Here is a 55,693-nt window from a genome sequence, read left to right on the forward strand (position 1 = left end):
CCCAAAAGTGTCATAAACTCAGTCACTTTCTTGCTTTCTGAGGTTGGGGTGGGGGGGCTGAAGGCCCAAACCAGCCCCACACCAGCCCCACACCAGCCCCCAGACCCCTTACTCACCCAGCGCGAAGCGACGGTAGTGGTCGAAACGCTGCTCACGGCCAACGCGAGCCGGATTCTTCTCCAGCTCCCAGAGGGCGTGCTCGATAGCACTCAGAGCACGGCGGGGCAGTTCGGCCGGATTCTCAGGTTCGGCCACAATCTCGTCGATGACCCCGGTCTTCAGCATGGCCTCGGCGCCAACGCCCTGCTCCTCCATCATTTCCGGGGCATGCTCGGTGTCCCGGTAGATAATCGCCGAAGCACCCTCCGGCGGCAACGGAGACATCCAAGCATCGTGCATTGCCAGCACGCGGTCAGAGGGCAGCATGGCCAGCGCACCGCCACCGCAGCCCTGGCCGAGAATGAGTGACACGGTCGGAACCTTCAAGTTCACCAGCGTGGTCAAGGTGCGGGCAATCTCGCCGGCCATGGCATTTTCCTCGGCGTCCTTGGTCAACTCAGCGCCTGGGGTGTCAATGACCGTGACCAGCGGAATGTTCAGGCTTTCCGCGATGCGCATCGCACGGCGGGCAAAACGCAGAGAACCCGGACCCATTGGATGCGTGCCCAGGGGTGGCTGATTATGGCGATCCTGGGCGACCAGAATCACCGGCCGCTCACCAATCCGCGCCAGGCGAGCCCGAACCGACAGCGACTTGTGGCCATCGCCAGTGCCGGAAATCGGCACGGAGCAGTCGACAAGGGCATCGATAATGTCGCCGCCACCTGGACGAGAAGTATCGCGGGTGCGCAGGATAGCTTCCCAGGTATCGCGACCATCAATGGCTGCTACTGGCGGTGGGGTGGGTTCGCTGGGGTCTCCGTCGGCAAGCACGTCGATGGTGCGGCGGACAGCGCCGCGCAGACCTTCGAGCGGAATGATGCCGTCGATAATGCCCTGCTTGAACAGGTTCTCGGAGGTCTGAACGCCTTCGGGCATGGGTTCGCCGGTAGCGAGCTCGACGACGCGCGGGCCGAGGAAGCCGAGAAGTGCGCCGGGCTCTGCGAAGGTGAAGTGGCCTGCCGACCCCCACGACGCCATGACACCACCGGTGGTGGGATTGCGCAGGTACACCAGGAATGGCAAGTGAGAATCCTTGTGGCGCGCCACTGCGGTGGTAATAGAGATCATGAGCGCGAACGCCGCAGTGCCCTCCTGCATGCGAGTGCCGCCCGAGGTCGGGGAGAGCAACAGGGGCAGCTGCTCCGCAGTCGCGCGCTCGATGCTGCGAATAATACGACGAGCGGTTGCGGCGCCGATAGAACCGCCGAGGAAGCCGAACTCAGAACAGATGACGGCGACGCGCTTGCCGCCGACGGTGCCTTCGCCGGTGATAACGGCCTCATCGAGACCGGTTTTCTCAGCGGCGCGGGACAGTGTGCCGCGGTAGGCCTCGTCGATGTTGCCGTGCTCGGGCGCGCCGTCCCAGGATGTGAAACTTCCGTGGTCGAGGACGGTATCTATTACTTGTTGGGCGCTGATTCTAGCCATACCTCCACGGTAGTAAACAAGGGGTAAACCGGCTTAGTTGATGGTGGGCGGAAAGGGGTAGCGCTATTGTCGGAAAAAACGTGTCCGCACTACCGAGGAGTCGAACCAATGCCGATTACTGAGCGCCTCACCGAGCTGGCTGAACAGAGGCCAAACGTATGTGTCGTCGGTTCCATCAACGCAGACCTGACCGTCACCGTGAAGCGCCTGCCGCATGGTGGCGAGACTATCGAGGGCAGTCCTCTGCGCATTCTGCCGGGCGGTAAGTCGGCGAATCAGGCGGCGACGGCTGGAAGACTGGGCGCGGCCGTGGAACTGGTCGGCGCGGTCGGTTCGGATCCCAATGCGCAGTTGCTGCGCGACGCGCTTACCGACGCTCACGTGGACATCTCTGCAGTTGAGACCGTCGACTCTGCCACTGGTACAGCCATGATTGTCGTTGATGATGCGGCGGAGAATTTCATTGTCATCTCCGCTGGCGCCAATGGTGAAGTCGATGCTGAGATGGTGCGCAGTCATGCGGACAAGATTCAGCGGGCTGGGTGCCTCGGTCTGTGTCTGGAGATTTGTGATGAGGCTGTCCTGGCCGCCGCACAGATTGCCCACGATGCGGGTGTGCCGGTGGTGTTCAACCTGTCGCCGATTCGGGCGGTCAGTGAGGATCTGCTCGCGCTGGTCGATGTCCTCATTGTCAACGAGCACGAACTCGCAGCCATCATCGGCTCCGAGCGCGCGGTCGCCGGTTGCGAGCACGGTCAGTGGGATGCGGTTGGGCGCGCGCTTGCCGACGAACACGGGATTTCCACGGCCATTGTCACACTTGGCGGGGAGGGGTCTGCGGTCTTGAGGACGTCGGAAAGCGAGGTGGCAGTCACTCGCATTCCAGCGCTGCCCATCGAGGTCGTGGACACCACGGGCTGCGGTGATGCGTACATGGGTACGGTCCTCACCGCGTTGGCCGCGGGCGATGATGTGGTGACGGCAGCTCGTCTTGCGGCGGTGGTCTCGGCTCATGCGGCGACAGGCGTGGGGGCGCAGACCTCCTATGGCGAGACAGGAAAAATCGCGCAGTTTGCGGCGGACCATGTTCTATAAGGCGCGCTGCGCAAAGGCCTATAAGGTGCGCTGAGCAAACTACGCGATTGACGATGATTCGGTTTTAGGTGACCGTGACCGAAGGAGCCACGCTCTTTTGGGCAGGGCTGGGGCTAGCTCTTGGCTGTCAGAGCCTTCTTCCAGCTGACCGCGGCACCGGTGCGCAGGACATTGCGCGGGTAGATCCAGGCGGCGAGTGCGATGACTGCGGCTACTCCCACAACCATGATTAGCAGCGAAGCCGCCAACTGGAGTGCGGAGAAGTTGCCAACGGCGTACTGCATCGGGGCAGTGGTGATGGAAACCGGTGGAATCCACGCTGCAATCTGCATGACGGTAGAGTCCAGCTTGCTCCAGCCAAACAGCGGAACATACATCGTGATCAGCGAGAACACCAGTACCGGCATCTGTGCGCCCTGGAAATCTTCCATACGGCTGACCAAGGATGCGGAGGCTGCATACAGCGCGGCGAAGAAGAAGTAACCGAGGATGAAGCACGGGACCAGCAGCCAGACTGCGGACCACGGCACATCGAAGCTCTCCGCCAATCCGGTAATCATGAGGGCAACTGCGGCGCTGGCGGTCAGCACGCTCATCATGATGATGCCAGCCAGACCGGCGCCGAGGATCTTGCCAGCCAGCAGGTGCGCCGGGCGAACGGTCGAGAGAATGATCTCGATGACGCGGGAGGACTTCTCCTCGATGACGCTGGTGGCCACCGCGCCGCCGAAGACGAGGATGGCGGTCATCATGACCATCACACCAATCAGTGTGATGACCACTGCGGGCATCTTCTCGTCTTTGGCTTCATCCAGCGACTCCACCGACACGGCTGCGCTTTGAGTCTTGGAGAAAAACTCGCTGGGGTTGATTCCGTTTTCGCTGAGCAGCATGGCTTCATTTTGTTTCTGCAGCGATTCCTGCAGCATTGGGGCCAGCCAGGATGGGGCGTCGTCGGCAAGCAGCTTCCACGAGCTCTCCTTGCCTTCTGCGGTGTCGGGGACGAGAGCGGCGTCGGCGTCGCCGTCGGTGACGGCAGCGCGAGCGGCCTTGTCGTCTGCCGCGGACGTAATCTCCAACGGTGAGAGCGATGCTGTGGCAAATGCGCCGGCTGCGGCATCCGCGCCTTCAGCATCCTTTATTTCGGCGGTAGCGTCGGCGAGAGAGTCCGCGAACGGCGCTTCTCCGACGACCGCGATTTTTACGGTGTCATTATCGGACTTGGAGGTCATGTAGTCGGCAACGAAGATACCGCCGACGGCCGCCACTGCCATGATGATGAGCGTGATTAGCGAGCTTTTCTTCAGCAGATGCTCGCGGAGTTCGCGGACGAAAACAGTCTTGACGGCCGTTGAGGCGTTGTAAGTGTTGGTGCTCATTGCTGTACGGCCTCCTGGTAGAGCTCGGTAAGTGGAATTTGCAGAGGTCCAAACGAACGGACCGTTCCCGCTGCCATCGCGCTGTGTAGCAGCTTCTGGTCGGTGTCGGCGGGGGCGTTGGAATCGAGGTGAACGACGGTGGCACCATGGGTATCACGCTCCACGCTTGTCACGCCCTCGACGGAGGTCGCCCAATCCTGGGGCGCACCATCGAGCTTGACGACGAAAGCCCGTGGGCCCCGTGCTCGCAGCTCATCAACAGTGCCTTCCACGAGCATGCGGCCGTCGCGGATGATGCCGACGCGGTCACACATGCGCTCGACAAGGTCGAGCTGGTGGGAAGAGAACACAATCGGGGTGCCGCGGTCGGCGTACTCCTTGAGTACGGAGCTCATCACCTTGACCGCAACTGGGTCGAGACCAGAGAAGGGCTCGTCGAGGACTAGTATTTCTGGGTCGTGGACGAGGGAGGCTGCCAGCTGCACGCGCTGCTGATTGCCGAGCGAGAGCGTGTCGACCTTGTCGTTGGCACGCTCGGTGAGACCGAGGCGCTCCAACAAGTTGTCGGCATTGGATTCCGCGCGCTTGGTGGGCACACCGTGTAGGCGAGCAAAGTAAATCAGCTGCTTGCGGACTTCAGCCTTGGGGTAGAGGCCGCGTTCTTCTGGCATGTAGCCAATCGTGCGGCGCAGCGAGTCATTCATCGGGGTATCGCCGATGCGCACCTCGCCTTTATCGGTGGCCAGCACGCCCAGGGCAATGCGCATAGTGGTGGTCTTGCCGGCACCGTTAGAGCCGACGAAGCCGTAGATTTCTCCAGGGTGAACTTGGAAGCTCATGCCACGGAGAACCTGCAGGTCTCCGTAGGACTTCTCAAGCCCGTCAATAATGAGGCTGTTCATGGTGATCCTTAGATTGAGGAGTGAAGGGCAGAGGAGGGATATGAGTTTTTGAGCCCGTACTAGTCGTCGCGCAGATTCCAGGCGTAGACGACGGTGGGCAGCGTGGAAATGTAGAGGAAAGCGATAATTCCGAAGATTCCGAAGCTGTACGGAATGTAGCGTCCCCAGTCAGGTTGCGCGTTCAGGACATAGGTGCCCACCAGAACGAGAGCAAGGAAGGCCACCAAGCCGAAGTAGGTGAAGCAGCGATATGTCAGCCCCCGCAGGTTCAGAATCTGTTCCTGCTGGTATTCGTCCAGTAGCGAGGTCGGTGCGCTGTCAACCATGTCGACTGTGATGTTGAGGCTGGTCCAGACGACGACCATAATGAGGGAAATCACTGGCCAGAGCAGAGAAAGCCATCCCGGGAAAATATCGGTCAGGCTACCGAGAAGCGCGATGCCGCTCAGCAGCATCAGCACAAGGCACACCTCGAATGCGATGACCAGCTTCCGCCGCGCCGCCTGGTTGCGCCACTTGGGCAACCAGCTCGACATCTGCTCGACACGCTTTGTGTACTTCGCTTCGCGCCGGGCTTCTAGCTTTTCGAAAAAGTTCGGTGTTGCGTCTTCAGTCCGAATAGCTGGCATCGTTAGCTTTCCTTTCGGTATAGGGCAGAGGACATGGGCTTGAATTCCTCGCGAGAAAACACCGCCTCAACGGGGAGATCGAACACCGCGCAGATGCGAAATGCCAGATCCAAGCTGGGGTAGTGGTCACCTCGCTCCAACGCGCCAATCGTTTGAGGATTGACCTCTACTTGTTTGGCTAGTTCGGCTCGGCTGAGTCCGTGTTCTGCCCGCAGCACTGAAATTCTGTTGAATATCGGTTCTTTGGGTTTAATCTTTGGGGACACACTCCAAAGTGTTGTATAAACACAACGCTGCGTCAACTGTTTACAACAAAATGAAGCGCACTCACCTTTCTAAACCGCAGGTCAGCGGGGTAGAAAAAATCTAAAAAATTTTCAGTCCGTACACTCGGTTGGCATGACCACACTCAATCTGAAGTACGATGCAGCGACAACCGGAATTGCCAACGTGGAAATGGTCGATGGCAACGCCATCCCGATTCTGGGGTTCGGTACCTACAAGCTTGACGATGAGCAGGCGCGCGAATCCGTGCGCTACGCCCTGGAAATCGGCTACCGCCACATCGACACCGCATCGCTCTATCGCAATGAGCGAGGGGTTGGGCAGGGTATTGCTGATGCGGTCGCTGCGAACGTCGTAAAGCGTGAAGATATCTTCGTGACCACGAAGGTCTGGAACGATGCGCAGGGGTCGGCGGCGACGCGCGAGTCCGTGCGGGCATCTTTAGAACGGCTCAGCCTTGACTACGTTGACCTGGTGCTTGTGCACTGGCCGGTGGAGAAGCAGGGGACGTTTGGGCAGTGTTTCGATACGCTGCTGGAGCTCAAGCGTGAGGGGCTGATTCGCTCGGTTGGTGTGGCGAACTTTTACCCAGAGGTGCTCGACCAGCTCTCGGAGACTCCGGTGGTCAACCAGATTGAGCTGCATCCGCAGTTCCCGCAGAATGAGCAGGTTGAAGACGATCGCCGTCGCGGTATCGTCACGCAGGCTTGGTCGCCGCTGGGGCGCGCGAAGTACTTTGAGGGCTCGTCGATTGCTGAAATCGCAGATCGCCTGGGTAAAACTCCCGCCCAAGTTGCTATCCGCTGGCACCTTCAGCGTGGTATCGTGGCCATCCCGAAGTCGGGCACGCCGTCGCGCATCAAGGAGAACTTTCAGGTCACCGACTTTGAACTCACCGACGAGGACATGGAAACGATTGCGTCGATGGCGCGTGCCGACGGGCGCCTGAGCGGCGACCCGCGGGTATTCGGCAACGAATAAGCGAATTTAGATTTGCTTATAGCCCCATCACTATTGGTATTTCGCGGGTAGCCTAAATGCTATGACGAACCCAGCATCTGAAATCCGCGTCGAAGCCGACGGCGCAATTGTCACTATCACCATCGACCGAGATCATAAGCGCAACTCCTTGACTGCCGACGTGTGTCGTGACATCGCCGATGCGGTGGAAGCTGCCGCTGAGGTTCCAGAGCAGCGCGTTATCCTGCTGCGCGGCGAAGGTCGTGCTTTCTGCGCTGGTGCTGACCTGAGTGGCCAGCACCATGAAGATTCCTTCCACGAACAGCTCCGTCGAATGCTGCGCACAATCGAGGCCAGCCGTCTGGTGGTTATAGCGGATGTGCAGGGGCCGGCTGTCGGGGCTGGTATGCAGCTGGCGATGGCGGCCGATTTGCGCGTCGTGGGTGAGCGCGGCTGGTTTATGATTCCGCCGGTCAAGCTCGGTATCGCTGTCGATGCCTGGACAATTCGCCGTGTACGCGTACTCGTCGGCGGTGCCCGCGCCCGCACTATTTTGTTGGCGGCCGAGCGCATGGATCAGGAAGCCGCCCGCGGTTGTGGTCTGGCTTCCTACCTCGGTGGTCCGGACAAGGCGGAGGAGGTAGCGCTTCGTATCGCCACCTACGCGCCCCTGTCGCTGGCCTACCACAAGGCAGTGCTCAACGACGATGAGACACATAGCCCGTTGAAGGACTACCAGCAGGAGCTCTACGACACGGTGTGGGCTTCCGAGGATGCTGCGGAGGCATCGAAGGCGCGAGCCGAAAAGCGCGAACCAAATTTCATTGGCAAATAGGTCGAATAGGTTCAGCAATTAGGCGAATAGGGTAGGCAGGCATGGGCTCGTGGAAAACTCCCGACAGTGGTCTTACTCAACAGCAGGTCCAGCAACGCATCGAGTTGGGGCACGTCAACGAGCTGCCGCCAACATCCGGGCGCAGTGTGTGGGACATTATCCGTGCCAATGTGTTTACCCGGATTAACGGTATTCTCGCTGTTTTATTCGCAGTCGTGCTCTATACCGGCTCAATCGTCAACGGTGCCTTTGGTCTGCTGATTATCGCCAACTCTATCGTCGGCATCATCCAAGAACTGCGTGCCAAGCGCACACTGGACAAGCTTTCCATTGTCGGCCGTGCAAAACCCATGGTCATTCGCGACAGGGAGCCTGCTCGCGAGATCGACCGCGAGTCCGTCGTCCTCGACGATCTCATCGAGGTTGGTCCCGGTGACCAAATCGTCGTTGATGGTATTCTCCGCTACGCCTCTGACGTGGCTGTCGATGAGTCCTCTCTCACCGGTGAATCCGATGCCGTCGATAAGAGCGTTGGGGACATGGTCTACTCGGGTTCCTCGGTCGTGGTGGGGTCGGCGCGATATCAGGCCACCAAAGTGGGCAAGGAGGCTTACGCCGCCAAGCTCGCAGCTGAGGCCAACAAATTCACGCTGACTGATTCCCAGCTCTTCCGCGGCATCAACAAGATCCTGACCTACATTTCCTGGATTCTCATTCCCGTCGGCGCCCTGGCAATCTATACGCAGCTCTTTGTCGCCGGCGATGATTTCAACGATGCGCTGCTGGGGATGGTCGCCACGCTGGTGCCCATGGTCCCTGAGGGGCTTGTCCTCATGACCACCATCGCATTTGCCCTTGGGGTGGTGCGCTTGGGGCGACATCGAGTGCTGGTCAATGAGTTGCCCGCCATCGAAGGTCTCGCGCGTGTCGACACCGTGTGTGTCGACAAAACTGGCACGCTCACCGAAAATGCGATGCAGCTAGTGGAAGTCGACATCGTATCGGGTGACGGTACCTCCCGCGATGAGGTCGACTCCGCACTCATCGATCTGTGCAAGCTCGACGATCGTCCCAACGCAACGGCTCGTGCACTGCTCGATGGGCTTGCGGACGCAGGGGACGTCGTAAAGCATGAACAAGCCAGAACCCGCCCCTTTGCCTCGGCGAATAAGTGGTCGGCGCTGACGTATCACGGCGGTGCGACGTGGGTTTTCGGCGCGCCCGATGTGCTTGTCGACGACTCCGCGGTCGGCATGCAGAAAGCTCGGCAGCTTATGGAGGAAGGACTTCGTGTGCTCCTGCTCGCGCGGACATCAGTTGGGGCAGATGACCTGCCCGGCGGTGCGCTGCGGAAGAGTGGCGAGGTGGAGTTGGAGCCAGTCGCACTTGTCGTGCTGGGGCAGAAGGTGCGTTCAGATGCGGCGGACACGGTGGCCTACTTCTATGAAGAAGGCGTCGAGGTCAAGGTCATTTCTGGTGACAATGACCGCTCCGTGGGGGCTGTTGCACGTGAGCTGGAAATGGAGGGGGCTAACAATCCTGTCGATGCGTCTGAGCTTCCGGTCAGCCGCGATGAGAATAGCGAAGCCAAGCCCACCGAGATCCGCAACGAGTTCGCAGACATTGTGGAGTCGCGGCAGATCTTCGGCCGTGTCACGGCCGAGAATAAGCGCGATATGGTTCATGCGCTGCAGTCGCGGGGGCATCATGTGGCGATGACCGGTGATGGTGTCAATGATGTGCTGGCGCTAAAAGCGGCGAACCTGGGCGTGGCTATGGGCGATGGGGCGCCGGCGACACGTTCGGTTGCGCAGTTGGTGCTGTTGGATAATCGCTTCGCCGTGATGCCGATGATTGTGGCGGAGGGGCGTCGCGTCATTGGCAATATCGAGCGCGTGGCCAACCTCTTCTTGACGAAGACTATCTACTCGGTGGTGCTGGCGCTGGCTGTGGGGCTGTGGGGGATGGATTATCCATTCGAGCCGATTCATGTGACCATTACGGGATGGTTCACGATTGGAATCCCGGCCTTCGTGCTGTCGTTGGCTCCTAACTTGGAGCGTGCGCGCGATGGTTTCGTACGGCGCGTGTTGCGCTTAGCGATACCGGCGGGCATCACGGTGGGGTTGTTGACCTTCATGTTTTGGTTGTGGGCAAACCCGGGAGTCGACGCCAGCGATGCGGCACGAGGGGAGGCGTCTACTGCGACCCTCATTGTGCTGATTGTTTCGGCATTTTGGGTTTTGGTGGTCGTGGCTAGGCCATACACCTGGTGGAAGGTTCTGTTGCTGGCGGTATCGGCAGGAGCCTACCTGTTCATCTTCTCGGTTCGTTCAGTGGCCACAGTGCTTAATCTGTACTGGGTAGGGTGGGAGCTGTTGATTCCCGCGCTGATTGTGGGAGCCATCGGTGCGGGCATTATCGAAGCGCTGTGGTGGTGGCGTCAGAGTAAGCCATTGCCGGAAGAAGCGGAGAACACGAGTACAACGGCGTAAATGGGGGTAGTAAAAACGGCGCCTAAGTATGCAGGTAATGGCGTTTTTGGGGGTGCCTTAAGGCTCGCTGAGAAGTAGTTAGCCGCATTTAACTTCTTTGCTAACTGTGTTCCAGGTAACTTTGTTTCCACACATAATGAAAAATGTGGTGCATGGCACACCCTCGGGGTGGCTGTGCTGGACCTCATTACGAACACCTGCATAACTTCCTGGAAAGGATTAGCCCGTGTCCGCAACTCCCTTGCCGGCAGACCGGCATAAGCCACAGGCGGCCGAGTACCGCTACGTGCAAAACTCAGCGCAGTTCCAAGAGCTCCGCTCTACATTCCGTTCTTTCGCCATCCCGATGACCGTCGCAGGTCTGGTGTGGTACATCGCATTCGTTCTGTTTGCGACGTTCGCGCCAGACCTCATGGCGACTCCCGTACTAGGCAATATCAACCTGGGCATCGTCCTTGGTCTGCTTCAGTTCGTGACCACCTTCGCCATCACCTGGGTGTACATCAACTTCGCCAACAAGAAGCTCGAGCCGATGCAGGCAGAGCTGCGCGAGGCACTGGAAAGCGGAGAAATCGCTGAAATCGTCGCAAAGAAGGAGGCATAGGCATGCTGACTAGTTTCTTTGCTGCAGATGACACTGCAGCAGCAGGTAACCCGATTCTCAACATCGCGGTCTTCGTCGCCTTCATTGTTGCGACCATGTTCATCGTTACTCGAGTGGGCAAGGGCGGAAACAAGGGAGCATCAGACTTTTACACCGGTGGCGCACAGTTCTCCGGTACCCAAAACGGTCTTGCCATTGCGGGTGACTACCTCTCGGCGGCTTCCTTCCTCGGTATCGTCGGCGCCATCGCGCTGACTGGTTACGACGGATTCCTTTACTCCATCGGCTTCTTCGTAGCCTGGCTGGTCGCGCTGCTGTTGGTTGCAGAGCCGCTGCGAAACGTCGGTAAGTTCACCATGGCCGACGTGCTGTCCTTCCGTCTTAAGCAGCGCCCGGTACGTACTGCGGCTGCTATCTCGACCCTCGCGGTGACCCTGTTCTACCTCATCGCGCAGATGGCCGGTGCAGGTTCCCTGGTCGCCGTGCTGCTCAACATCCACGACTCCACTCAGCAGTCCATCGTTGTCGCAGTCGTCGGCATCATCATGGTTGCCTACGTCCTCATCGGTGGTATGAAGGGCACGACTTACGTGCAGATGATTAAGGCCGTCCTGCTGGTCGGTGCTGTCATCATCATGACCCTGATCATCCTGGTTGGCGTTAAGGGCAACTTCTCCCAGCTCCTGCAGGACGCAGTGGACATGCACGCAAGCTCGGATTACATCGCCGAGAAGGGCTACGAAGCCTCCGCCATTCTTGAGCCGGGTCTGAAGTACGGCGGCTCCTTCGTCCAGCAGCTGGACTTCATCTCTCTGGGCCTGGCACTGGTCCTCGGTGTTGCTGGTCTGCCACACGTGCTCATGCGCTTCTACACGGTGCCGACCGCAAAGGAAGCTCGTAAGTCCGTGACTTGGGCAATCATCCTCATCGGTGGTTTCTACCTGCTGACCCTGGTGCTCGGCTACGGTGCTGCTGCACTCGTCGGCCCGGACCGCATCATGGCCGCGCCGGGCGGGGCCAACGCTGCAGCTCCGCTGCTGGCCTTCGAAATCGGTGGCTCCATCTTCATGGCTGTGATTTCCGCAGTGGCGTTCGCTACCGTGCTGGCCGTGGTCGCTGGTCTGGCAATTACCGCTTCCGCGTCTGTCGGCCAGGACCTCTACCAGGCCGTGATTCGCAAGGGACAGGCCACGGAAGCCGAGCAGGTTCGTGTCTCCCGCATTACCGTTATCGTGCTGGGTGTTGTCGCCATTATCCTCGGCATCCTGGCCATGGGGCAGAACGTCGCCTTCCTGGTGTCGCTGGCCTTCGCAGTGGCAGCATCCGCAAACGTGCCGACCATCCTGATGTCCCTGTTCTGGAAGCGCTTCAACACCGCAGGCGCAGTTGCCTCCATGTACACCGGTGTCATCGCCTCGCTGGTTCTGATTATCTTCTCCCCGGCAGTCTCCGGCGCTGAGTCCTCGATGATTCCGTCCGTTGACTTCTCCTGGTTCCCGCTGACCTCGCCGGGTCTGCTCGCAATCCCGCTGGCGTTCCTGGCTGGCATCATCGCCACCTACATGGGTAAGCCGGATAACTTCGATGACCTGGCAGCTGAGATGGAAGTTCGCTCCCTGACCGGTGTTGGTACCGAGGCTGCGGTTGATCACTAATAACCACTGAGCCTTTGGCTGGCAACGCTGCCCGAACAGCTCGGCCAAACTCAATTAACTGAATAGACAAATGCAAAAGCCCCGTTATCGTCACTGGTAGCGGGGCCTTTGTGGTGGGCGCGGGGTCGTCGTCAAGCATGTGCGAATCAGTGCATGATAGTTAATGGACGGGCCTGTTGCCCTGGCTCCGCAGGGGCTCGCGGAAGCGAGCGCGGAGTCTTAGATATAAGGTGGGAAGGTAACAATCTGGTTTGCCCCACCGCAATAATTGGAGTGTGTATGACTGACAATTCTGGCGCTTCTGAGAACAACAATTCTTTCCGTAGCGCCCTGCATGATGAGCACGTAAGCCTTGGCGCAGAAATGCGCAATGTTGGTGGCTACGAAGTGCCGTTCCGCTACTCTTCGGAAATTGCAGAGCACAACGCAGTGCGTGAGGCCGTTGGTGTTTTCGACCTGTCGCTGATGGGTATCATCCGCGTCACTGGTGAGGATGCGGCGGCGTTCCTTGCACACTCCCTGATTTCGGCAATCAAGCCGCTGGCGTTGGGTCGTGCCAAGTACACCATGATTGTGCAGGAAGACGGCGGCATTATTGATGACCTCATCATTTACCGCCTCGGTAGTCACGAATTCATGCTGGTGCAGAATGCCGCAGCCGCTGAAGATGTGTACTCGACGCTGCGCGAGCGCGTTGGTGGCTACAACGTCGAGGTTGAGCGCATGAATGACAAGAATGTGCTCCTGGCCATTCAAGGGCCGAAGGCTGCGAAGCTTCTGCGCCGTCTGTTGCCACAGGATCTGCACGCGACTCTCGATGGCATGAACTACTACTCTTGCACTCTGCTCGAGGTCGCAGGTGTGGAAATGATTGTTGCCCGAACCGGCTACACCGGTGAGGACGGCTTCGAGATCTTCCCGCCGGCTGACCGCGCCGTCGAGGTCTGGCGTGCAATCATTGCAGCAGGTGGCAAGGTGGAAAACCCGGAGGATCCGGCTGACAACGGCGCTGACCTCGGCCTGCTGCCGTGTGGTCTGGCCTGCCGCGACACCCTGCGTCTTGAGGCCGGTATGCCGCTCTATGGCTACGAGCTGACTCGAGACCGCACTCCGCTGGAGGCCGGCTTGAAGTCCATCATGGGGCCGACCAAGGGGCAGTTTATTGGTCGCAATGCCCTGATTAACCGTCCGCAGTCGAAGGAGCTGCTGGTTGGTCTGCGTTTCTCCGGTGATGAAGCTCCCAAGCGTGGCACCAAGCTCATTGATGCGGAAGGTAACGAGGTTGGTGTGCTGACTTCCGCCAAGGTGTCGCCGACTTTGGGCCACCCAATCGGTTTTGCATACGTTCAGCGTTGGCAGTCCTCCACTGGCACTGAGCTGACCGTTGAAGGCGCCGACATTACCGCCACCGTCGTGCCGACGCCGTTCTACAACCGCCGTCACCGCAAGTAGGGGAGCGCGGGTGCTCCGCCGCATTGTGGCGGGCTCAGATCTGTTCAGGTTCGTCTCTTCGTATCTGTTGGGTAAATAAAAAATCCGCTGCAGTATTGTTGCAGCGGATTTTGGTTTTTAGGGCGAGCTAGCGCACCTTACCTAACGGAGCCCCGAGCCGACGAACCTCGCAGCCCGAGACGAACCTAGCGGAACAGGCCGGTGAGCCCATGATTATCTTCGCTTGGCTGCTCTTCCTGCTCCGATTCCGATTCTGTCGGCTCGCCGGAGGTTGTCGGAGTCGTTGAAGTATCGGGCGGCGTGGAAGTATCAGAGGTCGTCGAGCTCTCCGTCTCACTTGTCTCCGTTGTGCTCTCGCTCGGAGTCGTCGGCTCAGGTTCCTGAGGCAGTGGCTCAGTGGTCGTCGGAGTAGTGGAAATCCACATTTGCTGCGATGTCGGGTTCGCGGGGGTTTGCTGCAGCACCGTCCATACTTCCTGCTCGCCGACTTGTGCGCATTCAAGATTCTGGCCGTTGGCGCTCATTCGTATTTCCCCGGTCTGGTTCGGGCACAGCTGCCCGATGCGCGGCGTACCGCCTTCTCGAACCTTTGGTCCGGTCGTCGTCGGCGAACTCGTCGTCGACACCGTAGTAAGTTGGCTTGACGACGAGGTTTGCGTCGCGGCAACCTCCTCGCTTTCGCTGTTGGCGCAGCTGGTGGCCGTGGCTGCGAAGGTGAGGAAGCAGCAGGCCAGCGCCAGCTGCCGGCGGTTCTTGCGCCGGACGGCAGTGAGTTTAGGGTGCTGTACGGCTGACAGCTGAGTTCGCGTATTCACATCCATCTCACTTTCTGGGCTTCTCGGGCCTGCGTCGCGTGGTTTAATTCTCGGCTTTCTGGGGCGGCGTCTCCTGAAAAACCACTGGGGGTGCCAGCTATAGGGGAACTTGCCAAGTTATTGGCAAGGTAGTTGCTGACACCCAATAGATAGGTTGATTCAACCGGCAACTATACAGTCAACTTTTCGATTTGCATACTGGATGCTTCTAATCGTGGCAGAACGGGTGCGGTAGGGAAAGGCAATTCGTCTGTGAAGTCATAAGTGGTTTTGATAGCGTGTGTCCCATGTATCGGCGCACCCCGAATCGATTCCCCGTAAAGAGTAATGCGGATTTGTTCGCTCGGCGCAGTGGCGCGTGGATACTGGATTCGTTCCTTGTAGGAATCTTTGTTGCCATCATTATGGCACTTGGCAAACTTGCGTGGGAAGCAGCCATGGCGAACTGGGCGCTGCCGAGTCCGCCAGAGTTCAGGATTTTGTATGGTGTCATATTCCCAGCTGTCTTTTTCTTTGTGCGCGTGGTTGCAGAGGCTCGCGGTGAACAGACGTTTGGTAAAAGCGCATTTTTGCTACACGTTGTTCCAGCGCGGAAAGCAGACTCTGGGGCAACTCCGTTCGAAGTCGCTCAGCCAGAGGGAACATCGGAGCTCGAATCAGGAGACGATTCTTGGCACAGAGGTTGGCGGGCAGCGGTACGTAATTGTTACCTATTGTCGCTGATTTTCTTGCCTACGGGTTTTGAGCCAAACGTTGAACTGTTTTTTGGTGTCCTGATGATTTGGGTTGCTGTTTGCCGCTGGCACCCATTCGACTGGTTGGCAGGAAAACGCGTCGTTGTTGAAAGGCGTAGCGAGCGCTAACGTTCGAGCAAGCGTCAGGCCCTGGCTCTTTCCTCCTCGGCCTCAACCTCAGCGTTGAATTCTCGTTTAGAAGACTGCCACTGGTCTTCGGTCATACCGATACGCCAGTAGCCAGAAATGGAAACGTCTTTCTTCGGGATCTCAGATTCGACGAAGAGGAAGCGGCGCAATTCCTTGATCATCTCGGCGACACCGTGGATGAACCAGCTAGTTTTCTTACCTTCTGGAATGCCCGCCTCGCGCACTGCGCGGGATAGCTCTGTGCCGTGGGTTGCGCCGTTGCGGAGGACCCAATGGACTTCCACACCCTCTCGGGTTGGGAGCTCAAACTTCCGATCTTCGGACTCGATTTCGATGTATGCGGTTGCGGTCGTGCCTGCTGGGAGGTGCTTCAGTCCGGCGCTGATAGCTGGCGCTGCGGACTCGTCTCCGGCGAGTACAAAGTGTTCATATTCTGCTGCAGGTCCCCATGCGCCTCCTGGCCCTAAGAAGCCACGCTTGTCTCCGATTTCGGCTACGCGTGCCCACGGTCCAGCCAGGCCGGAATCGCCGTGGGTGACGAAGTCGACGTCAAAGTCGCCGGTTTCGGAGTCCACATTAATCAGAGTGTATGTGCGGGTGATTGGCAGTTTGTCTCGCGGCTGTTCGGCGCGAATTTTCGCAATATCGAACGGCCAGGAGTAATCAGCGTCCTCTGGCACAAACAATAATTTGATGTAATGGTCGGTAAACTCCAGCTCCTTGCCCACAAATGCAGGCGAGTTCATGCTCAAACGAACAAGGTCTGGGGAAATCTGGCGACGTCCAGTAACTGTTGCCTCGTGTGCCTTACGGGGCTTACGCTTCGGTGCTGCTGCTTTAGCTAGGCCAGCCATAGTTGTCACTGTCCTTCAACAAGTCTTGGGCTGTTTTGTACTGGCGGAAGTCTACACGCCACGTGATTAGGTAAGCCTAACACAAGTGTTTCTGGAAATTGCTGGGTGATGCGTTCTCAGGAGGGGGCGTAGTGGCCGGTCGTGAGAAAAACAAAGAACCCTCGCGCCCTATATGTAAAAGGTCACGAGGGTATTTGTGCCCCAGAGAGGAATCGAACCTCCGACACCGGCTTTAGGAGAGCCGTGCTCTATCCACTGAGCTACTAGGGCAATCATCTTCCGGGTAAAACAGCCGTGAAAACACATTCTCGGCGGCCGGAAAATTACTTCATCACTTTAACGCATCTGCGAGCTCTAGTGGCAATTGGGTCCTCGACCTGACACGCAAACATGCAGGAAGCTCGCTATTACCCCCATGTGCTTTTGTGCTCGGCGGTGCCGCCCGGAATCTGGCTAACATGGTTTATAACGAGCGACTTTCTTGCGCTTGCGGTCGCAACAGCGCTACTTATTTTCCGGTCGCTGTTTTGGAGGAGGATGACAATATGATTAAGCCAACTTTCACGGATGTCAACGGTGTCAAGATTAAGTGCTCCATGACCACGGACTCGGACAAGCCGCACCTTTTGGTTTCGCGCATGGAAGATGATGGCTCTTTGACTCCGATTCTGGAGATGAACGTGTACGACTCCAAGTACATGGCCAACGCTTGCGAGATTTACTTGAAGCAGGCCGCTTCGGCTAACCTCCAGGGTTCGATGGCTGGCCTGTCTCCAGATGAGATGGCTGAACAGTTCGGTTACGAGGGAGATCCGACCAATCACTAGTCGAAACGACGCCGCCCGCACTCAGGCCGAGAGCCCTGTATACAGCGGATATGTCGATGTAGACGTCATCGGAATCGGCGCCGGTAGTCCGAGCCACATTACGCTCGAGGCTATCGGCGCTCTTGCTGATGTCGACGTAGTTTTTGCTCTCGACAAGGGTGATGCCAAAGCGGACTTGTTGGCTGCGCGACAGGCGATCGTCGATAAGCATGCGCCGCATGTCGAACTCGTTACCGTTCCCGACCCGCCACGTGACCGCACGCCCGATAACTACGGCGCAGTCGTCCGTGACTGGCATCAGCGCCGTGCAGAGCTGCTTGCCGACGCCTTCGTCGCTCACCTCGGACGAGAGGGCAAGCGCCGCGGTGCGTTCTTGGTCTGGGGTGACCCCTCCTTGTATGACTCAACATTGCGGATTTTGCAGCGCGTCCGCGACCTTGGGCTGGACGTGCGCTCGCGAGTTATCCCCAGTGTGACGGCGATTTCCGCGCTGACCGCAGCGCATGGAGAGTGCCTGAACCAGATTGGTAAGCCGGTATTGATTACCACTGGTCGGCGCCTGGGGGAGCGTGCGCCTGGCATGGATGCGGTGGTGATGCTCGATGGCGGTGCAGCCTGGCTCGAGCACGCGGACCCGGAGGAAGAGATTCTCTGGGGTGCATTCCTGGGAACGGAGCTGGAGACGCTCCGCCGTGGTCGCGTTGGCGACGTCGGCGAAGAGATTGCGGAGCTGAAAAAGAAGCTCCGTGCGGAGCACGGTTGGATTATGGATATCTACCTGCTGCGTTCCGGCGCCTAGGACTGAGCAGTCGCAGCGGTGCCAGTTCGGCTAGCTGACTTTCTTGCCCAAGAAGCCCTCTGCCCATCGGTGGAGGGCTTTTTCGGCGGCTTCGACGCCGTCGGCGACGGTTACCTTGGTGAGGACCTGATCGTCGTTAGGCAACACGCGTGCGGGATCGCCTGCGGGACGGACGGTGATGCTGACGTGGTCGGCATTGATGACCTCGACGGTTGCTAGTGCGAGCATCTCGACGTTCGTCTGCTCAGCAACCGCAAAGCGGTAGGCGGTGTCGTTTTCCCACTCGGTGGTGGAGTTCCGAAGGAACTCGGCGACGGAGTCAGGGGCCAATTCTGTGAGTAATTGGGTTGCGACCGGGGCGTCATCGACGCGGGAATCGTGGCGCAGCGGACGGCAGTAGAAGCGGCCGGCATTTACTTCCATGGGTTCCATACCGTCCACTCTAGACGTCCTGAACAGTGTTTAAGGGCGCCGGGGGAGGGGCTGAAAAGAATCAAGCGGGGCTGGCTGCGAATCCCATCGCAACCAGCCCCGCTTAGAGCTTTAGAACTACTTCAGTTCCATCAGGACATCGCCCTTGCCGACACCTGAGCCAGCCTCGGTAGCCAGACCCGTGACAACGCCGTCCTTGTGAGCCTTGACTGGGTTTTCCATCTTCATGGCCTCAAGGACAACCACGGTGTCACCCTCGGAGACTTCCTGGCCCTCTTCGACGTTGACCTTGATGACGGTGCCCTGCATCGGAGCAACCACAGCGTCACCGGAAGCGGCCTTCTTGGAACCGCCAGCGCGCTTCTTCTTGCTCTTCTTCTTGGCACCAGCGTTGCCGCCGCCCAGAGCCAGGTCGCCCGGCAGGGCTACCTCGACGCGGCGACCGTCGATCTCGACGACAACCTTCTGAGCCGGAACGGTGTCGGTGTCAGCGTCGGAGTCACCGTCGTACGGAGCAATCGGGTTGTCCCATTCCTCTTCAATCCACTTGGTGTAGACGTCAAACTTCTCGCCATCGCCGACAAACGCCGGGTTCTCCACAATGTGGCGGTGGAACGGAATGACCGTTGCCAGGCCCTCAACCTGGTACTCGGACAGAGCACGAGCGGAGCGGCGTAGGGCCTCTTCGCGGGTCTCGCCCCAAACAATCAGCTTGGCCAGCATGGAGTCGAACTGGCCGCCGATGACGTCGCCCTCCTTGATGCCGGTGTCCATGCGGACACCCGGGCCGGACGGTTCGACGTACTTGGTGATGGTGCCCGGAGCCGGCATGAAGTTGCTGCCGGCGTCCTCGCCGTTGATGCGGAACTCGAAAGCGTGACCGCGCATCTCCGGGTCTTCCTTGATGGACAGTTCCTTGCCTTCAGCAATGCGGAACTGCTCGCGGACCAGATCGAGGCCGGTAATTTCCTCGGTGACCGGGTGCTCCACCTGTAGACGAGTGTTGACCTCGAGGAAGTTAATCAGACCGTCAGCGCCAACCAGGTACTCAACGGTGCCCGCACCGTAGTAGCCAGCCTCGCGGCAGATGTCCTTAGCGGACTGGCGCAGGCGCTCATCCTGCTCTGGGGTCAGGAACGGAGCGGGTGCTTCCTCGACGAGCTTCTGGAAACGACGCTGTAGCGAGCAGTCACGGGTGGAGGCGACAACGACGTTGCCGTGCTTATCAGCGAGAACCTGGCACTCGACGTGGCGTGCCTTGTCCAGGTAGCGCTCTACGAAGCACTCACCGCGACCGAAGGCCGCAACGGCCTCACGGGTAGCGGACTCGTAGAGGTCGGCGACCTCTTCCATCTTGTGTGCGACCTTCATGCCGCGGCCACCGCCACCGAAAGCGGCCTTAATGGCGATTGGCAGACCGTGCTCCTTAGCGAACGCGACGACCTCGTCTGCATCCTTAACTGGCTCCTTGGTGCCTGGAGCCATTGGAGCGTCAGCCTTCAGCGCGATGTGACGAGCGGTGACCTTGTCGCCCAGGGCGCGGATGGACTCTGGTGACGGGCCAATCCAGATCAGGCCAGCGTTCTCAACAGCCTCAGCGAAGTCGCCGTTCTCCGACAGGAAGCCGTATCCCGGGTGGATGGCATTAGCGCCGGACTTCTTTGCGGCGTCCAGAATCTTGTCGAAGACTAGGTATGACTCAGCGGAAGTGGTGCCACCGAGAGCAAAAGCCTCATCCGCCATGGTCACGAAAGGAGCGTCCGCATCCGGCTCAGCGTAAACGGCGACGGAAGGAATGCCTGCGTCCTTCGCAGCGCGAATAACGCGAACGGCAATCTCGCCACGGTTGGCGACGAGAACCTTCGTGATTTTTTCAGTGGTCTGCTCGGACACGAAATCCTCCATTTTTCGTGGGCACCCCGAGAATTGGCCCTCGGGGCAAGGTTGCGACAGTCATTTGTAGGAATCACAAGCAGCACTGCAGTTAACTGAGCGGTGAACCGCAATGCGGTTAACCACGCGGTAGCTAACAGCGTGTGACCCAATGTCTCCATTGTGTCACAGGTGCGGTAAGCAACCTCTTTTTGCTCGCTACATAAGGGGGTAGGGATTGTGGTCTTGAGCAGCGTTCAAGTGGTCATGGGGGCAGCTGAAGTGGCTATTTTCCGCCCAAAAACCTAGGTTTGTGGTTAAAATTATCACCCAAGAGTGCAAGAGCCGCCCCCTTGATTGGGGGCGGCAGGGGGAAACTAAATCTCCGGTGTAGCGTCAGCCGCTGACGCTGGAAAAACGGTGGGGGAAGCGCCCACCGGTTGCGTCGATCGCCTACAGGCTTCCCGGCTCCGAACCGTGGGCAATGGGCATGCCAATCATATTGCCCCACTCAACCCACGAGCCGTCGTAATTGCGAACATTCTCGTGGCCGAGCAGGTGGTGCAGTACAAACCAGGTGTGCGCGGAGCGCTCGCCGATGCGGCAGTAGACAATCGCCTCATCTTCAAATTGGACGTGCGCGTAAATCTGCTCGAGCTCTTCGCGATCGCGGAAACGCGAGTTCGGGTGAACGGACTGATTCCATGGAATGTTTACCGCGGTTGGAATATGGCCACCACGCAGGACACCTTCTTGCGGGTAATCGACCATGTGGGTTCGCGCACCGGCATACTCCTCCGGAGTGCGTACGTCGATAATCGGAGCCTTTCCAATGAGCTCACGTGTGTCGCTGAAGTAGGCGCGCAGTGTCTTGTCGTCGCGCTCGACGACAGGGTAGTCAGTGCGTGGGTAATTGGGGACCTCGAAGCTCGTGTCTCGTTCTTCAGTCATCCAGGCATCGCGGCCACCGTTAAGCAGGCGCACGTCGGGATGCCCAAAAAGCTCGAAAACCCAGAGTGTGTAGGCGGCCCACCAGTTGGACTTGTCGCCGTAGATTACGACGGTGTCATCGCGCGAGATGCCCTTCTCACGCATAAGCTCGGCAAAGCCTTCGGCGTCGATATAGTCGCGGCGCACAGGATCGTTGAGGTCGTGATGCCAGTCGATGCGAACCGCGCCCGGAATATGTCCAATGTCGTAGAGCAGTGAGTCCTCGTCGGATTCAACAACGCGCAGACCGGGAGAGCCCAGTCGGGCAGCAAGCCAGGAGCTAGAGACGAGGCGCTCAGGGTGGGCGTACTGCTGGAACTGGGGGTGCGGGTCGTGCGGAACAGCCATCGGATACTCCCTTGGCGCAAGTTGGGTGGGTGGGACTTTCTGACGTTTATCGTCAATTGCATATCTAGTTTACGGGTCGCGTGGCGAACGGCGGAATAGTCCCCAGTGTGAGCGCTTTCCGACGGCAACAATTGCGTCCGCGGCCACCCTGGGATACGCCTCACAGTTGGGGGTAAAAGCAGTGTTTTCAGCGCGCTTGGAGTCCAGGTAGTGCCCTAAAATTTAGCTGAGAGTTAGCGCAAAAACTGTGTTGATTCGTATCACTGGAAAATGGGCTGAAATGGGCTATCTGCCTGGGTATTCGCTGCGTTACGGAGACAATTGAGTGCCGGAAGTCCATGTATTTTCTTAAAAGGAGTGCCTGTGCACAAGAACATTGTTGTATTCGAGATCGAGGGCGGCTCGGACAAGTACTTCGACGGACACCGCAAGGACACCATGCCAATCGTCAACGCTATCCGCGAAGCCGGTTGGTCCGCTGAGGTCGTCTACTACCGACCGGAGTGGAAGGACGACCTGTACGACTACGTCTCCCAGAACTTCGACGGCTACATCTCCCGCGTAAACCCGGGCAACATCCCGGGTGGTGAGAGGGGCTACTTCGAGCTTCTGACCAGTCTCTCGGTCGCTGGTTTGGTTGGTATGTCCACCCCGGGCGAAATGATGGCCTACGGCGCAAAGGACGCACTGGTTAAGCTCAAGGACACCGACCTGGTTCCGTCTGACACCGCTGCATACTACGACGTCGAGGCATTCCACAGCACTTTCCCGACCTCCCTGTCCTACGGCGAGCGCGTCCTCAAGCAGAACCGTGGCTCCACCGGATCTGGCATTTGGCGCGTGCGTATCGCTGACGAAGAGGTTGCTAAGAACGTTGAGCCGGGCACCCCGCTGCCGCTGAACACCAAGCTGAAGTGCACCGAGGCCGTGGACAACCACACCGAGACTCGCGAGCTCGGCGAGTTCATGGATTTCTGCGACCAGTACATCATCGGCGATAACGGCATGCTCGTGGACATGCGCTTCATGCCGCGCATCACCGAAGGCGAAATTCGCATTCTGCTGGTCGGTCCGCACCCGGTCTTCGTGGTTCACAAGAAGCCGGCCGAGGGCGGCGACGCTTTCTCCGCAACCTTGTTCTCTGGCGCGAAGTACACCTACAACAAGCCGGAAGAGTGGCAGGACCTCATCGACATGTTTGCTGAGGCTCGCCCGGTCATTGCCGAGAACCTCGGTGGCGACAATATCCCGCTAATCTGGACCGCTGATTTCATGCTGGCAGACGGCGAGGACGGCGAGGACACTTACGTTCTCGGCGAGATCAACTGCTCCTGTGTCGGCTTCACCTCCGAGCTGGATATGGGTATTCAGGAGCTTGTTGCTCAGGAGGCCATCAAGCGCGTTGAGGCTGCTAACAAGTAGTCTCAACAGCTAAGAAAACCGCACCAATTTGGTGCGGTTTTTGCTTTACGACGTCCTTGCGATGCCTACCGATTCCAGAACTGGGAGACCGAATAGCCGTAGCGATACAGAGCTCGGCGCACGACAGGTAGCGACAGTCCGATCACACTGGATGAGTCGCCATTGATGCCATCGACAAACCAGCCGCCTAGAGCCTCCAAAGTAAACGCGCCAGCGCACTTCAGCGGCTCGCCCGTCGCAGCGTAGGCACGGATGTCCTCTTCTGGGACTTCAGCGAAATCGAGGGAAGTAATCGCCACCTCAAGGTGCTCGCCCTTTGGTGTCACGACACAGTGACCAGTAATCAGCTCAGCCGTCCGGCCACTCTGTTGATGCCAGCGCTCAATGGTCTTTTCTTCCGTGTGGGGCTTGCCCTGCAACTGCCCGTCGAGAAGCAGCATTGAATCCCCGCCAATGACAATGTCATTGGGGTAGGCCGGAGAGGCAGCGTGTGCCTTGGCCTGTGCGAGTTCCTCGACGATGCGTACCGGCGATGCGTCCGGAAGGGCTGTGATTACGGCATCCTCGTCGACGTTGGGCGCTACTGTGATGGGCTCGATGCCTGCAGAGCGCAGAATGTGCAGTCGCGAAGGGGAAGTGGAAGCCAAGACGATTCGGGGGCTGCTCATAGTTAGTGATTTTAGTGAGGGCGGAATCGTAAAGCCTAATTTTTGTGGCAAACATGCGTGGGGTTGGCCCGATTGTAAGAACAGGCAGATTTTTTTAGATGGCAGCTGCCTTCTAGTGATGTAAAGTAAAGTGGACATCAAGTTAAAGAAAGTACACAGATGAGTGGGGAAGAACGTTCGAACCAGGTCAGGAGATACCGACGCTGGTTGGAGCTGAGCCAAGCGGATTTAGCCGCGAAGGTGGAGGTCTCGCGGCAAACCATTGCAAATATCGAGCGGGGAAATTACTCGCCTTCGGTGTATTTGGCGTTGCGTATCTGCAAGGTACTGGGAAAAACAGTCGAAGAAATTTTTGGTGAGGAAGGATACTGACAATGTCCTATGCGGATGTCGTAATTGAACGCAACAGCGCCACGGTGGACGATGAGTATCAGCAGATGTTGCTGCATAAGTCCTACACGTACGGGTTCACAATGATGATGTGGGCTAATTACGTGCTTGCAACGGTACTGATTTGGCTCATTCCAGAGCCAAAGATGGTGGGCGTGACAGTGGCAATCATCTTGATGCCGCTGGTTGGACTCCTGTTTTCGCAGCGGTGGTTGCGACGTCAAGTGCCAATGCCGAAGATTAATGGTCTTACAAAAGGCGAGATTGCAGCACTCGTAGCCGTCATTGGGCTGTGGCTGATTGGTTTTATCAGAGTGCAAATGCTCTCTGAGGCAAGCGCTGGTGGGGCACTATCGGAATCGTGGGGATTCATTGCCGGCGCTGTGGTGGGTGCTGCCATCGGTCTGGCGTTTGTGTATTTCCTGTTCAAGGTGGTGTGGCCGGTAGCTCGCAACCGTGATCAGCGTCGGCTGGACCGGGAGCTCGATGACGAGTTTGATGGCGAGTCGCTGGGTGAACAGCGCTAGTAATAAGCAGTGGTCAAGGCTAAGGCAGTAACAAAAACCAAAGCGCCACCATCGGAAAACCCGATGGTGGCGCTTTGTGCTAGCGAATCGACGCAGCTAGCGTGCGGTAACGACTACGCGGTAAGCGGTAGCTGTACTAGTAGAAATGGACGTTGCGGAACGTGCCCGGTACGTGCTGGTGCGGCTGGTGGAAACCCTCTTCCAGCCGACCCCAGTTGTTACGCGGGCCGCGGTCCTCTGGGGCGCCGCCGGCTGCTGCCATACCTGCGAACAAAAGCGCGAGCGTGGCGGTTTCAGCGTCTGACGGGTTGCCTTTGAGGACGGACATGAACGGTGCAGCCGGGGCTGTAGCGGCGTCCTTGTCTTCGGTTGCTGGGGTGTTTTTGGAATCGGTCACAGCGGAATGTTCCCATGCTTCTTGGCGGGTACGTTAACAACCTTGCGATCCAGTAGACGCAGACCCTCGATGATCTGGCCGCGGGTCTCGCTCGGCGGGATAACGGCGTCGATGAAGCCGCGCTCAGCAGCCATGTACGGGTTGACCAGGGTGGCCTCGTACTCTGCCTCGTACTCCTTCTGCAGTGCGACGACGTCCTTGCCCTCGGCTGCAGCAGCCTTGAGCTCCTTGCGGTAGATGAAGCCGACAGCGCCGGAAGCACCCATGACCGCAATCTGAGCGGTCGGCCATGCCAGGTTGATGTCAGCGCCCATGTCCTTGGAGCCCATCACACAGTAAGCTCCGCCGTAGGCCTTACGGGTGATGACGGTAATCTTCGGGACGGTGGCCTCAGCATATGCGTACAGCAGCTTGGCGCCACGGCGGATGATGCCGTCGAACTCTTGGTTGGTGCCCGGCAGGAAGCCTGGAACGTCAACCAGCATGATGATCGGAATGTTGAAGGCGTCACAGGTGCGGACGAAGCGAGCCGCCTTCTCGGATGCCTTGATGTCGAGGCAGCCAGCGAACTGAATCGGCTGGTTGGCGACGAAACCGACCGAGCGACCTTCCACGCGACCGAAGCCGATGACCACGTTCTGTGCGTAGTCCTCCTGAATTTCCAGGAAGTCCTCGTCGTCGACCAGACGGGTGATGACGTCCTTGATGTCGTACGGCTGGTTTGGGGAGTCCGGAATCAGCGTGTCGAGCTCGAGGTCAGTCTCAGTGATGTTGTCAGCGATGGAGCCCTCGAACGGCTCAGCCTCCATGCGAGGAGCCTCAGCGCGGTTGTTGGACGGCAGGTAGCTGACCAATTCCTGAACGAAAGTCAGAGCGTCTTCGTCATCAGCGGCGGTGTAGTGCGAAGTACCGGAGGTGCTCATGTGAGTACCAGCGCCACCCAGCTCTTCCTGTGTGACCTCTTCGCCAGTGACGGTCTTAATAACGTCCGGGCCGGTGATGAACATCTTGGAAGTGCCATCGACCATGACAATGAAGTCGGTCAGAGCCGGGGAGTAGACGTGGCCACCAGCGCAGGCGCCCATGATCAGGGAAATCTGTGGGATAACACCAGAAGCCTGGGTGTTTCGGAAGAAGATCTGGGAGTAGAGGCCGAGGGAAACAACGCCCTCTTGGATGCGGGCACCAGCACCCTCGTTGATGCCGATAATTGGGACACCGGTCTTGATGGCCAAATCCATGATCTTGACAATCTTTTCACCGTAGACTTCACCGAGCGCGCCACCGAAGATGGCGCCGTCCTGCGAGAAGACACAGACCTGGCGGCCATCGATGGTGCCGTAGCCTGTCACAACACCGTCAGTGACAGGGCGCTTGGCATCGAGGCCGAAGTTCTTGGAGCGGTGACGTGCGAGAGCGTCAACCTCCACGAACGAGCCCTCGTCCAAGAGGAACTCGATGCGCTCACGAGCGGTCATCTTGCCCTTGTCGTGGACGCGGTCAATGCTGGCCTGGCCCATTGGAGCCTGGGTCTCTGCGAGACGGGCTCGCAGATCGGCCAGCTTTCCAGCAGTAGTGGTCAAATCCGGGGTTTCACCGGTTGATGTATTTGCGGCAGTCGTCATACCAACTAGTTTACGTTTCGAAAACGGGGGGAGGTAGTTGGGGGCAATCGCTGTTAACAAAAGTAGGGGTAATGACTAGCTCGTTGTACAGCAAAAAGCCTGCTCTTACAGTGGAATATTGCCGTGCTTGCGCGCAGGCCACGGTACTTTCTTTGAAGTTAGAAGGCGCAGATTTTTTATCACCCGAGTTCGTGTCTCGGAGGGGAGGATGACTTCATCAATTAACCCCCGTTCGGCGGCGCGATAAGGCGTGAGCATGTGTTGCTCGTATCCCATTTCCAGTTCAGCAATGAGTTCTTTCACACTCTCGGGAGTGCCAAATCTATCGGCCGCTGGATCTGCTGCGAGAGCTGCTTCGGTGGCGGTTCGAATCTCGGCACGATGGAGGAAGCGTACTGCGCCAGAGGCGCCCATCACGGCGATCTGTGCCGTCGGCCAAGCCAGATTTACATCCGCGCCGAGCCCCTTTGATCCCATCACGCAATACGCGCCGCCATAGGCCTTGCGCATGGTGACGGTGATTTTAGGAACGGTTGCTTCTGCATACGCATAGAGCAATTTAGCGCCACGGCGCAGAATTCCCTGGTGTTCTTGATTTGAACCGGGGAGAAAGCCGGGTACGTCTACGAGAAAGACGAGTGGAATGTTGAAACAATCGCAGGTTCGGACGAATCGCGCGGCCTTCTCCGCTGCATCGATATCTAGGCAGCCCGCGAATTCCATGGGCTGATTAGCGACAAACCCAACAGATTGACCATTGAGACGGCCAAGGCCAATCACGACATTGGCTGCCCGGTTTTCCTGGATTTCCAGGAACTCCGCATCGTCGCAAAGCGCGTAGATGACTTCATGCACGTCGTACGGCGTGGATGGGCTGTCGGGAATGAGACTGTCGAGGGTGCGATCGGTGTCGGTGATTTCGTCACTGGCATCGGAATCCCAGCTGGGCGCGGGGGAGGTTGTGTTGTTGGGGAGGTAGTCGAGCAAATCGCAGACCCAGTCGAGTCCATCCTGCTCGCTAGTGGCGGTGTAGTGGGAGTTTCCGGCGATCTCCATATGGGTGTCGGCGCCGCCGAGCTCGTGCTGGCTGATTTTTTCGCCTGTGACTGTTTCGATTACGTCAGGGCCGGTGACGAACATACGGGAGTTTTCCTCCACCATGACAACGAAGTCCGTCAGTGCTGGAGAGTAGGCATTTCCGCCCGCGCAGGCGCCAAAAATGACTGAAATCTGCGGAATGACGCCGCTGGCGCGAACGTTGTGGTGGAACGTCTGGGCAATAAAGTCCAGTGAGACTGCGCCATCTTGGATGCGGGCGCCGGCACCTTCGTACATGCCAATAAGGGGTCGGCCGGTAGTGATGGCAAGCTCCTGAATCTTGACCATCTTTTCGCCGTAGACCTCTCCGAGTGCACCACCGAAGATTGTGCCGTCCTGAGAGAAGATGCAGACCTCACGGCCGTCTATGGTTCCCCAGCCGGTGATAATTCCGTCGGTCACGGGGCGTTTGGCTTCCATTCCAAATGCGGTAGTGCGGTGGCGGGCTAGTGCATCGAATTCGACAAAAGACCCTTCGTCCAGCAGGTAGTCAATGCGCTCGCGGGCATTCATGCGCTCAGTCAGTTTGAGCTTGTCGTAGCCTCGCGACCCCATCGGAGTCAGTGCAGCAGTGCGTCGGCGTAAAAGGTCTTCATTGAGAAAAGCGGTGGTGTGTTGCTCCGCCGCCAAACGTGAGGAAATAGTCATGTTATGGAATGTAGTGTTTGGGAAGGAAAATAGTAAAGCAGGCGAGCTGTGATGATTCTCACGCTGTCGAGCTCTTGAGAAAGGTCACGACTCAGTGAATCCGGCCATGGCGCTAGACTGCTGTGCATGACCGACCCCAGAATTGTTGCTTCCCGCAAGCCTCTTGACGCCACGCGTGTGCGCGCAGCCGCGCCGGGCTGGAGTTCCATTGAGGTTGTCGAAACCACTGGTTCGACCAATGCCGATCTTCGGCAACAGGCGGCACTGGGGCAGGCGGCAGATCTCAGTGCGCTTATCGCCTCGGAACAGACCGCAGGTCGCGGTCGGCTGAGCCGTAGTTGGACGGCCCCGAAGGGTGCGTCCATTGCACTCAGCGCGCTGCTGCGCGCGGAAGGGCTCGCACCCGAGCAACTGGGGCTGTTGCCGTTAGTCGCGGGCCTCGCAGTTGTCGATGCTGTCGTGGAAGTTGCGGGTCTTGCACCTGAACGCGTTTCCCTGAAGTGGCCGAATGATGTCCTGGTTGACGGTCGTAAGCTCTGCGGAATTCTGGTGGAGGCTGCTTCGCTGACACCGCCAATTCTCATTCCGGGAATCGGCATCAACGTTTCCCTGCAGGAAGATGAGTTGCCTGTGCCACACGCCATTTCGCTATACCTGGCGGGAGCGGAGAACCTCGACCGCGACGACATCTCCGCTGGTGTGCTGCGTGCGCTGGGACGTCGTCAAGCGCAGTGGCGAAAGGGCGATGCTGAGCTGCTGCGGGACTACGAGGCGGTGTGCGCGACCATCGGTTCGAACGTGCGCGTGGAGTTGCCGGGGGACCGCGTGCTGGTGGGTAAGGCGGTTGGCGTGCGTGCCGACGGCGAATTGATCGTCACCGACGAAGCTGGCACAAGTCACTTTGTTGCGGCCGGTGACGTGTTCCATGTTCGCGCCACTGACGGCGGCTATGCGTCCCCGCAGGCTGATTCGGAGCGGGGGTAGTGCTGTATGGCCTTTCCCGATGATGAGTTGGACACGCGCGAGGCAATTCTGCTGGACACCAATCCAACTTTTGGTCGGCTGGTGTGGCCGCTCTTGGAACTCATGGTTATCACGGGCGTCTGCTGGTTGCTGATTGGTTTTATCGACGGCCCTGCGATTGCTCCGGGAGATCTGCAAGGTGTGCGTCAGCTGCTGCTCTTCGCGTGGCTGGGGCTTATTCTCTGGCGCGTCGTTCGTCCGGCACTAAGTTGGCTGGGGGAGCGGTTCGTACTGACTGATAGGCGAATTATTCTGCGCCGTGGCATTCTGCGCCCGCAGGTGGTCTCGATTGATCTGCGTTCGGTGCGTGCTGTCAATCGCAAGGGCGGCGTGCTGTATCTGCACACCCGCAGTTTCGGCCCGCCGCTGGCTGTGGAAGATATTCCCAGCTCCCGCAAGGTGGCTAAGTTGGTCTCCCGGTTGACTTAGAATTTTGGGTCATAACCTACAATCAGGGGTGTGATTGCTTCGGATACCCCTGAAAACCCCACTAATTCCACTTCTGATTCCGCTGCAGCGCTAACCGCTGCGCAGCACCCCGCGCATGCTGATGGCGTGCCGGTTGTAGCGGTGATTGGTGACGGTCAGCTGGCTCGTATGATGCAGACTGAGGCCATTGAGCTGGGACAGTCCATCCGTTTGCTCGCCGGTTCGCCGGATGCTTCCGCGGCGCAGGTGTGTGCGGACGTTATCATCGGCGACTACCACGTCTGGGAAGATGTTGAACGCGCTGTCGCCGGTGCGCAGGCCGTGACTTTCGACCATGAGCACGTTCCCACCGAATTCCTCAACAAGCTGACCGAGATGGGCTACTCCGTTCAGCCGCAGCCGTCGGCGCTGCTGTACGCGCAGGACAAGCTACTGATGCGCCAGCGCCTGGAGGAACTGGGCGCTCCGGTACCTGCCTACGCTGCAATTGAGTCCGCCGAGGATGCCGAAGCATTCTTCGACCGCGTTGACGGTGCCGTCTGCCTGAAGGCCCGACGTGGCGGTTACGACGGTCACGGCGTGTGGTTCCCGAAGGACCGCGAGGATCTGCGCGCGCTTGTCGACGAACTGTTGGGCAAGGACGTGCCGCTGATGGCCGAGCGGAAGGTCGCGCTGGTTCGTGAGTTGTCAGCCATGTGTGCGCGCACACCGTCGGGTGAGGTCAATGCCTGGCCGGTCCTCGAGTCTGTGCAGCGTGACGGCATCTGTGTTGAGGCAATCTGCCCGGCACCAGGGCTTTCCGACGAGCTTGCGAGCGCGGCCGAAAAGCTCAGTGTGGCTATCGCTTCCGAGCTGGGAGTAACCGGCGCGCTGGCAGTTGAGCTGTTCGAAACCGTCGATGCTGACGGCAATCCGGAGATTTACGTCAACGAGTTGGCTATGCGCCCACACAACACTGGGCACTGGTCGCAGGACGGCTGCGAGACCAGCCAGTTTGAGCAGCACCTGCGTGCAGTTGCTGACATGCCACTGGGTTCCACTCGCCCGACTGCGCCGGTGACGGTAATGGTCAATACGCTCGGTGGCGATGAGGCCTCGGACGTGCCGATCTCGCACCGCTTTGCTGAGGTATGGCGTCGTTTCCCATCAGCGAAGATTCACTGGTACGGGAAGGATTGGCGCCCTGGACGTAAGCTGGGGCACGTCAACCTGTGCGGCTACGACGCAAGCCCGGAAGGCATCGCGGAGACCCGGCGGGTTGCCAACCTCGCTGCTGGCTACATCGTCGATGGCGTGTGGGCAGACGGCTACACCGCATAGGTGGCTGGCGCTGTATAAGAATTAGATTGCTATCTCAAGGAGACAACATTGGCTGAAGCAAACCAGGTGGCAAGCCCGAAGTTGGCCAACGTAACCGGTCCGCTGGTCGGTCTGATTATGGGGTCGGACTCGGATTGGCCGACCATGGAGCCCGCAGCGGAGGTCTTGGCTGAGTTCGGAATTCCCTTTGAGGTAGGTGTGGTCTCTGCACACCGCACTCCGGAACGCATGATTGACTACGCAAAGTCCGCCGCTGACAAGGGGCTGCGCTGCATTATCGCTGGCGCCGGTGGTGCAGCACACCTGCCGGGCATGGTTGCGTCGGCCACTCCGCTGCCGGTTATCGGCGTGCCACGCGCGTTGGAGAACCTGGAGGGTGTCGATTCCCTGCTGTCAATCGTTCAGATGCCGGGCGGCGTTCCGGTGGCAACCGTCGGTGTGGGCGGCGCTAAGAACGCTGGCCTGCTGGCTGTGCGTATTCTCTCGGCCGGTTACCCGGAGCTCATTGTGGCGATGGAGAACTACCAGGCCAACATGCGCGATCAGGTCCTGGAAAAGGACGAGCGTCTGCGCAAGAAGCTGATGGGTGAGTAGGGCGCGCAACCAGCCCCGAACTACCCGCGCATATGAACTGCGGGGTAGTGGAACGTGTCCGGGTCGGCAGTCTCCCAGGCTTCGGCCCAGTTGTGGAAGCGAGTTCCGCTCAGCAGCTCGCCTGGCTGCAGCCAGTTGTAGAGCTCCGCGTAGGTCTCACCGACCTGCTCATTGGTGCGCCGCAGCAGGTGGGACGGCCCCAGCTCAGAGAAGCTATTCAGGCCCATCGATGCCAACAGGCTAGCTGCTTCCGCGACCGTGGCATTGTGATAGTTGGCCACACGCTGACCCTTGTCGTCGACATCCAGGGCCTTCCACAGGCTCGGATCCTGGGTAGCCACACCCACCGGGCAGGTGTTTGTATGACATAGCTGAGATTGGATACAGCCGGTGGCCATCATCATGCCGCGAGCCGAGTTCACAAAGTCAGCACCGATGCACATGCGCTTCACAATATCGAAGCCAGTAATGACCTTGCCGGACGCACCGAGCTTAATGCGATCGCGCAGACCGGCACCTACGAGCGCGTTATGGACGAGAATCAGGCCGTCGGTAAGCGGCAGGCCAACGCGGTCGGAGTATTCCAGCGGTGCAGCACCGGTGCCGCCTTCAGCGCCGTCGACGATGATGAAGTCCGGGGTGATGTTCTCTTCCAGCATGGCCTTGCACACGGCGAGGAACTCAAGCTGGGAGCCAACACACAGCTTGAAACCGACCGGCTTGCCACCGTTGAGCTCACGCATGGTGCCCATAAACCGAACAAGTTCACGCGGGGTGGAGTAGACGCGGTGGTACGGAGGGCTCATCACGCCCTTGCCAACTGGTACGTGGCGAGTAGCCGCAATCTCTTCGTTGACCTTGTGACCTGGCAGCATGCCGCCGAGTCCAGGTTTTGCGCCCTGGCTAACCTTCAGATAGGTTGCCTTGACCTGCGGAATCTTAGCCTTTTCGCGGAAGAGCTCCGGGTCGAAGTCGCCATCCTCAGTACGTGCACCGAAGTATCCGGACCCCAGCTGCCAATAGAGGTCTGCGCCATACTTCAAGTGGTAAGGGCTGATAGCGCCCTCGCCGGTGTCCTGTACGAAGTTGCCCAGCTTCGCGCCCTTATTCATTGCCATGACAGCGTTAGGGGACAGAGAGCCGAAACTCATGGCTGAGATGTTGAAGATAGACGCTGAGTACGGCTGGGCGCAGTCCGGACCGCCAATATCTACGCGCGGATCCTCGATGACGTGCTGGCTCGGCGCCATCGAGTGGCGGACGTACTCGTAGCCGGGCGCATTAATCTTTCGCTCAGTACCGAATGACTTCTTCGAGGACAGCCCCTTCGCACGCTCGTAGACCACGGTACGAGTATCGCGGTCGAACGGAGCGCCGTCGAAGTTGCGCTCGATGAAATACTGCTGCATCTCAGGGCGAATGGTCTCACCCATGTAGCGCAGATGGCCGATGACCGGGAAGTTCCGCAAGATGGAGTGCTTCCTCTGAAGCATGTCATAGATAGCCACAACATCCAGGAAGAGGATGAAGGCCATCAGAATCCACCACCATGGGCTCAAATCCCATACAGCCAGTGCACCCAAGACGTTGATGAGGGCGAGAATCGCAAGAATATATGGTCGGGTAATCACGGTTTCCAGGTTATCGCGACTACTTAGAGCGCTTCTCGACGGGACAGCTGCGACTAAATCACACGGGCTTTTTCGGCCGTAGAAATAGCAGTGACACGCTCGCTATCGCCACCGCGCACGACGACGGCAGCACCTCCACGAACCCAAGCCGACAGCACATTACGTGCCCATTTATCTGCGGTGACCTGTGAAGAATCAGGCACCAGCCAGCCGTCGGAAACAACGCGGGAACCGGGCGTGATCTGCATCTCGTCCGCATAATCGCCAGCAGATGAAAGCAGTTCTGCAGCCGCCTTCTCCCCAATAACGGGGGTTTGGTCGGAGTCCGGGCCTGCGCCTAGATATGCGTCGGGGTGGAAACGAACTTCCGGACCGAAGTCAATGACTCCCGGTGGAATATCAACACCGCATTCCACGACACCGCGGCCAAAGGGATCGTCGGTAAGCACTGCGATATAGGCGTCCGGAAACTTCTCCTCCCACGTGCTGACATTGGCGACCGTGGTGAAAACGACCAGAGGCTCCTCGTCGCTAACTGTGACACCAGCGCGTTCGCAGCCGAGGATGATGCAGGCGGACTGCCAGATCAACGGCAAGTCAATCCATGCTTGGTCTCCGGCGACGAGGTCGAACTCATCGTGCAGCATGTTGGCGATCTTGCTGGCCCAGTTGTCCAGGGTTTGGGCCGATAAATCGGTACGACCGCCGGTAGTTTCGTCATAACAGGTCAAACGAGGCACGGACGGGTCGGCCTCGAGAAGTGTCTTCAGAATCTCCACGCCTCCAAGGGTAACGAGATTCTCTCCAGGCCGTCGGGAAGAGTCCCCTAACTCAACAGCAGGGTGAACAACAGGACCGTCGGCAAGCAGGCGATTGTTGTAATCACGCCGCAGTCGCGCGCCTGCTCAAGGTTCCGGCCGAAGCGGGAGGCGAAGGTGTAGACGTTTTGGGCTGTCGGCAGGCCGGCGATAATCACAGCTGCCAGCAGCGCATGCCCGCTGAGACCGAAGACGAAATGGCCGAACAGTAGAGCGAGCGCGGGGTGGAGGAAAAGCTTCAGCGTAGACGCCACCACGACAGCGCGACGAGGGGAGCGGCCGGCTTCCATAAAAGGCATGCCATGCAGGCTGATACCGAAGGCCAGAAGTGCCATTGGCACCGCGGCCTGCCCCAATAGCCCCACTGGATGCGCTACGAACTGAGGTACGTCGATAGCAAACGCATTAATCGCAAGCCCCGCCACCGCCGCCAGAAAAATAGGGTTCTTCAGCGGTGCCATGATGACATTGCGCGGTCGGAAATGACCGCGGTTAGTGAGGATTTCCAGCACGGTCATGGAAGCGGGCGCATAGAAGGCAATCTGAAAGATAAGGGCAGGGACGACGGCGGTAGCGTCGTGAAGCACTGCGACAGCGATCGGCACGCCGAGATTAGCGACGTTGTTGTAACTCGACGACATCGCGCCGACCACTGCATCGGCGCCGCGCTGTTTGAACATGGGCGCCACAAAAATCCGGTAGAACGCCGCCGTGCCAAGCGCCGACAGTGCCGCGACACCAAACGCCGAACCGAAGACGCTCGCCGAATCCGCCGTTGCGAGAGTGTGCGCGAGCATGCACGGCATCGCGATCCAGAACACGACCATGTTCAGGGTAAAAGATGCCCGCTTATCGACGATCTCACTGCGCCCAAACAACCAGCCAACAATGATCAGTACTGCGACGGAACCAAAGCCGGTGAATATTTCGGTGAGAGCGGGCATAAGTGCATATTTTAGACAATAAAAAACGGACCCAATCCAATCCCCTCGGTGGGGAAGGACTGAGTCCGTTTTACGCTGTTATCGCATGTATCGTCATGCGGCCAGCGCGTAAATAAGGCCTTTCGGCGGGTGTTCGAATGATCGGCTCCCGCCGACCAGCCATCTTTAGCGGCTGGTGAACGGCAGGAGTGCCATCTCGCGGGCGTTCTTCACAGCGGTAGCGACCTGGCGCTGCTGCTGCGGAGTCAGACCGGTGACGCGGCGGGAACGAATCTTGCCACGGTCAGAGATGAACTGGCGGAGCAGGTTAATGTCCTTGTAATCAACCTTCTCAACGCCTGCGGCCTTGAGCGGGTTCTTCTTCGGGCGGCGGGACTGCTCCATCCGCGCCTTCTTGTTAGAGTGATTGCGCTTCATTGGTGCTCCTCGACTTACCAGCTGGACTTACGGACGCCCGGGAGTTCGCCACGGTGGGCCATCTCACGAACGCGGACACGGGACAGACCGAACTTGCGGAGGTAGCCGCGCGGGCGACCATCTGCAGCGTCACGGTTGCGGACGCGAATCGGGGACGCGTCACGCGGCTGACGGTTCAGCTCGTACTGTGCGTCCATGCGCTCTTCGTCAGTGGAGTGCGGGGACTTGATGATGCGCTTCAGTTCAGCGCGACGTTCTGCATAACGAGCGACGATTTCCTTGCGCTGCTCGTTCTTGGCAATCTTGGACTTCTTAGCCATGAATTAGCGCTCCTCGCGGAATTCGACGTGCTTGCGGACAACCGGATCGTACTTCTTAATGGTGATACGGTCCGGGGTATTGCGCTTGTTCTTACGGGTCACGTAGGTGTAACCGGTGCCCGCAGTGGACTTCAGCTTGATGATTGGACGAATGTCATTACGTGCCATTTTTTAGATCTTCTCCCCACGTGCACGAATCTGAGCAACAACAGCCTCGATACCGTACTTGTCGATGGTCTTCAGACCCTTCGGGGACACATTCAGAGTGATGTGACGCCCCTCAGAGGCGAGGTAGAACTTCTTACGCTGCACGTTGGGGTTCCAACGGCGCGACGTGCGCCGGTGGGAGTGGGACACGGTCTTGCCGAAAGACGGCTTGCGTCCCGTAACCTGGCAAATCGCCGACATAGGGATTCCTTTGCTTCCTTGCCGCCCAATGCCGACATCACTGGTGCGCCACGCCGGATTATTGAATAACCGAGGAATCCACCTGGCCTTTTCCGGGGCGCTGCCCACTGACACTCGACGCTGAGCGCGTAAACGAATAACTAGACAACAGCGAGAGAACAGTTTACACACGAGTTGCGGGATAACCTAATCGCTGTTCCACTGTGGTTTTCTCGGTGCGACTCTCGAGTGTCGTCATAGAGTTCGTGCTTGTCGACGGGCGTTAGTGCAGGGCCCTTTTTTAATTTTCGGGCTCGAGCCTGTAATATTCCATCGAGTGTCACATGCCGGTTTATAGAAATATTGGCCCGGTGCGTGTCATTGTAAGTCGTGTTCGTACCCAACTCAGGCACGATTCTCTCACTCTTAGCTGGGGGAAAGCGACCTGAAGTTCAATCCTGAGGGAAACGAGAATTAATGAAGAAGGACATCCATCCTGATTACCACCCGGTGGTTTTCAAGGACGCAGGCACGGGTCACTCTTTCCTTACCCGTTCCACCGCCACCTCCGACCGCACTGTCGAGTGGGAAGACGGTAACGAGTACCCGCTGATCGTCGTTGACGTCACCAGCGAGTCGCACCCGTTCTGGACCGGTGCTCAGCGTGTCATGGACACCGCTGGTCGCGTCGAGAAGTTCCAGCGCCGTTACGGTAACCGCATTCGCCGCGCGAAGAAGAACTAAGAATAGGAGGGGAATAAGAAAATGGCAGTACCAAAGCGTCGCATGTCGCGTGCTAACACCCGCGCTCGCCGTTCCCAGTGGAAGAGCAACAACGTCGCTCTCCAGGAAGTCAAGGTAAACGGCCGCGTCTACAACGTTCCTCGTCGCATCGCCAAGGCTGTTCAGCTCGGCCTGGTTGACGTCGAGAAGTTCTAACGCGCATCTTTTAGGATGCTGACAACGTTCCTCGCTGAACCGCGAAGCGCTTCGCGCGCCCAGAGTGCGTTCAGTGCGTAAGGAACAGTTGATAAAGAGCTTTTTAAACCTCACCCCATCGCTTGTACTCGGCGATGGGGTGAGGTTTTTCAGTTCTATGGCCAGGTTTTATGGGAGCACTCTCACGAAGAATCTGTGTCACATTTACACTCACCTTATATTTTCAAGGCACAATGGGCAGTATGAAGATTTTGGTAGTTGATGACGATCAAGCGGTACGCGAAGCGTTGCGGCGATCGTTGACTTTTAATGGCTACACGGTCGAGCTCGCCGAGGATGGCGCAGAGGCCTTGGAAAAGATTGCCAAGGATCGTCCGGATTTGGCTATTTTGGATGTCATGATGCCGAAGCTGGACGGCCTGGATGTTTGCCGTCGGCTGCGCAGCGAAGGCGATGATCTGCCGGTCATGATGTTGACTGCACGTGATTCGGTCTCCGAACGCGTAGCTGGTCTTGATGCCGGCGCAGATGACTACCTGCCCAAGCCGTTCGCATTGGAAGAGCTGCTCGCTCGTGTCCGTTCGCTACTTCGTCGTTCTGCTTTGGAAGTGCCTGCGATGGAGGATGCCGCAACTCTGCAGTTTGAGGATCTCTCCCTGGACCCGGAAACTCGTGAGGTCTTCCGCGGTGAACGCCGCATTAGCCTCACTCGTACAGAATTTGCGCTGCTGGAATTGCTGATGAGCAACCCGCGGCGTGTACTCTCCCGTACCGCCATCTTGGAGGATGTCTGGGGCTATGACTTCCCGACGTCCGGCAATGCGCTGGAGGTCTACATTGGCTACCTGCGGCGCAAGACGGAGGCAGAGGGAGAGCCGCGTCTGATTCACACCGTTCGTGGTGTCGGTTATGTGATGCGGGAGACCGCACCGTGATGTTGCGCCGTCGTCGTTCGACCGGCGGTGGCGTGCAATCAAATCAGCGTTCTGCCACGGAGGCCAATCCGGGGCAAGGTACCGTCGGTAAGCAAGAGAAGTCCGCGAATACTGAGACGATGGCAGGGGAATCGCTTCCCGGCCTGCCGCGGAGCTCGCGTATCCCTTCGCTGCGTTGGCGGCTGACTATTCTGACAGCGCTCATTGTGGCGATGTCGGTGGGGCTGATGACGCTGGCTGCTTTTTTTACTGTGCAGGCAGCGCTATACCGCGAGGTGGACAGTAACCTCCGTAACCAGGCGGAAAAGCTGCTGATGTCACCGTACGCTTCGGAGTTTGCCATTGGCCCCTCCTTTGAAGCGGACTCGAACAGGATTCTGAACCCCGATCTGGACGCGGTGTACTTTGCCCACGGCAGTGTGGCGGGCAAAGGCGGTGGCTCAATCTCTATTGGTGGCCCCGAACTTGCGGTGTTGCGGGGGAATCGACAGGAATCGATTCGCACCGATGAGTACAACGGCCGTCGTGTATACGCCGTCCGCTCCGAAGACGGTGCGACGCTGATCCTTTCTCAGGATCTGAGCTCGACGCAGTCGGTCTTGAAAGCGCTCAGTGCAGTGCTGCTGAGTATCTCTGCTATCGGAATCCTCTTCGCAATCGGATCAGGTATTACGGTGGCAACAACGGGTCTGCGCCCGGTCACTCGGCTGCGCATTGCTGCGGAGCGAGTGACGGAAACCGACGAGCTGCGCCCAATCCCTGTGGAGGGCGATGATGAGCTTGCGCGCTTTACCCGCAGCTTCAATGAGATGTTGGCTGCACTTCAAGCGTCGCGCATTAAGCAGGCGGAGCTGGTTGCAGATGCTGGTCATGAGTTGAAGACTCCGCTGACGTCGTTACGCACAAATATTGAACTGCTGATGATGGCCTCCCGTTCGGGAGCGGCAATCTCGGATGAGGATCGCGCGGATCTGGAAGCTGACGTCATCGCACAGCTGGAAGAGTTGTCGACGTTGGTCGGTGACTTGGTTGATCTGGCACGCGAAGATGGCCCGCAACAGGTTATTGAGCATGTCGATGTCGACGAAATCATTTCCACGTCGCTGGCGCGTGTTGAGCGTCGTCGTCCGGATATTACCTTCGATGTGCAGACAGCTCCGTGGTATGTCTACGGGGATTCGGCGGGTCTTGGTCGCGCAGTTTTGAACTTGATGGACAATGCTGCAAAGTGGTCGCCAGAAAATGGCACCGTGCGGGTTCGTCTGACGCCGCTCAGCGAGGTTGTTGCTGAATTCACGGTGGCGGACTCGGGGCCAGGTATCCCGAAGGAAGATCGAGACAAGGTCTTCGAGCGTTTCTACCGTTCCATTCAGTCGCGGTCGATGCCTGGATCCGGCCTGGGCTTGGCCATTGTGAAGTCGGTCATCGTCCGCCACGGGGGTACGATTACTGCCGATGAGTCCGATGATGGCGGTGCCTTGATGCGAGTAACGCTGCCGGGCAGTCCGCACAGCGGAAAAGGTGACGACTCCGATTCAGCTCAAGAGCCTAGCTAGAAACGCATAACCCCACGTCAAAGCTGATGTAATCCCCGCTGCGCGCGGCCTTTTAAGGAAGCGTGTGGCGGGGATTCGGTGTTTCATTCGGGGAATTATCGGCGAGACCGCAGACTGCTCTCAGCCAATTGTTAGACAGACAGTGCAAGGTATTACGTATGAGCAACTCTTTCAACGATTCCTCGCGGGGAGATGAGCGGGGACACTACTCCTCGCAATCTCACAACTTCAGCGAGAACCGTGCCATGGGGGATGCTGGTGAGACAAACCAGTTTTCTGTCAATGAGCGCGGCTGGGAGAATTCCCACTACAACACCATCCCGTCTCAGCCGAACGGCGCTTACGGAGGCGGTTCAGAGTGGGACGTTGCGGCCAATCAGCAGAAGACCAAGGGTGCCCAGGGGGCTAAGGGCATGGGGGCGCTGGCAGTCGCTGCCCTGATGCTGTGCTCGGCCGGTATCGGTGGCGGTGTCGGCGCATGGGTAGTTCACAACTCGCAGTCGTCGGCCCCCGCGGATAACGCGCTGGATAAGCCTGCGGAAACCCGTCAGGTAGCAGCAGCTGAGGGGTCCGTGGAGAAGGTCGCGCAGAAGGTCCTTCCCAGTGTCGTGTCCATCACCACTGCCTCGGAGCGGGGCACGGCGTCGGGGTCAGGTTCCATTCTGTCGTCCGACGGTCTGGTGCTGACGAATAATCACGTCGTCGCAGGCGCGGGTCCGGACGCACATATGGAAGTCCTGCTTTCCGACGGCACCACGCACCCGGCAACTCTGGTTGCAGGGGATGCGGCTACGGATATTGCCGTTATTCGAATTGAAGGTGTTAACGGGCTGCGCCCAATCTCGCTGGGCAACTCCTCGCAGGTTCAGGTTGGCCAGGAAGTGGTGGCCGTTGGTTCGCCACTGGGACTGACCTCCACTGTTACGCAGGGCATTGTCTCCGCTAAGAACCGTCCGGTGACCGCCGCTGGTGAAGACGGTCAGTCCTCGGTCATTGATGCAATCCAGACCGATGCGGCGATTAATCCGGGTAACTCCGGCGGAGCGCTAGTGGACATGGAAGGCAACCTCATCGGTGTGCCCAGCGTGATTGCCTCTAACAGTGAGGCATCGGAACAGGCGGGCAGCATTGGCCTTGGTTTCGCAATTCCGGTTAATCAGGCTCGTCGCATAGCGGAAGACCTGATCGATTCCGGCAAGGCGCGGATGCCTGTCATTGGTGCCCAGATCGATTCGCGTCCGATTGCACGTGGTGCACTGGTGCGAGAAGTAACGCCAGGTGGCCCAGCTGATAAGGCGGGTCTGAAAGATGGTGACCTGATTACCAAGGTTGATGACCGCACACTTGACAACGGCGTTGCACTAATTGCGGCTATTCGGTCGCATCGGATCGGGGATTCTGTCACACTTACAGTTACAGATGAGCGAGGCGGCAACGAGCGAACGGTCGATGTCACCTTGGCAGAAGCCCAGGATTGATAGGCAGCGTGGTGGAGTGAGTACCTCACCATCTGTAGAAGAGTTTTCGAGTGAAACTTCGAGTGAAAAGCTGTGGGAGAAAGCGAGATAGAGCAGATGAGCGAAACCGTGAGTACTGAGCCAAGTGACGTCAACCTCGCTGAGATGGAGCGTCTTATCAACGACGACGGCCAGGTCCGAAATGCGTTCGTTGTCCTCGTGGGGGACCATTTCGAGAACCCGGATGGTGCGGCTTCGCTCATGGTTGAGCTGTTGGAAGAAGACGGCTACTCGGTCGATGCCGTGGTCAGCACTGGTGCAGTCAAGCGTGAGATCCGGAAGGCTCTAGATACCGCTGTTGTCGGTGGCGCAGATTTGGTCGTCACGGTGGGCGGTGTTGGAGTTGGTCCTCGTGCGAAGACTCCGGATGCCACTCGCAAGGTTCTCGATGTGCGGCTGCAGGGCATCGAGCAGGCTATTCGTAACTCCGGTATGGGAGCTGGCGCCTTGGATGCGGGGCTGTCCCGCGGTTTGGCCGGTGTGTCCGGTCAGACAGTGATTGTCAATCTCGCGGAGTCTCGCGCAGCAGTGCGCGATGGCATGGCGACAATTCTCCCGCTGGTCTCACATGTGCTTGATGACCTCTGCCGCTGGAGCGTCTAGGAATGGGCGACGCCAAACATCCCAATCAGCCCAATCAGCCTGAGCAAGCCGCGCCGCGCAGTGGCAGCCGTAGGCAGCGTCGTCGCGCAGGTGCACCGGCGAAAAACTTTGCCCAGTCACGCAGTGCGAAAACTGCGCGCACAGTGCACTATCACGATGAATCCCCGGAGGATGCTCGTGATTTTGATGCGGACTACTGGACAAAACAGCGCCCACCCCATTGGGGATGAGCGCTGTGTAAAAAGCGTTAGTTAGCTTCTTATCGGAAGCTCGCAACTAGCAGCTAGAGGCTAGTTCAGCTCCGTCTTCGGCTTGCCGTTCTGCTCTGCCAGCAGGTCACGAATCTCAGTCAGCAGGTCAGCCTCGGTGACCTCCGGTTCAGCGGAGGTCTCCAGACGAGCCTCACGCATCTCGTTGAACTTGTTCATCGGAGCAACGATGACGAAGTAGACAACCGCTGCGACCAGCAGGAAGTTGATGACTGCGGTGATGACAGCTGCGAAGTCAAGGTAGGTCGACGGGTTGCCGCTGATGATTTCGAAGCCAAGGCCAGTGACCTCAGCGCCACCGATGGTGTTCAGCAGCGGCTCGAGCAGGCTGTCGGTGAAAGCAGTGACGATTGCGGTGAACGCAGCACCGATGACAACACCGACCGCCAGGTCGATGACGTTGCCGCGCATGATGAACTCTTTAAAGCCCTTAAACATAGGAAATTTCCTTCTGTAGAAACGGAACAAACCAAACGAGACCTGTGAGTCATCGCGTTGCTCATGGCAGGCCCATACGATTTTGAGAAACGGGGCAGTGCGATATCTGGCAGTGCCACTCTTCTTCGCTCTAATCGTAGTTTTGAATTGCCTGGCCATTGTATCCCCGCACTAAGTTGTGGGACAAGTCAACTTTCTGCGAAAAACACTGTTCAGGACCATAGAATCTTTGAACCAGTGAGATTTTGGTCACTAACCCGCGAGTAACAGTGTGAGCGGAGATGCTAGCGATGTCGCAGCCACCACCTCCGCGGCGCCGGTGGGCAGAGCGACCAAGACCACCTCATCGTCGACGATGTTGACCACCCTTGCCCCGTGTGCAAGCGGCGCCGCCACCCCGCGCTCATCCGCTGTCGACACAATATCCACGCTGTCACCAGTGCGAAGAGCGGACACAATGCCCGCATCAGTCAACGTGATGGCAATAATTTTGCTTTCCGACGTCCCCGTCAGCGACTTGGCAAGTGACGGGCCGACCATTCGCTGCTCTGTAATTATCTCTCTCGGTGACATGCCGGTGGCCAGGGTGCGTCCCCGCACAGAGGCGATGTCCGTTACGGCTCCACCGGGAACGAGCTCCCGGGGAATGTCCTTGAAAGCCACATCTTGTTCTGCCACCGATGCGCCAGCCGCAATGGATTTGGCGCTAACCACTACCCGAATATGGCCGCTGCGGGGTGTCAATGACTCCACCGCCGCCAGGCCGACTGCGCATAGGAAAACAGTGAGGGCAACCATCCGCCGAATAGTTGTGGGGCGGAGCTTTCGGAATGGACGCGGAAACCGGGACGAATATTTTGGGCTCATATTAAGTTAGGCGCGAAAATCCCGGAATCGGTTCCATTAAATCTGTGAAATCCCCGCTGGCGTGATCACATAATCGGCAGGAATGTCGTGCTCATCGTAGGCAAGCTCCGTGCGCAATTCGGTGTCGAAAACCGCAACAGCGATGACCGCAGTTCTCGCTCCATCCGTATCGTCGTCGCGTCGAGCGAAAACCAAGCTGCGATCGTAGTAACCAGCGCCACGCCCTAACCGCATCCCGGTTGCGGGGTCGGCCGCAACTGCCGGCAGGATAATGGCGTCGGCAACACCCAGCTCAGCTGGGCCAGCAGAGTCTTCCACCGAAACAGGTTCTAAGAGTCCAAATCGGCCCTTGTGGAAGCTGCCGTTGTAGTAACCCCAGTGCAGCGGTTGTGGTGGACCGGGCGGGCAGACGGGAAGCAGAATTCGTGCTCCGGGAACCGCGTTGGCCAGAGCTTCCACAAAGCCCTGGCCGGGCTCACCACCAGTCGAACTAGAAACGCTTGCGCCGGGTTCGTCGCCAGCGGGGACATAGGCGGCAATGATGGGTTTTGCGAGGTCGCCGACGGTATTGGATAACCATTCTTGCAACCGCTGTACCAGTGCTTCGTCGTCAAGCATGCGCTCACGCTGCCCCTTGGCGGCGCGTGCGGCGAGTACCTCGTGCCGTGTGCGGGCTTTGAAATCAGACGTGGTTTCGGGAAGCGGAGCCATACCTGCAAACCTACTCTGTCAGGTAGGGGAGCGACCTCTGTCGTCAGCGCAGGAGAAAATTTCTGATTAATGCGTTGAAAAAGCGGGGTCAGCCTCCGAGCAAATGGAAGTTATATAGGTATCGTTGCCATTATGGTCTCATCGTCTAAAGAGTCTGGTTCGGACATGACTACTCCGGTTCGAACTGTCATCGTTCCTGCCGCGGGCATGGGTACGCGATTCTTGCCTGCCACCAAGACAGTGCCGAAAGAATTGCTGCCCGTAGTTGATACGCCGGGCATCGAGATGATTGCTGAAGAGGCCGCCGCCACGGGTGCGCAACGCCTGGCTATTGTCACAGCGCCGAGTAAGGATGGCGTGCTTGGGCACTTCGACCCGCGCCCGGACCTTGAGCAGACTCTCGCCGAGCGCGGCAAGGACAAAATTGCAGCGAAGGTACGCCGCGCCACCGAGGTTATCCGCGTCGAATCCGTTGTCCAGGATCGACCGCTGGGCCTGGGGCATGCGGTGCTGGTCGCAGAGCCGCTGCTCGAAGACGATGAGGACAGCGTTGCTGTCATGCTTCCCGACGATCTCGTGCTCCCAGTGGGCGTGATGGATCGGATGACGGAAGTGCGCGAGCGCTTTGGTGGTTCGGTGCTGTGTGCGCTGGAAATTCCTCATGAAGAGGTCTACAACTACGGTGTCTTCGATATTGAGGACGCCACCCCGGCGGAGTCTGGTGAGCTCGGTGCTGACGCGGCCGACGCTGATGCCTGGGACGATGTGAAGCGAGTCAAGGGCATGGTGGAAAAGCCGGACCCTGCGGATGCTCCATCCAACTTCGTTGCAGTCGGACGTTACTTGCTCGATCGCGCCATCTTCGATGCGCTGCGTCGCATCCCGCGCGGTAAGGGCGGCGAATACCAGCTCACCGATGCAATTGAGCTGCTGATTCAAGAGGGGCATCCGGTTCATGTGGTCGTTCACAAGGGGTTCCGCCATGACCTGGGAAATCCTGGTGGCTTCATTCGTGCTTGCGTAGACTTTGGACTCAGGCATCCGGACTACGGCGAGGGGCTGCGCGACTACATGCAGCAGCGTCTGGCGCAGGATGAACAGGCTTAAAGCCTTTTTATAGAGGCTTGTACTGAAAAGCTGAATAGCCATAAAGCGCACCGCGGGTTGGTGTCGAGGAAGGTAAAACATGCGTTCTGTGGAAGAACAGTTGGCGGCAATCACCGCACACGCTGTGATGCCTGATCCTGTGCGCGTTGCTATTTCGGAATCCCTCGGCATGCTGTGCGCTGAGGATGTCATCGCTGAGCAGCCGTTACCGGGATTCGTGCAGTCAGCAATCGATGGTTATGCGGTGCGCGCTGTCGATATCGTCGGCGAATCTGGTTCTTTACCTCCGGATGCGCGTCAGAGTGATGTTGATTTTCGCGAGGTTGAGCTACCTGTTGTCGGTGAGGTGACAGCGGGTTCGCATCACCCGATGCGGCTACAGCCGAAGCAGGCCGTGCGCGTACAAACTGGTGCGCCGCTGCCATCGCTTGCCGACGCCGTCGTGCCCCTAAACTGGACCGACCGCGGTGGCCGTCGAGTTAATGTTCTCCATCCGGTCTACTCCGGTGACTTTGTGCGCAAGGTCGGTGACGACGTGCAGCCGGGTGACGTGGCGGTGTCCTTGGACTCGGTGATTTCGCCGTCACAGGTTGGATTGCTGGCAGCGGTGGGGCGTTCGAAGGTTTTGGTGCACCCCAAGCCACGTATGTCCGTGATTTCCATTGGTAATGAGTTGGTCGATGTTGACCGCACACCGGGGCTCGGTCAGGTCTACGACGTCAACTCCTACGCGCTGGCTGCAGCCGGCCGCGATGCTGGGGCTGAGGTACACCGAGTGGGTATTGCCACCGGTGAGCCCCGCCGCATCCGGGAAATCATCGAAGGCCAGCTCATTCGCAGTGAGCTCTTGGTCATCACGGGGGCTGTCGGCGGTGCCGCGGGTGAGCAGATTCGCCGTGTGCTGGCTGAATTGGGCGAGGTTGATGTTTCCCGCATCGCTATGCATCCTGGTTCAGTCCAGGGCTTTGGTCTGCTGGGAGATGACAAGATTCCAACGTTCCTCCTGCCGTCGAATCCGGTCGGCGCATTGGTCGTTTTTGAGGTCATGGTTCGTCCCCTCATCCGACTGGCGTTGGGGAAGCGCAATCCCCGCCGCCGCGCTGTCACCGCTCGTGCTGTCGGCCCGATCGAGTCGGCGGAGAAGCGCCGTGGCTACATCCGTGGCCAGCTCATGCGTGACCGCGAGACCGGCGAATACATGGTGCAGCCGCTGGGAGGTTCCGGCGGTGCGCAAGCCCACCTTTTGGCCGGTATGTCGGAAGCCAACAGCCTCATCGTGATTCCGGAAGACGTGCTGCACGTGCGTCCGGGAGATGTAGTTGACGTGCTGTTCATGGCGCGCCAGGCCTAACCTCACTCCACTACCGCGAGTATTGTTGCTGTGCGTACTTCTCGTCTAGTAACCAGTGGCGGCCGAGTCCGCCTGCGTGTGCCAGAGCGCTCTGATGCCTCTGCATGGCGGGCACTGCGGCTGCGCGACGAGCCCATTTTGCGCCCCGTGGAGCCAACCCTCGAGGACGACTGGGATAACGCCCACAGGGCTTCTGTTTTCCGCCGTAACCTGCGCAGTTGGCGTCGTTCAGAGGCTGCGGGAGACATGATTGTCTCCACCATTGAGGTAGACGGCCAGTTCGCCGGCATGCTCACACTCGGCGGTATTACGCCTTTCCCCGTCGCTCACGCCTGGATTGGCTATTGGGTCGGCAGCGGCTTTACATGTGGAGGGGTCGCCACTGCTGCAGTGGCGTTGGCGTCGGATTATGCCAAGAAAGTTGGCGTCCACCGAATTGAAGCGACTGTGTTGGACAGCAATGTCCCGTCGATACGCGTGCTGGAAAACTGTGGGTTCGAGTACGAAGGCGTGGCGCGGGAAGCCTTCCATATGGATGGCGCGTGGCGCGATCATCTGACCTATGCACGGGTGGGCGAGGACAGTGCAGTGGACCTCATCGTGGCGAGTGGTCGTGCGCAATATGAAGAGGCGGAGAAATACCCACCGCAACGGCGCGCCTGAGTAGTCTGAGTAACACACGCCGATAGGGTGATGACAACTCTACTATTGGGCGAATTCGCTCTAGATACGCTGACTGCCTTCGCAAATGCCTCTGTGGAAGGGCATGTGGGTGGCGTATTTGGGCCGGGGAGAGACGGCGAAACCCCGGGCGAAATCGCAAGGAGACACAAAATATGTCAACTTCACTGTTGCTGATACTCATCGTTGTACTGTGGCTGTTTGTGCTGGCCCCGCTGGTGGTCAATACGCGCAAGCCGATTCGTCGTACCTCCGATGCGCTAGGTAAGACCCGCGTGCTGCATCGTGGTGGCGAGGAGTTGGCCACGACGCGCCGCCGTCCGTCTTTTAAGGAGTCGGACGTGCGCGTGGCCGAAGAAGTCGACGATTCTCTCGAAACCGTTGACGCGCAGGTCGACGATGACTTCGATGTCAGCGACGTGCTTATCGACGACACCGTGGACGAGGCGGCCGACCCGGCCGTCGTTGACGGCGATATCGTCTACGAGCTGGAAGCGGCAGATGCAGAGGAGGAGACCCCGCAGGCGGATGATTCCGCTACCGAGGAAGCCACTGCTGAGTCTTCTGACCGCTCTGACATGGACGTGTCCGATGATGAGTCTGCAGACCAGTCGCTGCAGGCTGTCGTTAATGACGAGGATGCTGAATCTGACTCCGCCGTGGCCTCCGCCGAAGGTGACGTGGTTCGTGCAGATGAGTCCTCTTCCGATGTGAGCGTTGACGTTCGCCGTCAGTTTGTCGACGCCGATGACTTGATGTTCGAAGATGCCGTTGAATCTGACGCTGATTCCGGTGCCGCGGCTGACGCTGAGCACGCGGACGCTGAGGCTCTCTCTGAGACTGAAGAGGCAGCAGACACCGTAGACGAGCAGGCGGAACCCGACGAGACCGTCGAGGACGACAGCGACCACAGTGTCGAGTCCAACGATGACGCAATTGCTGTCGATGACACCTTGACCGAAGATGATTACGCGTTCGCTGAGAAGCGCCGTGGTCGTGGTGGGTTCGATCCGATTTCGGATGCCCAGTACGCTGAGACTCGCTTTGCCCGCCGCCGCCGTTCGGTTGCTGGGCTGGCAGCGTTCATCGCGGTCACGGTCATCATCGCTGCTTTCGCCGGTGGTTGGACCTGGTGGATTCCACTGGTCGGTGTCGGCTTGATGACCCTGTATCTGGTCAACCTGCGCCGCACCGTGCGTGCAGAGCAGGAACTGCGGGCTCGCCGAATTCGCCGTATGAAGATGGCCCGCCTCGGCGTGCGTAACCGCGAGGATGATGAGCTGGGAATTCCACAGCGTCTGCGCCGTCCGGGCGCGGTAGTGGTCGAGCTTGATGATGAGGACCCGGATTTCGCAGATCTGGCCTACACTGACTACCGCTTTGATGACGACGATTATGACGAAATGCCACAGGCTCGTGTGAGCTAGTCCTGTGAGCTGAGCCGTAGAACAACCTTAAAGTTGTCTGAGCACGTCAGCGCGATTTTTTGTTAGAAACTCGGCCTGTTACGATGTCACTACCTAAGACATGACACACCGGGTGTGTTTGGCGGAAGGCTTCTCCCGAGGGGTTGGGAGAAGCCTTTTTGCATGTTTAAGTCGCTGGCCTCTCGCAGCCGCAGTGCTACCGTGTTTTGACCGTGCCGTCGGGTAGCATGTCCCTCATGGATCGACCGGTAATGCGCGACATCGCGCTCGTGATTCTCCGCCTGATACTCGGAATTATCTTCATCTGCCATGGCTGGGACAAGATTTTCATCACCGGTATCGACAAGATGACCGGTTACTTTGTCGCCGCGAATATCCCGCAGGCGCACTTGACGGTCTGGGTTGTCGCTCTAGTCGAACTGGTCGGTGGCGCGTTGCTGATTCTGGGACTCTTGGCCCCGACGGTGGCGATGGTCTTCATCATTGAGATGATTGGTGCCTGGTGGTCGATGCACTTGGGCAATGGCCTGTTTATCCGCGACAACGGTGCAGAGCTTGTGATGTCACTCATCGGTGGGCTGGTGATGATTTTCGTATTCGGGGCCGGCCGTTTCAGTTTGGACAGGCAGTTCATCAGGTAAGACCTCATCAGATAAGACCTCATTAGGTACAACCCCCTTAAGAGTTAAAGGCGGTGGAGATCCCCCGTGGAGTGCGAGGAAATTCGCGCAGCATTGTCAGCTCGTCTCGATGGCGAGCAGGCAAGCATTGCCGATGAAGTCATCGATGCCCATCTTGGGGCCTGTGAGGAGTGCCGAGCTTGGTATGAGCGAGCGGTGCGGCTGAACCGCGCCCTTACGGTTGGGCCTGCCGATGGTATGCCGGAGATTTCCACGGATGATCTCTCGGAGCGCATTTTGGTCTCCATCGAACCGGAGCGCCGCCGGCGTGAGCGCGCATGGCTGCTCATGGCCGGCACCGCCCGCGGGGTGCTCATTGCACTGGGCCTTTGCTGGGCGGTCTGGGGGATTGCGACACTGGTCGACGCCTCCGGCATGATGACGCTCGGACTTTCCTCGACGCAGCCGCAGGGCGGTGCAGGAATCGCGACAAGCACGGAAGCGCCTATCGACGGTTCCACTGCCACTGTTGACCCAATGGAGCTCGGAGCACGCCTTGCCATCCAGCTTGCGGCAATTCGGCTTGCATTGGCAGTGGGATTGTTCTGGGCTGCCTGGCGGCCACGCGCTGCCATGGGCATGGCGCCGGTCTACGGTGCCGTCGCCACGTTCAGCATTGGTTTTGGTATTCGTGACATTCTCATCGGCGCCCAGGGAGCATCTGAGATTGCTGGCCTGGCCTTGATGTTTGTCTCCGCTTTGACACTGGCCGTTGTGTGGCTGGGCGGTTATACGCCGACGGCAATCGCACAGGCATGGCGAGCCGCCTCCGGGTTGCCGGTCACAGGCGTGCCGCCACAGCGGGACTAGCTCCAGGACGGCAACCAGAACCGCCAATCGAAGTGGTTGAGAGGCAGCGGGTAGCCGGTCAAAATCGGCAGCCAGAACACAAACGCGGCCACCACTAGTGCGGCGTGTGCGCCAACGATTACTAACCCCACCGGCTTATCGCGGGGCCGCCAGTGTGAGAGATCGTCGGCAAGCAGAGCAAAGGCGATGAGTACGAATGGAATCAGCGCGGTGGCGTAGAAAAAGTACATCTGCCGGTCGTAGCCGATGACCCACGGCAGCCACGAGGCGAGGAAACCGATGACTGGCAGCGCGTAGCGGCCGTCGCGGCGGCCGAGCCAACGCCATGTGGCCCACAGGACCACGGGGACCAGCAACCACCAGATGGGTGGGGTGCCAAAGAGCATCATCCAGCCCTTGCACTCCTGGCCGTCACTGCAGGTGGTTTCGGTGGAGTAGTAGAGCATTGGCCGCCAACTCACCAGCCACTCCCAAGGCTTGGACTCCCAAGGGTGTTTGTGGCCATTAGAGGTGGTCAGCTCGGCGTGGAACTTCAGCACGCTGTTTTGGTAGTGCAGGTAGTTCTGCAGGGCCTCGGGAAGCCAGTCGGTGCCGGGGAGTCCCGTATCGCGGTCTTCGGGCGAGACATGGCGATAGACCGACGTTTCTTCGGCGAACCAGGAACGCCAACTTAAGAAGTAAACGCCCAGCGGAACCACCACCAGATCACGCAACGCCGGGGCGGTATCGCGGGCGAGCGCGCCGAGCACGGGCTTGTCCGCACCGGCATTCTTGCGTGACACCAGATCCGTGAAGACGGACCACAGGCCGAATGCGGCCATGTAGTACAGACCGGACCACTTCACCCCGGTGGCAAGCCCCAGCATGATGCCGGCGAGCAGTCGCCACCAGCGATAACTGAGATAGGGGCCGAAACTACCTAGCTCCGTGGCGGATTCCAGGCGCTTGCGGGCATCGGCCTGGTCAATGAGAAGTGCCCACGCGGCCGCGATGATGAAGAAGGTCTGAATCATGTCCAGCATGCCGACCCGAGAGGAGACAAACAGCACTCCGTCGGCAAGCGCGTAGAGACCAGCAATACCCACCGCCAACCGCGAGCCACGAGAGATGCGTCGGACGATGTCCATGAGCAGCAGGATAACCAGCGTGCCACACACCGCCGACATAAACCGCCAGCCCATTGGTGAGTAACCGAAGATCCATTCGCCCACGGCGATGACCTGCTTGGCCACTGGCGGATGCACAATCAGACCGTAGCCGGGATTGTCCTCAATGCCAGACGAGATGGGGTCGCGGGTGGACTCCAGAATCTGCCATGCTTGCGGCACATAGTGCTTTTCATCGAAGAGCGGGGTGCCATTGTCGGTCTTGGCAGCAAGCCCGATGAAACGGGTTAGCGCTGCGACGATTCCGAGAACCACAAAAGTGGCGGTATCCCATTTGTCCCACCGCCGCAGTGGCGGCAGCGAGGGCACCGGGGGAATCGGGCGCAGGAAACGCTTTTTCGCGCGGCGCTTGGTTTCCGGTGGTGGGGTTAAAGCGGCATCGGTCACGAATGTCAGTTTAAGCTATGGAATCATGACGCATTCGGCATCGAACTTCCAACCGCACGAGAACGCGCCTCTTAGCGAGGCAATGACGCTGGCCCCTGGCATCACTCTGGTGGCAACGCCGCTGGGCAATATCGCCGATGCCTCCGACCGCTTGCGCGGTGCGCTTATCGACGCCGATATCATCGCCGCGGAAGACACCAGGCGAGCACGCAACCTGGCCACAGCGCTGGGCATTTCCCCCAAGGGGAAGTTTGTTTCAAACTTCGATCACAACGAAGAGAGCCGCACTGAGTCGCTGATTCAGGCGGCGAAGGCGGGACAGAAAGTCATTGTGGTGACCGATGCGGGGATGCCGGTGGTGTCGGATCCTGGCCTGGCTGTGGTGGCGGCTGCTCACGACGCGGGCGTGCCCGTGTCCTGCGTACCGGGGCCGAGCGCGGTGACTACCGCATTGGCTCTCAGCGGGTTGGGCGTCGGCCACTTCTGCTTCGATGGCTTTGCACCTCGTAAGCAGGGGGCGCGCCGGGCCTGGTTGGAATCACTGAAGACAGAGAAGCGAGCCTGTTGTTTCTTTGAGTCGCCGCATCGATTGGCTGACACGTTGGCGGATGCCGCGGAGATTTTGGGTGAGGAGCGGCGCGCGTCGGTAAGCCGTGAGTTGACCAAGCGCTTTGAAGAGACTCGCCGTGCGACGCTGGGAGAGCTGGCTGCGTGGGCGGAGGAAGGTGTCCGCGGCGAAATTACGGTGGTGATTGAGGGCGCGGGGCAGCAGGCGACGGTGGTATCCACGGAGGACTTGGTTGACCGCGTGGAGGAGCTCGTGGCTGATGGCATGCGGCTGAAGGATGCCGCGAAGCAGGTTGCGGCAGAGGCTGGAATGACAAAGCACCGTGATCTCTATCAGGCGGTTTTGGCTGCTCGCGAGGAAAATCGTTAGGTGATTGTTACTTTGTGCCAGAAAATCTCCCAGCACACGGCAGTGAACAGGGTAAACGCCATTAGTGGCAGTTTTTGCACTCTGGGAAAAATGAAGAAAACCTGAGAAAACCCGCATTCTAAGTTGAAATCCCAGGTCAATGGTGGACATGGTGGAGGAATGACGAATCCACCAGAACATGAAATACAACAAGAAGTAGGGGAGTCGGTCGTTGGCGAAGTCAGGGCCGACGATTCTCACGCTCCCGTGAACCTCGGGGTTACCGTCCCCGCCATTGTCGCAATTCTGGCAATTATCGTCTGGGGCCTGGTGTGGCCAGATAGTTTCTCCACGTTTGCATCTAGTTCTCTGAACTGGGTTGTGGAGAACACCGGCTGGCTGTTTATCTTGGCCAGCACCGTCTTTGTCTTCTTTATTGTGTCCATCGCAATTTCCAAGTTCGGTCACATCCGCCTGGGCAAGGACGCCGAGAAACCAGAGTTTTCCACACCTAGCTGGATTGCCATGATGTTCGCCGCCGGTATGGGCATCGGTCTGATGTTCTACGGCGTTGCTGAGCCACTGACCTTCTACCGCGAAGGTGTACCGGGTCACCAGCCAAAGGAAGTCGGTACCGCCATGGCATCGACGATGTTCCACTGGACTCTGCACCCGTGGTCGCTCTACGCCATCGTCGGCCTCGCCATTGCTTACTCGACCTACCGTCTTGGTCGTAAGCAGCTAATCTCCGCGGCGTTCATTCCGCTCATCGGTGCACGTCGCGCTGAGGGATGGTTGGGCAAGCTTATCGACGCACTTGCGATTTTTGCCACCGTCTTCGGTACGGCAGCCTCTCTCGGTGTTGGTGTGCTGCAGATTTCCGCTGGTTTGGAGATCAACGGTTTCACTGCCATCAAGGGCACAAGTTTGTGGATTGGTCTTATCCTCATTCTGGGTTGTGCCTTCTTGGCTTCTGCGCTGTCGGGTGTGGGCAAGGGCATTCAGTACATCTCGAACTTCAACATGATTGCCGCTGGCCTGCTGGCCCTGCTGGTGTTGGTCCTCGGCCCTACCGTGGTGATTCTGAACCTGATTCCGACTTCTATTGGTAGCTACCTGAATTCCTTCTTTGAGATGGCCGCCCGCTCCAGCGCTTCCGCTGACGGTACCGCCGGCGAATGGCTGTCGTCCTGGACAATTTTCTACTGGGCCTGGTGGATCTCCTGGTCGCCGTTTGTCGGTATGTTCATCGCGCGCATTTCTCGCGGCCGTACTATCCGTGAGTTCGTCTTCACCGTCGTCGCAGTTCCGTCGATTGTCTCTGCGGTATGGTTCTCCATCTTTGGTGGCACCGCCATTACCCGCGAGCAGGAGGGCGCGTCCATCTACGGTGACGGTTCGGCCGAGAGTCAGCTGTTTAACCTGCTGGATTCCATGCCGGGTGGTGCGATTACTTCCGTCATCGCAATGGTTCTGCTGGCTACCTTCTTCATTACCTCGGCGGACTCCGCCTCCACGGTGATGGGCACCATGAGCCAGTTCGGTCGACTCACAGCATCGCGCACGGTCACTGCTATGTGGGGTATTTTCACCGCTCTGATTGCGATTGTCCTATTGGTCACCGGCGGCAGCGATGCCCTGTCCAACCTGCAGAACATCACCATTTTGGCGGCAAGCCCGTTCGTCATTGTTATCTTGGCGCTGATGGTGGCGCTGGTTAAGGGGCTTTCCGACGATCCGATGTACCTCGATGACAAGGAACAGCGTCAGTTTGCCCTGCGCATGGCTCGCGAGCGCCGCTTGGCGGAAGCGGCCGAACAGCGCGAACGCCGCCGTGCTCGTAAATTGCGCAACTAGCTTTCCAACAGCAGCGGTGCGGCCTTGGCCTCAATCTCGGCCCATTCGCCCTCGGGCGTAGACCCGATGGTGATGCCACCGCCGATGCCAGCTTCGACCCGAACTCTCCCCGAGTTCGGGTCTTTTGCATACTCAGCGGTACGAATGGCGACATTGAGCTCAAGTGCATCCCCGTGGGCCGCACCAATCGCGCCACAGTGAGCGCCACGGGGCTCGGGTTCCCACTCGCGCAGAAGCTCAATTGCTCGCAGCTTCGGTGTACCGGTGACTGAGGCCGGTGGGAAGCAGGCATCGATCAGCTCAGCGTGGCTGAGCTGATCGGGAAGTTCCGCGGAAACTGTGGAAAACAGGTGCCACACGCCCGGTGCCGGACGCACACTGAGCAGATCCGTGACCTTCACAGTGCCAGTTTTGGCCACCTGGCCGAGGTCGTGGCGCACCAGGTCGACAATCATGATGTTCTCGGCGACATCCTTATCGCTGCGCAACAGCTCATGCGGGGGCCGGTCAGCGGGAATCGTGCCTTTGATAGGAGTTTCAGTCACGCTTGTGCCAGCGCGGATGAGGAACTCCTCAGGACTCAGCGAGGCCAGAATTGGAATTCCAGCATCGAGGTTGCCGGGCAAGAATGCCGCTCGAGCCGGCTGATACCGCGCCACGCGGGAGGAAAACCACGCGCCGGCGTGGGCTAGTGCAGCATTGTCCACATCGACGTTCGTGCCCGATCCCGCATTCAGCTCCGCGTGAAAGCGTGTAGAGATGCAGGTTTGGTACACCTCGCCCGCGGCAATTGCTTCCTTACAGTTCTCCACTGCAAGCTGGTGGCGTTCTCGGTCGCCCTGATCCCACTCCAGTGGTGTGGCCGCGGGGAGCGCGTCGTCACGCGTGTTTTCGTGCGAGTATTTGATGGTCTCCTGAAGGGCTTGGAAATCCGGATTTGAGGGGTCACCGGTGCCGGGGCCGTCGAAATGCCACGTGCCGTCGTCGGCAAGCAATGCGACGCAGGCAGCGATCCCATGCGCGCTGGTGCCGGAGTAGGGGCGGAACCCAAATAGCCACGCATTGGGGTCGGGGCTGGTGAAAAGCGCTGTCGAATCGCAGGCGGTGAGCTCGACG

Annotated in this window: 57 protein-coding genes and 1 tRNA gene (1 of these 58 cut by a window edge); 31 read left to right on the plus strand and 27 right to left on the minus strand. The window is 58.8% G+C overall.

Annotation, left to right across the window (positions count from 1 at the left end; genetic code table 11):
- Nucleotides 1-108 precede the first annotated feature (108 nt).
- On the minus strand, nt 109-1,590 hold the full coding sequence (locus tag CHU70_RS03825) for a carboxyl transferase domain-containing protein (RefSeq protein ID WP_070601703.1): 1,482 nt from the start codon (nt 1,588-1,590) through the stop codon (nt 109-111).
- 108 nt (nt 1,591-1,698) lie between these two features.
- Between CHU70_RS03825 and CHU70_RS03830 the strand changes: the two genes are divergently transcribed.
- The gene (locus CHU70_RS03830; protein ID WP_147719003.1) at nt 1,699-2,685 is read left to right on the plus strand and encodes a ribokinase; all 987 of its coding nucleotides are present in this window, start codon (nt 1,699-1,701) and stop codon (nt 2,683-2,685) included.
- 113 nt (nt 2,686-2,798) lie between these two features.
- Here the strand turns inward: CHU70_RS03830 and CHU70_RS03835 are convergent, their stop codons facing one another.
- From CHU70_RS03835 to CHU70_RS03850, 4 genes are read right to left on the minus strand one after another with little or no spacing between them, the layout of a single operon-like run.
- On the minus strand, nt 2,799-4,064 hold the full coding sequence (locus tag CHU70_RS03835; RefSeq protein ID WP_147719002.1) for an ABC transporter permease: 1,266 nt from the start codon (nt 4,062-4,064) through the stop codon (nt 2,799-2,801).
- Nucleotides 4,061-4,966, minus strand: a complete 906-nt coding sequence (locus CHU70_RS03840; protein WP_069359659.1) for an ABC transporter ATP-binding protein — start codon at nt 4,964-4,966, stop codon at nt 4,061-4,063. Before CHU70_RS03840 ends, CHU70_RS03835 begins: the two co-directional genes overlap by 4 nt.
- 59 nt (nt 4,967-5,025) lie before the next feature.
- Complete coding sequence (locus CHU70_RS03845; RefSeq protein ID WP_049189717.1) at nt 5,026-5,595, minus strand: hypothetical protein; 570 nt, start codon at nt 5,593-5,595, stop codon at nt 5,026-5,028.
- 2 nt (nt 5,596-5,597) lie between these two features.
- Nucleotides 5,598-5,861, minus strand: coding sequence for a helix-turn-helix transcriptional regulator (locus CHU70_RS03850; RefSeq protein ID WP_042388879.1), 264 nt, complete (start codon nt 5,859-5,861; stop codon nt 5,598-5,600).
- A gap of 133 nt (nt 5,862-5,994) precedes the next feature.
- Between CHU70_RS03850 and CHU70_RS03855 the strand changes: the two genes are divergently transcribed.
- From CHU70_RS03855 to gcvT, 6 genes are all read left to right on the plus strand, one after another.
- Complete coding sequence (locus CHU70_RS03855; protein WP_147719001.1) at nt 5,995-6,861, plus strand: aldo/keto reductase; 867 nt, start codon at nt 5,995-5,997, stop codon at nt 6,859-6,861.
- Between the two features lie 61 nt (nt 6,862-6,922).
- Nucleotides 6,923-7,675 (plus strand): enoyl-CoA hydratase, encoded by a 753-nt coding sequence (locus CHU70_RS03860; RefSeq protein WP_048733677.1) that lies wholly within the window; start codon nt 6,923-6,925, stop codon nt 7,673-7,675.
- Nucleotides 7,676-7,716: 41 nt separating this feature from the next.
- Complete coding sequence (locus CHU70_RS03865; protein WP_147719000.1) at nt 7,717-10,170, plus strand: HAD-IC family P-type ATPase; 2,454 nt, start codon at nt 7,717-7,719, stop codon at nt 10,168-10,170.
- Between the two features lie 226 nt (nt 10,171-10,396).
- Complete coding sequence (locus CHU70_RS03870) at nt 10,397-10,774, plus strand: DUF485 domain-containing protein (RefSeq protein ID WP_016423298.1); 378 nt, start codon at nt 10,397-10,399, stop codon at nt 10,772-10,774.
- Between the two features lie 2 nt (nt 10,775-10,776).
- On the plus strand, nt 10,777-12,429 hold the full coding sequence (locus CHU70_RS03875; RefSeq protein WP_070549884.1) for a cation acetate symporter: 1,653 nt from the start codon (nt 10,777-10,779) through the stop codon (nt 12,427-12,429).
- Between the two features lie 279 nt (nt 12,430-12,708).
- A complete protein-coding gene (gene gcvT, locus CHU70_RS03880; RefSeq protein WP_016423296.1) occupies nt 12,709-13,881 on the plus strand; it encodes a glycine cleavage system aminomethyltransferase GcvT in 1,173 nt (390 codons plus the stop codon).
- A gap of 185 nt (nt 13,882-14,066) precedes the next feature.
- Here the strand turns inward: gcvT and CHU70_RS03885 are convergent, their stop codons facing one another.
- Nucleotides 14,067-14,702 (minus strand): hypothetical protein, encoded by a 636-nt coding sequence (locus CHU70_RS03885; RefSeq protein ID WP_048733659.1) that lies wholly within the window; start codon nt 14,700-14,702, stop codon nt 14,067-14,069.
- Nucleotides 14,703-14,983: 281 nt separating this feature from the next.
- Here CHU70_RS03885 and CHU70_RS03890 point away from each other — a divergent pair, with 281 nt between their 5' ends.
- Nucleotides 14,984-15,559, plus strand: a complete 576-nt coding sequence (locus tag CHU70_RS03890; RefSeq protein WP_070545928.1) for an RDD family protein — start codon at nt 14,984-14,986, stop codon at nt 15,557-15,559.
- Nucleotides 15,560-15,573: 14 nt separating this feature from the next.
- Here the strand turns inward: CHU70_RS03890 and CHU70_RS03895 are convergent, their stop codons facing one another.
- Complete coding sequence (locus CHU70_RS03895; RefSeq protein ID WP_016423293.1) at nt 15,574-16,434, minus strand: siderophore-interacting protein; 861 nt, start codon at nt 16,432-16,434, stop codon at nt 15,574-15,576.
- 197 nt (nt 16,435-16,631) lie between these two features.
- Nucleotides 16,632-16,704 (minus strand) — tRNA-Arg (locus CHU70_RS03900).
- Nucleotides 16,705-16,979: 275 nt separating this feature from the next.
- On the opposite strand from CHU70_RS03900, the gene CHU70_RS03905 reads away from it, so the two are divergent.
- Both CHU70_RS03905 and cobF read left to right on the plus strand, forming a co-directional pair.
- Entirely contained in the window at nt 16,980-17,261 is a 282-nt protein-coding gene (locus CHU70_RS03905) for a hypothetical protein (protein WP_016423292.1), read from the plus strand.
- The gene (cobF, locus tag CHU70_RS03910) at nt 17,212-18,060 is read left to right on the plus strand and encodes a precorrin-6A synthase (deacetylating) (protein ID WP_016423291.1); all 849 of its coding nucleotides are present in this window, start codon (nt 17,212-17,214) and stop codon (nt 18,058-18,060) included. The genes CHU70_RS03905 and cobF overlap by 50 nt, the downstream gene beginning before the upstream one ends.
- A 30-nt stretch (nt 18,061-18,090) precedes the next feature.
- On the opposite strand, the gene CHU70_RS03915 is transcribed toward cobF, so the two are convergent.
- The 3 genes from CHU70_RS03915 to CHU70_RS03925 all read right to left on the minus strand — a co-directional run bounded on the left by CHU70_RS03915 (nt 18,091) and on the right by CHU70_RS03925 (nt 21,702).
- Complete coding sequence (locus CHU70_RS03915) at nt 18,091-18,492, minus strand: hypothetical protein (RefSeq protein WP_042388876.1); 402 nt, start codon at nt 18,490-18,492, stop codon at nt 18,091-18,093.
- A 117-nt stretch (nt 18,493-18,609) separates the two neighbouring features.
- Complete coding sequence (locus tag CHU70_RS03920) at nt 18,610-20,397, minus strand: acetyl/propionyl/methylcrotonyl-CoA carboxylase subunit alpha (protein WP_042388874.1); 1,788 nt, start codon at nt 20,395-20,397, stop codon at nt 18,610-18,612.
- Between the two features lie 420 nt (nt 20,398-20,817).
- Entirely contained in the window at nt 20,818-21,702 is an 885-nt protein-coding gene (locus CHU70_RS03925) for a sulfurtransferase (protein ID WP_049189714.1), read from the minus strand.
- A 363-nt stretch (nt 21,703-22,065) separates the two neighbouring features.
- Between CHU70_RS03925 and CHU70_RS03930 the strand changes: the two genes are divergently transcribed.
- Nucleotides 22,066-23,124 (plus strand): Cj0069 family protein, encoded by a 1,059-nt coding sequence (locus CHU70_RS03930; RefSeq protein ID WP_049189713.1) that lies wholly within the window; start codon nt 22,066-22,068, stop codon nt 23,122-23,124.
- A gap of 65 nt (nt 23,125-23,189) precedes the next feature.
- Here the strand turns inward: CHU70_RS03930 and CHU70_RS03935 are convergent, their stop codons facing one another.
- Complete coding sequence (locus tag CHU70_RS03935; RefSeq protein WP_016423286.1) at nt 23,190-23,792, minus strand: nucleoside triphosphate pyrophosphatase; 603 nt, start codon at nt 23,790-23,792, stop codon at nt 23,190-23,192.
- 159 nt (nt 23,793-23,951) lie between these two features.
- Between CHU70_RS03935 and CHU70_RS03940 the strand changes: the two genes are divergently transcribed.
- Nucleotides 23,952-24,164 carry a helix-turn-helix transcriptional regulator gene (locus tag CHU70_RS03940; protein ID WP_048733637.1) on the plus strand — a complete coding sequence of 71 codons (213 nt, stop codon included), beginning with the start codon at nt 23,952-23,954 and terminating at the stop codon, nt 24,162-24,164.
- Between the two features lie 2 nt (nt 24,165-24,166).
- Nucleotides 24,167-24,709, plus strand: coding sequence for a hypothetical protein (locus tag CHU70_RS03945; RefSeq protein WP_049193052.1), 543 nt, complete (start codon nt 24,167-24,169; stop codon nt 24,707-24,709).
- Nucleotides 24,710-24,845: 136 nt separating this feature from the next.
- Here the strand turns inward: CHU70_RS03945 and CHU70_RS03950 are convergent, their stop codons facing one another.
- The 3 genes from CHU70_RS03950 to CHU70_RS03960 all read right to left on the minus strand — a co-directional run bounded on the left by CHU70_RS03950 (nt 24,846) and on the right by CHU70_RS03960 (nt 28,477).
- On the minus strand, nt 24,846-25,106 hold the full coding sequence (locus tag CHU70_RS03950) for an acyl-CoA carboxylase epsilon subunit (RefSeq protein WP_016423284.1): 261 nt from the start codon (nt 25,104-25,106) through the stop codon (nt 24,846-24,848).
- Entirely contained in the window at nt 25,103-26,731 is a 1,629-nt protein-coding gene (locus tag CHU70_RS03955) for an acyl-CoA carboxylase subunit beta (protein ID WP_016423283.1), read from the minus strand. Before CHU70_RS03955 ends, CHU70_RS03950 begins: the two co-directional genes overlap by 4 nt.
- 105 nt (nt 26,732-26,836) lie before the next feature.
- Entirely contained in the window at nt 26,837-28,477 is a 1,641-nt protein-coding gene (locus tag CHU70_RS03960; RefSeq protein ID WP_070565954.1) for an acyl-CoA carboxylase subunit beta, read from the minus strand.
- Nucleotides 28,478-28,603: 126 nt separating this feature from the next.
- Here CHU70_RS03960 and CHU70_RS03965 point away from each other — a divergent pair, with 126 nt between their 5' ends.
- From CHU70_RS03965 to purE, 4 genes are all read left to right on the plus strand, one after another.
- Nucleotides 28,604-29,461: a biotin--[acetyl-CoA-carboxylase] ligase gene (locus tag CHU70_RS03965; protein ID WP_088611639.1), complete on the plus strand. Its 858-nt coding sequence runs from the start codon at nt 28,604-28,606 to the stop codon at nt 29,459-29,461.
- A gap of 6 nt (nt 29,462-29,467) precedes the next feature.
- Nucleotides 29,468-29,929 carry a PH domain-containing protein gene (locus tag CHU70_RS03970; RefSeq protein WP_147718949.1) on the plus strand — a complete coding sequence of 154 codons (462 nt, stop codon included), beginning with the start codon at nt 29,468-29,470 and terminating at the stop codon, nt 29,927-29,929.
- Between the two features lie 30 nt (nt 29,930-29,959).
- A complete protein-coding gene (locus CHU70_RS03975; protein ID WP_147718948.1) occupies nt 29,960-31,249 on the plus strand; it encodes a 5-(carboxyamino)imidazole ribonucleotide synthase in 1,290 nt (429 codons plus the stop codon).
- A 117-nt stretch (nt 31,250-31,366) separates the two neighbouring features.
- Nucleotides 31,367-31,843: a 5-(carboxyamino)imidazole ribonucleotide mutase gene (gene purE / locus CHU70_RS03980; protein WP_049171375.1), complete on the plus strand. Its 477-nt coding sequence runs from the start codon at nt 31,367-31,369 to the stop codon at nt 31,841-31,843.
- Nucleotides 31,844-31,863: 20 nt separating this feature from the next.
- Here the strand turns inward: purE and CHU70_RS03985 are convergent, their stop codons facing one another.
- The 7 genes from CHU70_RS03985 to rpmB form a co-directional block, all read right to left on the minus strand.
- On the minus strand, nt 31,864-33,474 hold the full coding sequence (locus CHU70_RS03985) for an FMN-binding glutamate synthase family protein (RefSeq protein ID WP_049171310.1): 1,611 nt from the start codon (nt 33,472-33,474) through the stop codon (nt 31,864-31,866).
- 53 nt (nt 33,475-33,527) lie between these two features.
- On the minus strand, nt 33,528-34,253 hold the full coding sequence (locus CHU70_RS03990; RefSeq protein ID WP_147718947.1) for a TIGR03089 family protein: 726 nt from the start codon (nt 34,251-34,253) through the stop codon (nt 33,528-33,530).
- A gap of 47 nt (nt 34,254-34,300) precedes the next feature.
- Complete coding sequence (locus tag CHU70_RS03995) at nt 34,301-35,236, minus strand: AEC family transporter (protein WP_147718946.1); 936 nt, start codon at nt 35,234-35,236, stop codon at nt 34,301-34,303.
- Nucleotides 35,237-35,401: 165 nt separating this feature from the next.
- Nucleotides 35,402-35,653: a 30S ribosomal protein S18 gene (gene rpsR, locus CHU70_RS04000; RefSeq protein WP_005511410.1), complete on the minus strand. Its 252-nt coding sequence runs from the start codon at nt 35,651-35,653 to the stop codon at nt 35,402-35,404.
- Between the two features lie 14 nt (nt 35,654-35,667).
- On the minus strand, nt 35,668-35,973 hold the full coding sequence (rpsN, locus tag CHU70_RS04005) for a 30S ribosomal protein S14 (protein WP_005511414.1): 306 nt from the start codon (nt 35,971-35,973) through the stop codon (nt 35,668-35,670).
- A 3-nt stretch (nt 35,974-35,976) separates the two neighbouring features.
- Nucleotides 35,977-36,141 carry a 50S ribosomal protein L33 gene (rpmG, locus tag CHU70_RS04010; RefSeq protein WP_005511413.1) on the minus strand — a complete coding sequence of 55 codons (165 nt, stop codon included), beginning with the start codon at nt 36,139-36,141 and terminating at the stop codon, nt 35,977-35,979.
- Nucleotides 36,142-36,144: 3 nt separating this feature from the next.
- Nucleotides 36,145-36,381, minus strand: a complete 237-nt coding sequence (gene rpmB, locus CHU70_RS04015; protein ID WP_016423274.1) for a 50S ribosomal protein L28 — start codon at nt 36,379-36,381, stop codon at nt 36,145-36,147.
- Between the two features lie 456 nt (nt 36,382-36,837).
- On the opposite strand from rpmB, the gene CHU70_RS04020 reads away from it, so the two are divergent.
- From CHU70_RS04020 to CHU70_RS04045, 6 genes are all read left to right on the plus strand, one after another.
- Complete coding sequence (locus tag CHU70_RS04020) at nt 36,838-37,104, plus strand: type B 50S ribosomal protein L31 (protein ID WP_005511390.1); 267 nt, start codon at nt 36,838-36,840, stop codon at nt 37,102-37,104.
- Between the two features lie 21 nt (nt 37,105-37,125).
- A complete protein-coding gene (gene rpmF, locus CHU70_RS04025) occupies nt 37,126-37,299 on the plus strand; it encodes a 50S ribosomal protein L32 (RefSeq protein ID WP_005511439.1) in 174 nt (57 codons plus the stop codon).
- Nucleotides 37,300-37,541: 242 nt separating this feature from the next.
- Complete coding sequence (locus CHU70_RS04030; protein WP_005511429.1) at nt 37,542-38,234, plus strand: response regulator transcription factor; 693 nt, start codon at nt 37,542-37,544, stop codon at nt 38,232-38,234.
- Entirely contained in the window at nt 38,234-39,790 is a 1,557-nt protein-coding gene (locus CHU70_RS04035) for a HAMP domain-containing sensor histidine kinase (RefSeq protein WP_016423272.1), read from the plus strand. The genes CHU70_RS04030 and CHU70_RS04035 overlap by 1 nt, the downstream gene beginning before the upstream one ends.
- 158 nt (nt 39,791-39,948) lie before the next feature.
- The gene (locus CHU70_RS04040) at nt 39,949-41,268 is read left to right on the plus strand and encodes a S1C family serine protease (RefSeq protein ID WP_016423271.1); all 1,320 of its coding nucleotides are present in this window, start codon (nt 39,949-39,951) and stop codon (nt 41,266-41,268) included.
- Nucleotides 41,269-41,340: 72 nt separating this feature from the next.
- Complete coding sequence (locus CHU70_RS04045) at nt 41,341-41,910, plus strand: molybdenum cofactor biosynthesis protein B (protein ID WP_126108175.1); 570 nt, start codon at nt 41,341-41,343, stop codon at nt 41,908-41,910.
- Between the two features lie 290 nt (nt 41,911-42,200).
- On the opposite strand, the gene mscL is transcribed toward CHU70_RS04045, so the two are convergent.
- From mscL to CHU70_RS04065, 3 genes are all read right to left on the minus strand, one after another.
- Entirely contained in the window at nt 42,201-42,617 is a 417-nt protein-coding gene (gene mscL, locus CHU70_RS04055) for a large-conductance mechanosensitive channel protein MscL (RefSeq protein WP_147718944.1), read from the minus strand.
- 252 nt (nt 42,618-42,869) lie between these two features.
- On the minus strand, nt 42,870-43,415 hold the full coding sequence (locus CHU70_RS04060) for an SAF domain-containing protein (protein WP_224433571.1): 546 nt from the start codon (nt 43,413-43,415) through the stop codon (nt 42,870-42,872).
- 105 nt (nt 43,416-43,520) lie between these two features.
- Nucleotides 43,521-44,195 (minus strand): 5-formyltetrahydrofolate cyclo-ligase, encoded by a 675-nt coding sequence (locus tag CHU70_RS04065; RefSeq protein WP_147718942.1) that lies wholly within the window; start codon nt 44,193-44,195, stop codon nt 43,521-43,523.
- Between the two features lie 132 nt (nt 44,196-44,327).
- Here CHU70_RS04065 and CHU70_RS04070 point away from each other — a divergent pair, with 132 nt between their 5' ends.
- From CHU70_RS04070 to CHU70_RS04095, 6 genes are all read left to right on the plus strand, one after another.
- Nucleotides 44,328-45,302, plus strand: a complete 975-nt coding sequence (locus CHU70_RS04070) for a UTP--glucose-1-phosphate uridylyltransferase (RefSeq protein WP_016423265.1) — start codon at nt 44,328-44,330, stop codon at nt 45,300-45,302.
- 79 nt (nt 45,303-45,381) lie between these two features.
- A complete protein-coding gene (gene glp, locus CHU70_RS04075; RefSeq protein ID WP_005511382.1) occupies nt 45,382-46,653 on the plus strand; it encodes a gephyrin-like molybdotransferase Glp in 1,272 nt (423 codons plus the stop codon).
- A gap of 30 nt (nt 46,654-46,683) precedes the next feature.
- On the plus strand, nt 46,684-47,316 hold the full coding sequence (locus tag CHU70_RS04080; RefSeq protein ID WP_147718941.1) for a GNAT family N-acetyltransferase: 633 nt from the start codon (nt 46,684-46,686) through the stop codon (nt 47,314-47,316).
- Nucleotides 47,317-47,489: 173 nt separating this feature from the next.
- A complete protein-coding gene (gene glpR / locus CHU70_RS04085) occupies nt 47,490-48,761 on the plus strand; it encodes a gephyrin-like molybdotransferase receptor GlpR (protein ID WP_147718940.1) in 1,272 nt (423 codons plus the stop codon).
- A gap of 236 nt (nt 48,762-48,997) precedes the next feature.
- Complete coding sequence (locus tag CHU70_RS04090; protein ID WP_370449619.1) at nt 48,998-49,402, plus strand: DoxX family protein; 405 nt, start codon at nt 48,998-49,000, stop codon at nt 49,400-49,402.
- Between the two features lie 66 nt (nt 49,403-49,468).
- Nucleotides 49,469-50,251, plus strand: coding sequence for a zf-HC2 domain-containing protein (locus CHU70_RS04095; protein WP_016423261.1), 783 nt, complete (start codon nt 49,469-49,471; stop codon nt 50,249-50,251).
- Here CHU70_RS04095 and CHU70_RS04100 read toward each other — a convergent pair.
- Entirely contained in the window at nt 50,248-51,744 is a 1,497-nt protein-coding gene (locus CHU70_RS04100) for a dolichyl-phosphate-mannose--protein mannosyltransferase (protein WP_255466710.1), read from the minus strand. The two genes, CHU70_RS04095 and CHU70_RS04100, sit on opposite strands and share 4 nt — an antisense overlap.
- Before the next feature lie 142 nt (nt 51,745-51,886).
- Here CHU70_RS04100 and rsmI point away from each other — a divergent pair, with 142 nt between their 5' ends.
- Nucleotides 51,887-52,741 (plus strand): 16S rRNA (cytidine(1402)-2'-O)-methyltransferase, encoded by an 855-nt coding sequence (gene rsmI / locus CHU70_RS04105; protein ID WP_187269729.1) that lies wholly within the window; start codon nt 51,887-51,889, stop codon nt 52,739-52,741.
- A 159-nt stretch (nt 52,742-52,900) separates the two neighbouring features.
- Nucleotides 52,901-54,577 carry a BCCT family transporter gene (locus CHU70_RS04110; protein ID WP_147739775.1) on the plus strand — a complete coding sequence of 559 codons (1,677 nt, stop codon included), beginning with the start codon at nt 52,901-52,903 and terminating at the stop codon, nt 54,575-54,577.
- Here CHU70_RS04110 and CHU70_RS04115 read toward each other — a convergent pair.
- On the minus strand, nt 54,574-55,693 hold the 3' portion of the coding sequence (locus CHU70_RS04115) for an aminodeoxychorismate synthase component I (protein ID WP_016423257.1). The gene runs 146 nt beyond the window's last position; 1,120 of the gene's 1,266 nt are visible here — the last part of the coding sequence; the start codon falls outside the window, past its right edge; the stop codon is at nt 54,574-54,576. The genes CHU70_RS04110 and CHU70_RS04115 overlap by 4 nt on opposite strands.

It is taken from the genome of Corynebacterium sp. LK10 (genome assembly GCF_008042455.1).
In the GTDB taxonomy this organism is placed as follows: domain Bacteria; phylum Actinomycetota; class Actinomycetes; order Mycobacteriales; family Mycobacteriaceae; genus Corynebacterium; species Corynebacterium jeikeium_D.

What these genes read in the sequence shown, in the direction of transcription:
- CHU70_RS03825 (WP_070601703.1), bottom strand. Translation starts at nt 1,590, where the DNA reads ATGGCTAGAATCAGCGCCCAACAAGTAATAGATACCGTCCTCGACCAC.
- CHU70_RS03830 (WP_147719003.1), top strand. Translation starts at nt 1,699, where the DNA reads ATGCCGATTACTGAGCGCCTCACCGAGCTGGCTGAACAGAGGCCAAAC.
- CHU70_RS03835 (WP_147719002.1), bottom strand. Translation starts at nt 4,064, where the DNA reads ATGAGCACCAACACTTACAACGCCTCAACGGCCGTCAAGACTGTTTTC.
- CHU70_RS03840 (WP_069359659.1), bottom strand. Translation starts at nt 4,966, where the DNA reads ATGAACAGCCTCATTATTGACGGGCTTGAGAAGTCCTACGGAGACCTG.
- CHU70_RS03845 (WP_049189717.1), bottom strand. Translation starts at nt 5,595, where the DNA reads ATGCCAGCTATTCGGACTGAAGACGCAACACCGAACTTTTTCGAAAAG.
- CHU70_RS03855 (WP_147719001.1), top strand. Translation starts at nt 5,995, where the DNA reads ATGACCACACTCAATCTGAAGTACGATGCAGCGACAACCGGAATTGCC.
- CHU70_RS03860 (WP_048733677.1), top strand. Translation starts at nt 6,923, where the DNA reads ATGACGAACCCAGCATCTGAAATCCGCGTCGAAGCCGACGGCGCAATT.
- CHU70_RS03865 (WP_147719000.1), top strand. Translation starts at nt 7,717, where the DNA reads ATGGGCTCGTGGAAAACTCCCGACAGTGGTCTTACTCAACAGCAGGTC.
- CHU70_RS03875 (WP_070549884.1), top strand. Translation starts at nt 10,777, where the DNA reads ATGCTGACTAGTTTCTTTGCTGCAGATGACACTGCAGCAGCAGGTAAC.
- gcvT (WP_016423296.1), top strand. Translation starts at nt 12,709, where the DNA reads ATGACTGACAATTCTGGCGCTTCTGAGAACAACAATTCTTTCCGTAGC.
- CHU70_RS03885 (WP_048733659.1), bottom strand. Translation starts at nt 14,702, where the DNA reads ATGGATGTGAATACGCGAACTCAGCTGTCAGCCGTACAGCACCCTAAA.
- CHU70_RS03890 (WP_070545928.1), top strand. Translation starts at nt 14,984, where the DNA reads ATGTATCGGCGCACCCCGAATCGATTCCCCGTAAAGAGTAATGCGGAT.
- CHU70_RS03895 (WP_016423293.1), bottom strand. Translation starts at nt 16,434, where the DNA reads ATGGCTGGCCTAGCTAAAGCAGCAGCACCGAAGCGTAAGCCCCGTAAG.
- CHU70_RS03905 (WP_016423292.1), top strand. Translation starts at nt 16,980, where the DNA reads ATGATTAAGCCAACTTTCACGGATGTCAACGGTGTCAAGATTAAGTGC.
- cobF (WP_016423291.1), top strand. Translation starts at nt 17,212, where the DNA reads ATGAGATGGCTGAACAGTTCGGTTACGAGGGAGATCCGACCAATCACT.
- CHU70_RS03915 (WP_042388876.1), bottom strand. Translation starts at nt 18,492, where the DNA reads ATGGAACCCATGGAAGTAAATGCCGGCCGCTTCTACTGCCGTCCGCTG.
- CHU70_RS03920 (WP_042388874.1), bottom strand. Translation starts at nt 20,397, where the DNA reads ATGGAGGATTTCGTGTCCGAGCAGACCACTGAAAAAATCACGAAGGTT.
- CHU70_RS03925 (WP_049189714.1), bottom strand. Translation starts at nt 21,702, where the DNA reads ATGGCTGTTCCGCACGACCCGCACCCCCAGTTCCAGCAGTACGCCCAC.
- CHU70_RS03935 (WP_016423286.1), bottom strand. Translation starts at nt 23,792, where the DNA reads ATGAGCAGCCCCCGAATCGTCTTGGCTTCCACTTCCCCTTCGCGACTG.
- CHU70_RS03940 (WP_048733637.1), top strand. Translation starts at nt 23,952, where the DNA reads ATGAGTGGGGAAGAACGTTCGAACCAGGTCAGGAGATACCGACGCTGG.
- CHU70_RS03945 (WP_049193052.1), top strand. Translation starts at nt 24,167, where the DNA reads ATGTCCTATGCGGATGTCGTAATTGAACGCAACAGCGCCACGGTGGAC.
- CHU70_RS03955 (WP_016423283.1), bottom strand. Translation starts at nt 26,731, where the DNA reads ATGACGACTGCCGCAAATACATCAACCGGTGAAACCCCGGATTTGACC.
- CHU70_RS03960 (WP_070565954.1), bottom strand. Translation starts at nt 28,477, where the DNA reads ATGACTATTTCCTCACGTTTGGCGGCGGAGCAACACACCACCGCTTTT.
- CHU70_RS03965 (WP_088611639.1), top strand. Translation starts at nt 28,604, where the DNA reads ATGACCGACCCCAGAATTGTTGCTTCCCGCAAGCCTCTTGACGCCACG.
- CHU70_RS03970 (WP_147718949.1), top strand. Translation starts at nt 29,468, where the DNA reads ATGGCCTTTCCCGATGATGAGTTGGACACGCGCGAGGCAATTCTGCTG.
- purE (WP_049171375.1), top strand. Translation starts at nt 31,367, where the DNA reads ATGGGGTCGGACTCGGATTGGCCGACCATGGAGCCCGCAGCGGAGGTC.
- CHU70_RS03995 (WP_147718946.1), bottom strand. Translation starts at nt 35,236, where the DNA reads ATGCCCGCTCTCACCGAAATATTCACCGGCTTTGGTTCCGTCGCAGTA.
- rpsR (WP_005511410.1), bottom strand. Translation starts at nt 35,653, where the DNA reads ATGAAGCGCAATCACTCTAACAAGAAGGCGCGGATGGAGCAGTCCCGC.
- rpsN (WP_005511414.1), bottom strand. Translation starts at nt 35,973, where the DNA reads ATGGCTAAGAAGTCCAAGATTGCCAAGAACGAGCAGCGCAAGGAAATC.
- rpmG (WP_005511413.1), bottom strand. Translation starts at nt 36,141, where the DNA reads ATGGCACGTAATGACATTCGTCCAATCATCAAGCTGAAGTCCACTGCG.
- rpmB (WP_016423274.1), bottom strand. Translation starts at nt 36,381, where the DNA reads ATGTCGGCGATTTGCCAGGTTACGGGACGCAAGCCGTCTTTCGGCAAG.
- CHU70_RS04020 (WP_005511390.1), top strand. Translation starts at nt 36,838, where the DNA reads ATGAAGAAGGACATCCATCCTGATTACCACCCGGTGGTTTTCAAGGAC.
- rpmF (WP_005511439.1), top strand. Translation starts at nt 37,126, where the DNA reads ATGGCAGTACCAAAGCGTCGCATGTCGCGTGCTAACACCCGCGCTCGC.
- CHU70_RS04030 (WP_005511429.1), top strand. Translation starts at nt 37,542, where the DNA reads ATGAAGATTTTGGTAGTTGATGACGATCAAGCGGTACGCGAAGCGTTG.
- CHU70_RS04035 (WP_016423272.1), top strand. Translation starts at nt 38,234, where the DNA reads ATGTTGCGCCGTCGTCGTTCGACCGGCGGTGGCGTGCAATCAAATCAG.
- CHU70_RS04040 (WP_016423271.1), top strand. Translation starts at nt 39,949, where the DNA reads ATGAGCAACTCTTTCAACGATTCCTCGCGGGGAGATGAGCGGGGACAC.
- mscL (WP_147718944.1), bottom strand. Translation starts at nt 42,617, where the DNA reads ATGTTTAAGGGCTTTAAAGAGTTCATCATGCGCGGCAACGTCATCGAC.
- CHU70_RS04060 (WP_224433571.1), bottom strand. Translation starts at nt 43,415, where the DNA reads ATGGTTGCCCTCACTGTTTTCCTATGCGCAGTCGGCCTGGCGGCGGTG.
- CHU70_RS04065 (WP_147718942.1), bottom strand. Translation starts at nt 44,195, where the DNA reads ATGGCTCCGCTTCCCGAAACCACGTCTGATTTCAAAGCCCGCACACGG.
- CHU70_RS04070 (WP_016423265.1), top strand. Translation starts at nt 44,328, where the DNA reads ATGGTCTCATCGTCTAAAGAGTCTGGTTCGGACATGACTACTCCGGTT.
- glp (WP_005511382.1), top strand. Translation starts at nt 45,382, where the DNA reads ATGCGTTCTGTGGAAGAACAGTTGGCGGCAATCACCGCACACGCTGTG.
- glpR (WP_147718940.1), top strand. Translation starts at nt 47,490, where the DNA reads ATGTCAACTTCACTGTTGCTGATACTCATCGTTGTACTGTGGCTGTTT.
- CHU70_RS04090 (WP_370449619.1), top strand. Translation starts at nt 48,998, where the DNA reads ATGGATCGACCGGTAATGCGCGACATCGCGCTCGTGATTCTCCGCCTG.
- rsmI (WP_187269729.1), top strand. Translation starts at nt 51,887, where the DNA reads ATGACGCTGGCCCCTGGCATCACTCTGGTGGCAACGCCGCTGGGCAAT.
- CHU70_RS04110 (WP_147739775.1), top strand. Translation starts at nt 52,901, where the DNA reads ATGACGAATCCACCAGAACATGAAATACAACAAGAAGTAGGGGAGTCG.